The organism is Arthrobacter sp. fls2-241-R2A-172 (assembly GCF_030208885.1).
Taxonomy (GTDB): domain Bacteria; phylum Actinomycetota; class Actinomycetes; order Actinomycetales; family Micrococcaceae; genus Arthrobacter.
The window spans coordinates 572,444-629,842 of record NZ_JARVTB010000004.1 but is presented as its reverse complement, the minus strand read 5'-3'; the positions used below and the strand labels follow the sequence as shown (position 1 = coordinate 629,842).

The following is a 57,399-nucleotide window of genomic DNA, read 5'->3' as shown; positions in this document are numbered from 1 at the left end:
CGGCAGAAGCGCCGGAGTCTCCGCCGAACAGCTGGTTTAGTGCCGCATCCAGTGTGGGCGCGAAGCCGATCTTGTCACCGAAGGCCACCAGGACACGCTGGAGCGTGGGATAGGACGTCTCACCAGTGGACTTCAGGTACACCGGCTGAACGTAGAGCAGACCGCCACCCACAGGCAGTGTCAGCAGGTTGCCGTTGAGCACATCCGAGGCACCCTGGCGCAGGAGGTTCAATGCCTGGGACACGGTGGGGTCCGAGTTGAACTTGTTCTGCGCCTGGCCCGGTCCCGGTACCTGGGTGTCGGTGGGAAGTTGCAGGAGCCGTAGCTGCCCGTAGCTGTCCGCCTTCACGCCCTTGACGTTTCCGGCGTCGGAGTCGGCCGCCAGGAATCCGTAAAGAATGTTCCTGGCACTGCCATTGACCGTCTGCGGAATGAACGAGGACGTCAGCTGGAAGGCAGGTTTGTTCTGGTCCGGCATCTGCAGCGACATGTAGAACGGTGGCTGCTTGACGGCTTCCGAAACGGTGGGATCGTTCGGGACGCTCCAGGCATCGTTGTTCTGGTAGAAGCTATCCGGATCCGTGACGTGGTACCGGCCAAGCAGTTCACGCTGGACCTTGAAAAGGTCCTCCGGGTAGCGGACGTGGCTCATGAGGTCGCCCGACATCTCAGAGAAGGGCTTAATGACCGTGGGGAAGACTTTCTGCCATGCCTTCAGGATGGGATCCTTGTCATCCCAGGCATAGAGATTCACGGAGCCGTCGTAGGCGTCCACGGTTGCCTTAACCGAGTTGCGGATGTAGTTCACCGAGCTGTTGGGCAGCGCGACGGTACGCCCGGCGTTGGTCTGGGAATCAGCGGTGGCATTCTGCAGCTGTTGTGGTTGGGAGTACGGGAAGTACTGGCTGGTGGTGTAGCCGTCAACGATCCATTTGACCCTGCCATCAACGACCGCCGGGTAGGCGTTGCCATCCACGGTCAGGTAGGGGGCCAGCTTCTCGACGCGTTCACGGGGGTTGCGGTCATAGAGAATCTGGGATTCCGCATTGACACCATCCGAGAGCAGCAGATCAGAGGACTGGAACTTGATGGAGTAGAGGATCCGGTTGAGCCAGTTGCCCACGTTCGGGCCGCCGTTGCCATTGAAGGTGTACTGCGTTTCACCCCCGCCTTCGCGACCAACGGGCCGGTCCTGCTCGCGGTTCGGGGCACCGTCCGGGGCTCCCACGATGGAGTATTCCGGCGAGTTTTCGCCGAAGTAGATGCGCGGCTCGTACGAGGTGTCGTTGCCGAGGACGCCATTGGATGGGATGCCTGACTGAAGGAAATCCGGTTTGCCGTCGGGGGTGAACTTATTGCCCTTCGCAGCAACGACGCCATATCCGTGCGTGTAGACAATGTGCCTGTTGACCCACGTCTGCTGGTTGGCGCTCAGGCCGTCAGGGTTCAGCTCACGAACCGCGATCACTGTGTCCTGCACCTTGCCGTCAACCACGTAGCGGTCGACGTTGAGTGTCTGCGGGAACTGGTAATAAGGACGGAACTGTTCCAGCTGCGCAAACGCCGATGAGATGAGGTTCGGATCCAGGAGGCGGATGTTTGCAGTCGTTTGGGCGTCGGCGGCCAGCGCACCGGACGTAGCGTTGGTGGTGGCGTTGTAAGCCGACACATCAACCTTGTCCAGGCCGTATGCCGCACGGGTCATCTTGATATTGCGATCAATGAAGTCTTTTTCCAGGGTGTTTTCCGAAGGACGGACCTGGAACTGCTGGATGACCCACGGGTAGACGCCACCGGCCAGGATCGCTGTGATGACCAACATCGCCGTACCGATGACCGGCAGGCGCCAGCGTCCGATGATCGCGGCGATGATGAAGAGGATCGCCACGAGTGCAGCGGCAACGGCAAGGATGGCCTTGGTGGGAACCACCGCGTTGACGTCCGTGTAAAGGGCACCGGCCCAGCGGCCCGAATTGCTTTGGACGGTGGTGTACCTGTCCAGCCAGAAGTTGATACCCAGGAGAACCAGGAAAATCGCGCCGGTCACGGCAATGTGGATCTGGGCAGCGCGACTGGTGAAGATACCGCGCTCCATGAGCCGGATGCTGCCGTAAAGGTAATGAGTCAGGATGCCCGCGATACCAGCCACGACGGCGATGCTGATGAGGAATCCGGTGACGAATCCCAAGAACGGCAACGTCATCAGGTAGAAGCTGATGTCGAGGTTGAACAGTGGATCTGTCTGGCCGAACGGTTCCTGGTTGAAGAACAACAGGGCCTTTTGCCATTGGCTGGCGGCCGCACTGCCGGCGAAGAGCCCGAACAGGATAGGCAGGCCAATCATGACCACCCGGCGCACCGGCTCAAGCTGCGCTTGGTAGCGGTTCAGGTTATCCCTGGACTCGGCATCGGGAGCGTAAACGGGCCTGGACCTGTACGCAATCCGGATGGCAAAGAACACGGCTGCGAACATCATCGCGAAACCAATGAGGAAGGTAATGATCCGGGCAAGGTTTTCGCGCAGATAAACTTCGAAGAAGCCGAGCTGCTGGTACCAAAGGACGTCAGTCCAGACATTGGCGAAGAAAATGAACCCGACGACGGCCACTGCCACGACAATAAGCGTCGGCGTCAGGGCACCTCGTCTCAGCGGTGATCTTCCGGGCGGGTTGGAGCTGGCGGGACGGGACAAACTCTGTACCTCATTGGTGTCAGTGAACAGTCGGTGTGCGAGTGATTGACATTCTCTGCCGCTGGGATATGGCGGAGGCCGTCATATATGCCACGAGTGGCAGTAAAGCTAAGTTCCACCGTCAGTCTAGTTGTTTGTGCAGGTGGGAAGGCCCGCCGTGTCTTGTCCCGACGCAAGCCGCTCCACTGCGGAGGTGGCATCGGCAAGCGTGTCGACCTTGACCACCTGCAAACCGTCGGGAACGTGGCCTACGACATCGGCGCAATTGGCGGCCGGGGCAAGGAACATCGTGGCCCCGTGGCTGCGCGCTCCGATCATCTTCTGTGCGATGCCGCCGATCGGCCCCACAGCACCGTCGGCGTTGATGGTTCCGGTGCCTGCAACATGCTTTCCACCCGTGAGGTCGCCGGGTGTAAGACTGTCCACGATCCCCAGGGCAAACATCATTCCGGCGCTCGGCCCGCCGACGTTATCCAAGGAAATCCGGACATCGAACGGGAACGTGAAATCGCTGGCGAGCAGCACACCCAACACGTAGCGTCCGGCGTCGTTCTTGGTCGGCGTGACGGTTTCGGTCACCTGTGTGCCTTTCCGGTCAACGACGACGGCGGCAGGGGCTCCCGCCGCAGCGGCCAGTTCCGCCTGGATCACGCTCATCGACGTGATGGACTTGCCGTTGATGGAGATCAGCCGGTCACCCTCCTGGATCTTCCCTGTCGACGGCGACGGGTCGGACAAGCCGGCCACCGTCAGCCGCTGTTCAAACGGGATATCCAGCTCCCGCAACGCCGCTGCCACAGCATTCTCCTGGGACGTCTCCATGGCGATTTCGCCCTGCTGGACCGTCTGCTCCGCGGTGGTGCCCTTGGGGTAGATGAGTTCCTCAGGATAAATGGCTTTGGAAGGGTCGACCCACGCACGGAAGACATCGAAGATGGTGGCGGGGCTCTTCGGGCCGCCTGTCATGACCACGGTGGTCAGGTCCAGGTTGCCACTGGCGGGGAAAGACTCATGGCCGGAGATTGTGATGACCGGCTTGTCGCCGTCTTTACCCAACGTATTGAAGGTAGGACCGGCTGACTCAATAACGTACGGAACGGGCAGTGCTGCTGCGCCGACACCAAGACCCACGGCCACCAGGCCGGAAATGACCATGACCATGAACCGGTTGTCGCGAGCAGGTGCCGGTGGCACGGAGGAGGGATCGGCGTCGTGCACTTGACGCGGGTCCAATGAGCCCTCGGGGCTGGGCGAAGTAAGCATTGGGACCTCTCTATGCCGGTATTGCATTCCGGTGACATGGCTCGGCCGCCGGAGTCGACGGCAGCATATATACCAAACATCAACAGTACGCGTTCAGCCGTTGTGGCACTGCTTTGCCTACAGCGAACGACGCCCCGTCCGGGGAGACAGCGTTGGACCCGCGCGGTACGGTGAAAGAGATCACCAGCCAGTTCGACGATCGGCGGCACCATGACTTCCAACCCCAACAATCCGTCCAATGACGACGAGAATCCCCAGGATCCGCTGGCAGAAATGCTCCAGAACCTGATGGGCGGGCAGGGCATGGGCAACATCGATCCCGCCGAGCTGGCCAAGGCTGCGGGGCTGCCCAACGATCCCCAGCTCCTTCAGCAGATGTTCGCGCAAGTCCAGGCCATGATGAGCTCTTCCTCCGATGGCCCGGTCAACTGGCAGCTTGCCCACGAGAATGCGCGGCGCGTTGCGGCTACTGGCAGTGACCCTTCGGTCAGCGCCCACCAAGCAAAGGAAATCGACGAAGCTCTTCGGCTCGCGGAGCTTTGGCTCGATCCCGTCACAGATCTTTCCGCCACGGGCCTCATTGGCCGTGCCTGGTCCCGTGCCGAATGGGTTGAAGCCACCCTGGGCACATGGAAGCGACTGACGGAGCCGGTGGCGAACAGCATTGCCAATGCCCTGTCCAACGCACTCACCCAGCAGATGCCCGAGGAAATGAAGTCCATGATGGGCGGCGCCTCCTCCATGCTGCAAAACATGGGCGGGGCGATCTTCGGCATGCAGCTGGGACAGGCCATCGGTGCGCTCTCCGCCGAAGTGGTCAGCTCCACGGACATCGGAGTTCCGCTGGCCGACCTTGAAATGGCTTTGCTGCCGGCCAACGTCACGAAGTTCGGTGAAGGCCTCAGCCTCCCGGAGAACGATGTCCGGCTCTTCCTCGCCGTCCGCGAAGCGGCACACGCTCGCCTGTTCGTGCAGGTTCCGTGGCTGCGCGGCCATCTCCTCGGCGCCATTGAGGCGTACGCCCGTGGCATCCACATCGATATGTCGCGTATTGAAGACCTGGCCCGGGACCTGGATCCGAGCAACCCCGAAGGAATCCAGGAAGCCCTGTCCCAGGGAGTCTTCACGCCCGAACGCACTCCTGTTCAGACGGCCGCACTTGAAAAGCTCGAAACGGCACTCGCCCTCGTCGAAGGCTGGGTGGATGAACTGACTGCAGAAGCCACCGCCAACGTTTTGCCATCAGCGACGGCACTGCGCGAAACGGTCCGCCGCCGCCGGGCGACGGGCGGCCCCGCGGAGCACGCTTTCTCGTCCCTGGTTGGCTTGGAACTGCGTCCCCGCCGACTCCGGGAAGCTGCGACCCTTTGGGCAACGCTGAAGGAAGAACGCGGAATCGCCGGCCGCGACGCCATCTGGCACCACCCCGACTTGCTGCCGACTGGTGACGACCTGGACGACCCCAAGGGATTCTCCGAGCGGCGCCGACTTGCCGAGGCCAGCGACAGCGAGGTGGACGACGCCCTGCAGAAGCTGCTCAACGGCGGATACGACACCGATGGGCAGGAAGCACAGGACTCCAAGGGCGAGTCAACGGAGGACGAGCCGGAGTCGGACGACACGGACCCGCGGTCGCCGAACAAGTAGGCAGTATCCAATAGTGGCCGTCCCTGCCGGGGCGGCCACTGTTGCCTTAAAGGCTCTTGGTGAATCAGCAGCCGTCGCTTGCCGTATCAGCGCCGTCGCTGCTGTCCGTATCGGGCGGCAGCCCCCGGGACGTAGCGAAAGCTACGCCTTCCAGGAAAGCCTTGGCCCGCTGCGTTTCGGGATAGGCCTCCACCAGTCGCCAGAAGGCTGCGTTGTGTCCGGCGACGAGCAGGTGGGCGAGCTCGTGCACCAGGACGTAGTCGATAACCCACTGCGGCATGGGCTGGAGCTTGTTCGAAAGCCTGATGCTGCCATCCGCAGGAGTAGCCGAACCCCAACGTGAGTTTTGGTTTCCAACCCAGCGGACCGACGTCGGAACGGCCCGTCCGCCAAGATAGGTCCGCGAAAGATGCGCGGCATGACTGGCCAGTGCTTGGTCCGTCGCAGGACGGCGCCTGCCCGAACCTCCTTGGCGCTCCCCCTGCTTCTTGAGTTTGGACAGCATGCGCCCCACCCATTCGCGTTCCTGGGACGCGGTGAAGCTCGCCGGAATGGCCACCACGGCATTGCCGTCTTCCCAGAAGGCAGCTACCGTCCTGCGCCTGCGGGCCGATCTCCTCACGACCACCGGCGCACCATCTTCAGTCACCATAGGGGTGCCCGCGGCAGAGGAGGCAGGGCGCGCCATCAGAGCTCAGTGCTCTCAGCGAGCACAGCCAAAACGGCCTCACCGTATCGCTCAAGTTTGGACGGGCCAATGCCCGCCAAACCAGCCAACTCTTCCAGGGACGAAGGGCGCGCCTCGGCAATCGCCGTCAGCGTCGCATCGGTGAAAACGACGTACGCGGGCACGTCTGCCGACTGTGCCTCTTCCTTGCGCCATTGCCGCAAGGCATCGAAAGTCTGTTCCTCATACGTGGGAGGACATTGGCTGCAACGCCCGATTTTGCGCTCAGCGCCGGTGGCCAGCATGCTCCCGCACACCCTGCACGACGCCGGGGCAGCAGCCTTGCGCCGCGCCGGACCCGACTTGCTGCGTGCATTGGCCGAAGCCACCGAATCCGGACGGAGTCCATCCAGGAAGCGCGAGGGTTTCCGGTTGGCCCGGCCACCCGGAGTACGTGCCGTGGACCACGACATCGTGAGGTGCTCACGCGCACGGGTGATGCCCACGTAAAGCAAGCGACGCTCTTCGTCCACGTCCTCCGGGGTGTCAGCGAAGGAAATCGGCATGAGGCCTTCACTCAGGCCCACCAGGAAGACGGCATCCCATTCAAGGCCCTTGGCCGCGTGGAGGGAGGCCAACGTCACGCCTTGGACGGTGGGGGCATGCTGCGCCACCGATCGTTCCTGGAGTTCGTTGACGAATTCGGCCAAGGTGAAGGACTCTCCCCGGCTCACAGCAAGTTCGTCGGCCAACGCGACCAATGCGGCCAAGGACTCCCACCGCTCACGGAGCGCTCCCCCGTTGTGTGGGGGCGCATCCGTGTAACCGAGCGAAGCCACGATATCCCGCACCACTTGGCCCAGGGCTTCCTGGGGACCCTCGGCTACGGCACGGGTAGCAGCACGCAACTGCAGGATTGCATCCCGGACTTCTTTCCGCGCGAAGAACCGCTCGCCACCACGAAGCTGATAGCCAATGCCGGCTGAGGCCAGGGCCTGTTCGTAGGCCTCGGACTGACCGTTGGTCCTGAAGAGAATGGCTATTTCACTGGCCTTGACCCCGGAATTGAGCAATTCCTGGATTCGGCCAGCTACGACGGCTGCTTCCGCTTCGTCGTCCGGACACTCCATGAACCGCGGTCCCGGTCCTGAGGGTCGCTGCGCGATGAGCTGCAGCGGCGGAGCCCAGGCAGCGTCAGCCGCGGGTCCCCCGCTGCGCCGGGAGCCAAGAAGCTCATTAGCCAACTTCACTACCTGCGGGGTGGACCTGTAATCCCGGACGAGCTTAACGACGGTAGCGCCCGGGAACTTCGCCTTGAATCCGAGCAAATGCTTCGGAGAAGCGCCGGTGAAGGAGTAGATGGTCTGGCTGGCGTCGCCCACCACGCAGAGTTCATCCCGTCCCCCGAGCCACAGGTCCAGGAGCCGTTGCTGGAGGGGAGAAACGTCCTGGTACTCATCCACGACGAAATGGCGGTATTGCTCGCGGACAGTGGCGGCCACCTTCGGGTCTTCCTGAAGGATCCCGACGGTAATGAGAAGAACGTCTTCGAAGTCAATGACGTTGCGGTCCGTCTTAATATCCTCGTACGCCTGGAACACCCTCGAGACTGCCGTCAGGTCGAAGCCCCCCGGGGTTCCTCTGCCTTGGGCGTTCTCCAGGTAATTGGCGGGCGTCAACATGGACACTTTGGCCCATTCGATTTCCGCAGCCAGATCCCTGATGGAGGCACGGTCTGTGCTGAGGCGGAGCCTGCGGGAAGCCTCGGCGATCATGTTGGCTTTGTGGTCCAACAGGCTTGGCAACGTACCACCGATGGCCTGGGGCCAAAAGAACTGCAACTGCCGCAGGGCAGCGGCATGGAAGGTACGAGCCTGGACGTTGGCCACACCGAGATCCCGAAGGCGGCTTCGCATTTCCGCGGCGGCCCTGGCAGTGAACGTCACAGCCAACAGCCGCTGGGGGCTGTATACCCCCGAGTGCACTCCGTAGGCTATACGGTGCGTGATGGCCCGCGTCTTGCCGGTGCCCGCCCCGGCAAGTACACAGAGTGGACCCGTCAAGGTACTGGCTACTTCGCGCTGCTCTTCATCCAAGCCGCCGAGGATGCGTTCCTCAAGCGATGTGCTGGCGTCGAAAAGTTCCGCTGTCACGGCTGGAGGTCTTCGATGACGCCGCCGTACCAGTGCTCGATCAGGGAACGTGCGATGGAAAGGCGAGTTGAGATGGTGATTTCACCACTTAGCACCGCTTCCTGCAGCTCCTCACGGCTGAACCACCGCGCGCGGGTAACCTCGACGCCGTCGGGCCGCGCCACGGCGTCGTCCGTTGTTGCCGTGAAGCCCAACATGAGCGAGGCGGGAAAAGGCCAGGACTGCGATCCGAGGTACTGGCAGGCGGTTACACGGACGCCCACTTCTTCCCCGATCTCACGCACAACGGCCTGTTCCAAGGACTCGCCCGGCTCCACGAATCCGGCAAGGGTGGAGTAGTTCCTGGCATCCGCGGGTCCACCTCCGCCCAGGAGCAGGCGACCGTCGGGTCCTACGACAGTGACGATGATGGCGGGATCAGTGCGGGGATAGTGCTCCGAGTTGTCCTTCGGGCACCGCCGGACCCACCCGCCGGCTTCGATGTCAGTGGGATTACCGCACTTGGGGCAGTGGGTGTGGTTTGCGTGCCAGTTGGAAATGGCGCTGGCCTCGATGAACAAGGCGGTATCGACGGCGCCCAGCCGTGCTGCGACCTCCCGGAAACCTGCCCACTGGACATCCGAAGGCACCGTCAAGGTGCCCGGTGCTGGCGGTTGATTGACTGTGAACAGCAGAACGGGAGTGCCTTCTGCCACAGACGACGGTGTGAGGGTTGTGCCGAGGTAGATGGCCGTGACGGCACCGGCGTCGGAGTCTTTGAGGGCATTCCACAGCGTCGTGGCGTCAGCAAACCACAGGCCGTCCGCGGTGACCAGCGCCTTGCGCTCCGAAATCACCATGGCCCGGGCACTACCGGAGGAGATGAGTTCCTCGACCATGCCAGGTTTCATACGCGCCGCCGAGCCCCGGTCCACCATCGCCGGGCGCACCGGCAAGACTGTGTCCATCAGGTGGTTGGCCAGTGCCGGGGACTCCGTATAACTCATGTATCTACCGTACTGACTCGTACCGACAAAAAACATTTGAAGGGGCCCTACCTTGTGGACACCGCGACACTATGCCGTTTGAACGACGTATTCTTCCTTGTTTTACTGCGGATCTGAAGACTCGCCGCGCTGCATCATGGCCTGAGGCCGCACTCAATCTACCGTGGAACACGTGAGAAGAACACCGCTCGAACTGGCCGCTATAGCAACCGCGGCGGTGCCTGGATTGGCACCGACGGCTACAGCCTATTCCCCCGACGACGACGCCGATTTTGACTCGGCGCTGTTGCTCGATGCGGAAGGCAAGCGCTGGCGCGTCCGTTCGCCGCGCCATCCGGAAGCCAGCACCCGGTTGGAGACGGAGTTCATGGTGCTCCGCGCCTTCGCGCCCGCTATCCGGGCGGAGCTTCCGTTCCATGTCCCCACCATCGCGGGCACAGTACGCCAGGGGGCGCTCACCACCTTCGTTTACGCCCACCTTCAGGGCGCGATGCTGTCCATAGAGGAAATCTCAGCCGGAACTCCGGCGTTGGCCCGTGAAGTCGGTGCCGCCTTGGCAGCCATCCACGACCTGCCTCTGACGCTGGTCACCAACGCAGACCTCCCGAGCTACTCGGCCAACGAATTCCGGCAGCGCAAGCTCAACGAACTCGACCAGGCCGCCACCACCGGCAAGATCCCGGCAACGCTGCTTCGCCGCTGGGAACACGCACTCGAAGATGTTGCCCTCTGGCGGTTCAACACCTCAGTAGTGCACGGCGATCTTCACGAAGACAACCTCATGGTCCAGGATGACGCCGTGACCGCGGTGACAGGCTGGACGGACCTTCGCATTGGCGATCCGGCCGACGATTTTGCCTGGCTGGTGGCCTCCAACGAATCCTCATTCGTCCAAGCGGTCCTGAGCCACTACACACAGGCGCGCCGCGAGACTCCCGACAACCACCTTCTTCGCCGTGCTGCCCTGCTGGCCGAGTTTGCCCTGGCCCAATACTTGGTGAAGGCCATGGCCGCCGGACACCAAAGCATGACAGCCGAGGCGGAGTCCATGCTCCAAACCCTTGCCAACGACATCGAAGAGCAAGCCCGGCGCGACGAAGCGGCCCAAGCCGCCGAAAACGAGGCTGCAGCGCACGACCTCGCAGTCGCGGCCGCCTCGCAGCCGGCTGTCAGCGTCGTAGCGATTCCCGACGTCGGACCAGCCGTTTCGGTGGCCGCCATCCCCCCAGCCGCCGAACCGGCCGGCGCAACACAGGTGGGGTCTTCGAACGAAGAAGGCGAACCGGGCGGCACCGACGACGGGAACGAATCCGGCTCAGGCACCCCGGCCGACCACGATGAAACCTCAACGGCCGCCATCAACGTGGTCAACGTGACACCACTGCATTCGGTGGACCGCTCTTAGGCCTCAGGCACTGTTCTTCAAAGCACGTTCAATAATCTCCTCCAGTTCTTCGGCCGTGCCCAGATCATGTGGCCTCACCACGGAGTCGTCCACCACGTAGTAGAAGGCGGCACTGACGTCGTCCAGGGGAACTCCTTGCAATCGTGCCCAGGCGAGCCGGTACACGGCGAGCTGAACTGCGCGCGACGCCAACTGTTGGCCTGATGGACGGCGGCCGGTCTTCCAGTCAATGAGCTGCCAACGCCCATCAGAGTCACGGAAGACAGCGTCGATGCGACCACGGACCACGACGTCGCCGATGCGGGTTTCCACCGGAACTTCCACGAATGCGGGGGCACGATGGGCCCACTCTGACTGTTTGAACGCCGACACCATCTCGTCCAGGCCGTAGGCCTCGTCGATGTGGGCGTCCGAACCCGGTGCCTCGTCAAGGTCCAACATGCCGGTTGAGCCGAAGTACTCCTCCACCCAAGCATGGAAGGCCGTACCCTTGCGGGCTGAGATTCCAGGTTCCCGGGGCACGGGCCTGCGGAGTTGGGACAGGACAGCTGTCGGATCGGATCCGAGGTCCACGAACAGCGATGCAGAGATGTGGCTGGGCAGGTGGACGTCCTGGACTGATGAACGCATCCGCTGGCGGTCCAGCAGGAGTTCGGCCTCCTGGGACCATCGTGCGGCCATGCCACTCAGATCATCGGAGGCCTCGCTGGAGCTGTGTCCTTCCATAAAGCCGCGAACCAACGCCGCTGCTTGGTCCATGGCAGCCCGACGCCCGGGAACCAGCCTGAGACGCGCGCCGGTCCGGGGATCGGACGGTCCCTCCAGAGGATCATAGGGGAACTGTGCCACTTCCAAAGTTGCGGTCAACGGGCTTTCCTCCGGTAACGCTTCCTCGGCCACGGATTCCGCATGGATGACTGCTTGTGCCGTCCTGCGGGCGATAGCCGGTTCCCGGCCTTCCCCGTCCACTCCTTCCAATCCGGTGAGCGGGGCCAGTTCTGACAGGAAACCCGACATGGAGGCCATCCCCGAGCGGGAGCCGTTCCAAGCTGCGCTTGAGGCCCACAAGACAAATTTGGCCCGGGTGTAGGCCACATACGCCAGCCTGCGTTCCTCTGCCTCACCGTGATGCTGGACCTCGGACTTGAAATCCTTCTCTGCGTCCAGCCACCCTTTCTGGTCCGGCTGGTCAAGGTCCCACTGCGGGAGGTCTGCGCGGTCCCCCCGCAATGGCCACGGCAATGCAGCAGCTCCGCTGCTCCATCGGGAATCCCGGTTGCTGGGGAACGAACCGGCATTGAGCCCGGGAACAAAGACAACGTCCCATTCCAGTCCTTTGGAGGCATGGACTGTCAGCAACTGCACGGCTTCCCTGTTGGTCTCCACCGGAGCGACGTCCAAACCGCCCTCTTCTGATGCGGCCGCTTCCAGCCAGGACAGGAACGCCAGAAGGTCGATGCGCTGCGACGTCTGCAGGAACCCGGCCGCGGCGTCCTGGAACGCATCCAGGTTGCGGCGGGCCTGGTGAATGCTGATTCCCGGTTTGGCTGCCACTTCGATGTCCAGGAGCATCGCCCGTTCCACTTCGCCCAGGAGCGTGGTGAGGTCGTCGCCAATGTAGCTCCTAAGGAAGCGAAGTTCAGAGGCAAGCCTGGCGAGGCGTTCCAAACCGGCCTCGCTCAAGCTCCTTCCGTGCCCCGAAGTCCAGCCGGGCTTGGGCAGGAAGTCCAGGGCCTCCACCAGGCTTGCGGCATCGGTGATATCGCTCTCAACCACCACCGCTGCCGGCTCCTCATTGGCATCGATGGGATCCGGGTGGGAGTCCGGGGCAGACCGGCGACGGGCCAGCGAACGCGACCAATCGCTGAAAGCCATCAAGTCCGCCGGACCAATGCGCCAACGTGCTCCGGCCAGCAACCTCATCAGGGCATCAGAACGCCCAGGGTCTGCCAGCACCCGCAGGGTGGCGACCAAATCCACTATCTCCGGCGTGTCCAGCAGGCCTCCGAGGCCCACGATTTCATACGGGATCCCTTGCAGCTCGAACTCGCGGCGAAGGCACTCCATCTGGGCGCGTCGCCGGCACAGCACCGCCATCGTCGGCCTGACCGGCGTACCGTCCGCCTCCTCTTCGAAGACCGTCCGCTGGTAGCGCCGGACATCGCGGGCAATGACAGCGGCTTCATCCTCATCGGTGCTGAAACGCCCAATCACCACGCTCCCGTCAACGGCCGCCGGGCTGGGAACCAATGGCGGGACCGAGACACCGGAGGCTGAGTCCCTCTCCCCTGCCGGCCCATCCATGACCGCTGCCTTGTTCAAGGGCGCTGCGATGGTATTGGCCGCTTCCAAAATGTTCCGACCGTTGCGCCAGGCCGTAGTCAGGTACGACGTGGGAGCCACGGAGTACGTTTCAGTCCCGCCAGCCGTGTCGATACGCCTGACGGGAAACTCCTGCACAAAATGGAAGAGCTGTCCTGCCGAAGCACCGCGGAAACCATAGATCGACTGGTTCGGGTCGCCCACTGCGGTGACAGCGTGGCCCTGTCCAAACAGTCGCGAGAACAGGACGAGCTGCGCATGCGAGGTGTCTTGGAATTCGTCCAGGAGCACCACCTTGTAACGGGCACGTTCGGTGGTGGCGGCAAGGGGGATGTCGCTGGCGATCCTCGCGGCGAGTGCCACAAGGTCGCCGAAATCGAGGACACCCCGCTGCCGCTTTGCCTCCTGGTATCGGACCACCATGTCAGCGACACTGGCACGGGTCCTGAGCATCGACGCCAGCTCGCCAGCGGCCTGGGTGGGGTTCTTCTTTGCACAGGCTACGTAAGGAAGCTCTTCGAAGGTGTGGACACGTTCAAGGACCCATTCCCTGACCGCGGCCGGGTCCTGAAGGTGCTCGGCACACTCCCCCGCCAGCTGGATGACGGCGTTGACCAGGGTTGACTTGGCCGCGGTGAAGTGTTCGTAGTCGCCGTCGTAGGCCTCGACGACTTCACTGGCGAGCTGCCAGGACTGGGCGCCGCCCAACAGGACAACGTCGCGTTCAATACCCAGCCTCAGGCCGTAGTCGGAGACGATGCCGCTTGCGTAGGAGTGGTAAGTGGAGACCTTGGGTTCGAGGTCGTCTGTGCCCATCAACCCTTCCGGGAAACCAAGGCTGCCGTCGTCTTCGGTTGCAATGCGCTGCAGCGTGGCCAGTTTGCTCCGGATGCGGCTGGCAAGCTCCCCTGCGGCCTTCCGGGTGAAAGTGACGCCAAGGACTTCCTCAGGGCGCACCCAGCCGTTAGCCACGAGCCACACAACGCGGTCCGCCATGGTGGCAGTCTTTCCGGAACCGGCTCCAGCGATGACCAGGCGTGGAGTGAGGGACGATGCAATGATGGCGGCTTGTTCGTCCGTGGGGTGGTTCTTTTCACCCAAAACCCCAGCCAGTTGCGAGGGTGTGAACCGGGGCTCAGGAACGTCCTCCGCGCCCGGACTGCTGGCGGCAGAACCAGCCAGGAGCTCGATTGTCATTCGGTGACCTGCTTTCCTCTGGCACACAACGGGCAGATATCGGGGAGACGGCACCCATGGCCGCCGTGGCCGCTTTTGCTGGGGTCGTGCCGGGCTTCGAAAGTCGCCGCAGCCATGAGCCCAGCCGCCTCATTGACCAGGCCCTCGGCCCAGTTATCGGCAGGGTCAAGCGGCTCCTGCTGCTGCACGGCGGGGCTCTTGGCCTTGGTGCCGAGCTGGGCCAGCACCGCTCCGCCCGGGACTGCGGCGTCCGCCGGTCCGGCGTCGGGCGTTTCCGTAACGGTTACGGCGTCCCGGAAGGCACCTTGAAGGACGGCAGCCTGGTAAGCACCGAGCTGGGGGTGCCTGGCAACTTCGGCTTTACCGGGCTGGCGTTTTCCGGTCTTGAGGTCCACGACGACCAGCCGGCCCCCGGAATCGATCTCCAGACGGTCCACCTGACCTCGGAGGACTGCGTGCCGCGTGTTCCCGGCCCCGGGCTCGTCCACGCCAAGGTCATCCACGTGGACATCGGGAAGCTGGACTTCAAAATCATGCTCGACGGCCAGCAGGCTCCTTCCCTCGCTGCGCATGAGGAGCACATACTGGGCCAGCTTACGGACCATGAGTTCGGCCCTCTGGAAGTCCAGTTTGCCCTCCCAGTTGTCTTTCATGCCAAGGGTGGGCCAGCGTCTGACCAGCTCTGCGACGTACTCGGAGCCGGAGGCATCGGGCAGCTCCTGGGCGATGCTGTGCACCAGCGTTCCCAGGCTGCGCGCGAAATCCGTAGCTGCCTCTCCTCCAGCGGCCTGGACAAACCAATCCAGGGGTGACTTGTGGACAGCTTCGACTTTCGAGGGCGAGACGGACACTGTGCCCCCGGGCGGCACCACGGCAGCTTCAGAGCTCAGTGGTGCCAGCCCCCACCAGGTGTCCGGGTGGGCGCCCGCGACAGACGGTTCCGTGCTGGCGAGGCGGGCAAGTACCCGTGCAGCCTCCCGTGCGGTTTCCCGCCCCCCGGGATCGGACTCGCCTGCCTGTGCATGCTGCCGCAACTCCGCGACGAGTGCACGCAGGGTCATGGGACGGTCCACGGGCGTGTACTCGCGCCGATATTCGCCGCCGGCCAGCGGTGCCACGTAGTCCAGGAACGCCGAGGGCTGTTCGTCCTCGGAAGACACGGCAGTGCAAATAAGGACCTCGCGGGCACGCGAGACTGCCGTCGAAAAGCTCCTCAGCTCGTCGTAGCGGATGTCGCGGAGCCGGCTCAAGGGTCCACGTGCCAGGGCATAGTCCACCCCATGCTCCACGGCGTCGGCGTACACGGTGCTGCCGAGCAGTTCACCACGCAAACGGGTGTTGGGCCATACACCTTCCTGAAGGCCTGCAACGATCACCACCGGCCATTCCTTGCCTGCAGCGCTGGCCGGGGTCATGATCTCAACGCAGGCCTCCAGCTGTGCACGGGCCGCGAGGGTGTCCATGGGAAGTTCCTGGTTCATTAAATAGTCAAGGAACTGTTCGGGACCGGAGCCCGGCAACTGGTCCACGAACCGTTCCGCCGTGTGGAACAGCGCCATCATGGCATCCAGGTCCCGGTCAGCGCGCGCCCCGGCGGTGCCGCCCTCAAGCGCTGCTTCTGCCCACCGGGATGACAACCCCGTGGCCTGCCATAGGGCCCACAGCACGGATTCGGCATTCGCGCCAGGCTGTTCTGCGGCCGCGGCCCCCGCCGAAAACATCCGTGCCAGCCGACGTGCCGAGCTGCCTTCAATTCCCAGTGAAGCCAAAGCGCCTGGCTGAAGCAACGCCTCCACGAGCAAAGCGTCACTTGACCGCCCTCCGCCGCCGAGCAGTTCCTCGCGGCGCAACGACTGCCGCAGTCTGCGCAGTTCGATAGCGGTGGCGCCGCCGATCCGGGAGGTGAGGAGGGAAACTGCTGTCTCGGGGGTGAGTTTGGCGGGGTCCAGGACAATCGCGAAGGCCTCCAATAGAGGACGGACTGCCACTTCGTCGCGGACGGCCGAGTCCGCCACAGGAACCCGCACCGGGATCCCCTGGCCGCCCAGGTAGCGCTGCAATTGCGAGATCTGCCCGCCGTTGCGAACAATCACCGCGATATCGCTGAACTCCCGCCCCTCACGGAGCTGCGCTTCAAGGATGCGTTGGGCTACGTATCGCATTTCGTGGACGGCGGAGGGAAGCACATGACCTTCCACGCGGCCCTCCCCTGCCCCGTTATCCTGCCCGGAAACAGAGTCGGCCGGTTGTTCCATTCGCCGTGCGAGCTGACCGCCGGACCGCTGTGAAATGCGGGCGGCGACCCGCGTCCAGGCTTCGGCTACCGCCGGCGTATGCCGGTGGGTGACGCCCAGGGGAAGTTCCACGATGTCCTGATTGGCGCCCCCCAGCAGGGATGGCAGCTCAGCTACGAGGTCCGGCCGCGCACCCCGGAACCCCTGCACGACGGTATCCGGGGAATACGTCACCACAACATCCTTGCCCTCCGCCACATCGGCGAGGAGCTCGAACACGGCAGGGTTGGATTCCTGGGCGTCGTCCACGAGGATGAGCTGGAGCCGGTCCCTTTCGGCGGCCAGGAACGACGGTGAGTCCTGGAAAATCTGCCGTGCCGCGGTGATAATTCCAGCGGGGTCGAAGGCCTCGGGCATTCGCAGGTCCAGGACATCCCTGTACTCGCTGTACAGCTCTGCCGCCGCCATCCAGTCCGGCCGGCCACATTCATAGGCCAGGCCAACCAGGTCTTCGGCAGTTCGGCCCGATTCGATGATGCGGTCGAACAACTGCCGGATCTCGTGGCGGAAACCGCGGGTGGGCAGCGCAGCCGTAAGATCCTCGGGCCAGGGCAGATGGAAACCGGGACGCGCATGGCCTTCCAGCAGCTCTTTGATGATGAGGTCCTGTTCGGGTCCGGACAGGAGCTTGGGCGGCCGGGCCAGCGGAAGGATGCCTTCTGCTTTGGCGCGCCGGATGACATCGAAGGCGTACGAAGCCCACGTCCGCGCCGGCGTCGTGCTGAGGCTACGGTCCAATCGACCCGTGAAGGTGTCCCGCAGGCCAGCGGCCGCGTGCCGTGCCGGGGCAAGGATGAGGATGCTGCCCGGATCCAGGCCATCCTCGCGGACCCGGCGGACAGCCGATTCAATGAGGACTGTGGACTTGCCCGTTCCCGGACCGCCTGGGACGAGTACGGGGCCACTTCCCTGTGGAAGCGAAACCACGGCCTGCTGGTCCGGGGATAGAACAGGTGCCGCGTAGTGGGTCTCGCGCGGCGGCAGCAGGCGGAGCGTTGCCGAAGCTTGGCGGGTTTTAGTGGGTGTCGCGGTCACACAGTCATTTCATCATCGGGCACCGACAAAATATGGAGTTGACGCTCCAACTGGTCCGAGATCACATCAAGTTGATCAAATTCCGCATCCGTTGGTGCCCAACGCGCGGCGGCCAAGTCCACGCGCCACCGGCCCTCGCCCGTGAGCAGGAAAGCCTGGTACGCACCATGAAGAGGGGTGGATTCGGCCAGGTAGTGCCGCAGGGCATCGGCTTCGTGCCCGGCAGGCGCCTCGCCGCTGGCCCGCAGCACCCTCCACCACGCCACGGGACTGCCGTAATGGCTCATGACGGAGCCGACCTGCCGTGGACCACCGGCGCCCAGAAGCTCGGCGACATCACCATAGGACACTGCCGAGCCGGACGGAACGAGGTCCACAACGGCCAGCACCGCCGTCACATACTCCATCCGCATGTGTTCAGCGTAACGGCAGGAGTGTCGTGCCCAAATAGTGTCGGAGCCAGCCGGTAGCTTGAAGACATGAGCTCCTGGAACACCCTCTCCCGCGCCGCCTTCGACCTCGAGACCACCGGGAAAAACTCCCGGTCAGCGCGGATCGTCACCGCATCCATCACGGTGGTGGATGAACGCGGGGAGCTCATCGCCGAGCATGAATGGCTGGCGGATCCAGGTGTTGAAATTCCTGCCGAGGCCAGCGAGGTCCACGGCGTGACCACCGAAAGGGCGCGGGCGGAGGGGCGCCCCGCCGCAGAGGTCACCCACGAGGTAGCCGCAGTTCTTCAGGGACTTTTCGACGACGGCACTCCGGTCATCGCTTTCAACGCCAGTTACGATTTCACGGTCCTCGCGGCGGAATCCGCCCGCTACGGCGTCCCTCAACTGACGCGCTTCCCCGTACTGGATCCCTACATCATGAACAAGCAGGTTGACCGTTACCGGAAGGGCAAGCGGACCCTGACCGCCCTGTGCGAGGAATACGGGGTTGACCTCAACAATGCCCACACGTCAGCTGCGGATGCCCTGGCAACCTTGAGGGTGCTGGACGCCATGGCCGGCAAGTTTCCCAAGCTGCAGATGCCGGCATCCACGCTCCACCAGTTGCAGGTGGACTGGGCGGCCTCGCAGGCTGCTGATTTCCAGCAGTATCTCCGCCGCAGCAAGCCGACGGCCGTCATCGAGGGCGAATGGCCCGTCCTTCCGCCCGAGGACGCCAGCAGAGGCGGCTTCTAGCGGCGCACCGCGCACGCGGAACCGTCCCCCGCGGATTACGTTCTGCGACGCAAGTCACATCTGATTTCGGGAACCCCCATCAGGCCTGTATTCGTGCGCGGATTCCACGACTTCGTCCAACCGTTGAATAGTTTAAGGGGCAATGCACTCCTGGTAGGAACTATATTCGGCTAAACCGAGCGTTGGCACCCACTTATTCGATTCACTGGCTCCTGGGGCCCTGGTGACATAATTAAGTTTGGCGGGTTGAAGTCTGCTAGGGCAGCCAACTTTCGTTTCGCTGCCGTGTTCCCCGCCCACCGCGATACGTCTCCGTGACCCGATGAAAGTGATTTCTTCATGAAATTCAAAGCCCCTAAGTGGCTGTCTGTCGCCCCTGTGGCCGCAGCCCTGGTGATTTCCCTGGCAGCATGCGGCGGTGGATCCTCCACCCCGAGCGGCACCCCCACCGACGCCCTCGCCGGCAGCGACCAAAAGAGCCTGGACTCCTTCACCACCGCTGACGTCACCCCCTTGGACAAGATCGACAAGTCCAAGCTCGGCCTCATCACTGACGGCACCCTTCGCGTGGGCACCCTCTCCGACGCCCCGCCCAACATCTTCATTGATCCTTCCGGCAAGTTCACCGGCTACGACAATGAACTGCTGCGCGCCATCGGCGACAAGCTGGGCCTCAAGGTCGAATTCGCATCGACTGACTTCTCAGCACTGCTCTCCCAGGTGGGCAACAAGCAGTTCGACGTCGGATCCTCCTCGATCTCCACCACGGACGCCCGCCGCAAGACCGTCGGTTTCACCAACGGTTACGACTTTGGCTACATGGCCGTCGTCACCAAGAAGGATTCCAAGGTCACCGGCTTCGGCGACATCAAGGAAGGCCTGCGCGTCGGCGTTGTCCAGGGCACCGTCCAGGATGACTACATGACCAACACGCTCAAGATCGAGCCTGTCCGTTTCCCTGACTACAACACGGTCTACGGCAACGTAAAGAACGGCCAGATCGACGCTTGGGTGGCCCCGTCGCAGCAGGCAGAAGGCCAGGTCAAGGAAGGCGACAACACCAAGATCGCCGAAAAGGTTGTCAACACCCAGAACTTCACCGCGTACGCAGTGAACAAGGACAACAAGCCCCTGATCGATGCCCTGAACTCCGGCTTGGACGCTGTGATCGCCGATGGCACGTGGACCAAGCTCACGGCCGAGTGGTACAAGGATCGTCCGACTGCTGCTGAGCAGACCCCCCAGGGCTGGAAGCCGGGCAGCAAGGCCGTCCAGATCCCCGCCAAGTAACCCGGACGTTCCATGGATATCCTCAACCAACTGGCCCAAAGCTTCTTTGACTGGAAGGCGATAGGCGAAGTCCTTCCCAAGATGTTCGCCGTCGGCTTGCCCAACACCATCGTGCTGGCTGTCGTCTCCGGCGTCATCGGGACAGCGATCGGGATGCTGCTCGCCCTGATGGGGATTTCCCGGAACGCAGCGGCACGGTGGATAGCCCGCATCTACACGGACATTCTCCGCGGGCTTCCACCGGTGCTGACCATCCTGGTGATCGGATTCGGGTTCGGCCCGATTGTTCGTGAACTCACAGGCTCAACCAGCCCGTACCCCATGGCCATTGCGGCACTGTCCCTGATGTCTGGTGCCTACATCGGTGAGATCTTCCGGTCCGGCATCCAGAGCGTGGACAAGGGCCAGCTGGAGGCTACCCGCGCCCTCGGGTTCAGCTACGGTTCCTCCATGCGCCTGGTAGTGGTCCCCCAGGGTATCCGCCGCGTGCTTCCGGCCCTGGTCAACCAGTTCATCGCGTTGATCAAGGAGTCGTCGCTGGTCTTCATGTTGGGCCTCCTGGCAACCGAGCGTGAGATCTTCCAGATCGGCAAGGACGCGGCGGCCAACACAGGCAACCTGTCCCCCTATGTAGCTGCCGCCATCTTCTACCTGGCACTGACCATTCCGCTCACCCACTTCGTGAACTGGATTGATGCCCGGATGCGGACCGGCCGTCCGGAGAAGAAAGAACCGGACGAAGCAGCAGCCGTCGTTGGAAAAGGAGCCCAAGCATGAGTGAATTCGTTTCAGGCACATTGACGGCCAAGAACATCCACTTGTCCTTCGGCAGCAACCACGTCCTGCGTGGCATTGACCTGCACGTCGAGAAGGGCACCACCGCCTCGGTGATCGGTCCTTCGGGTTCGGGCAAGTCGACGCTGCTTCGCGTCATGAACCGGCTCATCGAGCCGGACCAGGGCGACATCCTGCTTGACGGGCGCTCGGTTCTCAAGGACAACCCTGATGAGCTGCGCCGCCGGATCGGCATGGTCTTCCAGCAATTCAACCTGTTCCCGCACAAGACGGTGGCAGAGAACATCTCGCTGGCACTGCGCAAACTCCGTGGCATGTCCAAGGAGCAGGCCCGGGACGAGGCCCTGAACCAGCTGGACCTGGTGGGCTTGAAGCACAAAGCGGACTCCCGGCCGGCCAACCTCTCAGGTGGCCAGCAGCAGCGTGTGGCTATTGCCCGCGCGCTGGCCATGAAGCCGGAAGTGATGTTCTTCGACGAGGCAACATCTGCGTTGGACCCGGAGCTGGTCAAGGGCGTCCTGGCCCTCATGACGGACCTGGCCAAGGGTGGCATGACCATGGTGGTGGTGACCCACGAGATGGGCTTCTCCCGCAACGTTTCTGACGTGGTGACCTTCATGGATGCCGGTGTGGTCGTGGAGTCGGGCCCGCCCGAGCAATTGTTCACGGATCCGCGCACGGAGCGCCTCCAGGGCTTCCTTTCGGACGTACTTTAGAAGCCAGGCCACGGGAAACCCCGCTTTGTGTGCCCCCTCGGGGCTGCGCGAGGCGGGGTTTCCTGCGTTCGGAAACAGAAGCTACTGGCCGGCCTTGACCCGCAGGATGGTCAGCGCTGCGGCGTCCACCTTGGCACGGAACGCCTGATCGGACTGGGCCTTCTGCACCACAGCCTGGTGCATGGCGGGGATGCGGGCAGGATCGGCGCACACCAGCATGGTTCCCCCGGCAGCAAAGAAATTCAGCGCCCTGTCGGCATCGGACCATGCTTCCAATTGAGCCGCGCTGCAGAGGTCGTCTGACAGGACGATTCCCGTGAACCCGGCATCAGTCCGCAGCATGGTGTCCATGATGGTCGCTGAAAAGGGTGCAATGTTGGCGGGGTCGATCTTGTCGTAATAGGCATTTGAGACCATGACCCACCTGGCGCCACCTTTAATGGCTGCCTGGAACGGTTCCAGGGCGGGATCATTACGGGTGGTGGAAGTGTCCCGGACCTCGCTGCTGACGTCCGTATTGGGAACCACTCGGCCCAGGCCCGGGAAGTGTTTCACTACTGGAGCGACGCCGGCATCCTTCATGCCATCCGCGAAGGCATTGCCCAGCTCCGAGACATCGTGGGGTGTGAAGCCGTACTCCCGCTGGAAGTGGCCTATCGGGGCGTTGGACGGGGCAAATTCGGGACTCGTGACGGTATCCAGGACTGGGGCAAGGTTCACGTTGACGCCAACGCTGCGTAGCTCCTTGCCCCAGACGGCCGCGTCGGCACGGAGCTTGGTGGGCCCTGCCCCAGCCTGTACCAGCGCTGCGGGTATTTGCGAGAAGCCCGGACCGGACAGGACCTGTACGAATCCGCCTTCCTGGTCTGTGGCGACCGACAACGGCAACCCACCGGTTGTGGCAGCGGAAACCGTGCCGGTCAATGCTGACACCACCGACGCTGTGGTCGCCGTTCCTGCTTTGCTGCGCCCGCTCAAGTAGACGTTGCCCACGTGATATTTGTTCAGCGCGGCCATGGTTGCAGGTTCGGCGCCGGTAGCCTTGGCAGCGACCATGAACAGCTGTCCAACGCGTTGTTCCACGTCCAGGGTGCCGAGCTGCTGTTCGGCGGCGGATGGGGTGCTGGTGGCCGGCTGGGGGTCCGGAGCAGGGGCCGCTGGAGCAGAAGGCCGCGCGGAGGGCGTTGCCGCCGCGGTGCTGGGAACCGGGGCAGCTGATGACGTGGAAGCGGAGGCCGACGGCGTCCCTTGAGTTGGGTTCTGGGCGGAGCTTCCGTTGCCTGCCGAGCAGCCGGACGCCATGGCGAGCAGAGCTCCAGCCGCCGCGATGCTCATTCCGAGGGATGCAATTGTCTGGGTCTTGCGCATGGTAAACCGTTGATTCGTTGGGGTTGGGTTTCCACTTACGAGCCTACCCCGTGCGGGTACAACAATGCCCCGGGCAGCTGCGCAGTGCAGCCCCCCGGGGCAGGCTGGCCACGTCAGGCTGAGGCGGCGGCCGCAGCTTTCGCAGCTGCCGGGAGTGCCTCGAAGATCCGGCTCATTGCTGCGTCGTCGTGGGCTGCAGACAGGAACCAGGCTTCGAAGACAGACGGCGGAAGATAAACACCGGAGTCCAGCATGGAGTGGAAGAAGGGCGCGTAGCGGACAGATTCCTGGCCCTGGGCGTCGTCGTAGTTGTGCACGCCGTGGGCGGAGGTGCCGAACGCGACGGAGAACAGGTTGCCTGCCCTCTGGATGGAGTGGTCTACTCCGGCAGCGTCAAGGGCAGACGACAATGCCGCGGACAGCTCCAGCGAACGGGCATCGACGTGGGCGTAGACCTCAGGCGTCGCGTTCGTCAGCGTTGCCACGCCAGCAGCCATGGCCACAGGATTGCCGGACAAGGTGCCGGCCTGGTAAACCGGACCAACCGGAGCGAGGTAGTCCATGACGTCGGCGCGTCCGCCGAGTGCCGCCGTCGGCATTCCGCCGCCGATGACCTTGCCGAAGGTGAGAAGGTCCGGCGCCCAGCCCTCCTGACGGCCAGTCAGGCCCCAGTAGCCGGCATGTCCAGTGCGGAATCCGGTGAGCACTTCGTCGAGGATGAGCAGCGCACCGTATTCCTTGGTGATTCGGGAAAGACCGGCGTTGAAGCCCTCTCCCGGGGTCACGACACCCATGTTGGCCGGCGCAGCTTCAGTGATGATGGCAGCGATGTTGTTGCCGTGGACGGCGAAGGCAGCTTCGACGGCGGCGAGGTCGTTGTAAGGCAGCACCAGGGTCTCAGCTGCCGTGGCTTCAGTGACACCTGCCGACCCGGGCAAGGCCAGAGTGGCGACGCCCGAACCGGCCGCGGCGAGCAGTCCATCGAGGTGGCCGTGGTAGCAGCCGGCGAACTTGATGATGAGGTTGCGGCCGGTAAAGCCGCGGGCCAGGCGAACGGCCGTCATGGTGGCTTCCGTGCCGGTGGACACCATCCGGAGGCGTTCGACGGCGGAGACGCGTTCCTTGACGATGGCAGCCAGGTTGGCTTCGTCCGGGGTGGAGGCGCCGAAGGACAGGCCACGGTCCACGGCCGCGTGGACGGCCTCGAGGACGGCCGGGTGGGCATGGCCCAGCAATGCCGGCCCCCAGGAGCACACCAGGTCAACGTATTCTTTGCCGTCCGCGTCCGTGAGGTAGGCACCCTTGGCCGAGACCATGAACTTCGGGTTGCCACCCACGGATCCGAAGGCGCGGACCGGGGAGTTCACGCCTCCGGGCATAAGGGACCGGGCGCGGTCGAAGAGCTGGTCGGACACGGGGGTGTTTGAAGTCATGGTTCCTATTCTTTCAGTGATTCATCAGCGGCAGGGCCGTCGCCTACGAGGCCGCGGCAAGCAGCTCGGCGACCCGTGGGGCCACCTGTGTGCCGTAAAGCTCGATGCAGCGCATCATGGATTGGTGCGGCAGGGTCCCATTGCTGTATTTGAGGTCGAAGCGGTCAACCCCGAGGTTCCGCTTCAGGAGCGCGATCTTCTGCGCCACGGTTTCCGGAGAGCCCACATAGAGTGCGCCTTCGGGACCGCACATCGCATCGAATTCGCCCCGGTTGCCGGGTCCCCAGCCACGCTCGGCGCCGATTCTGTTGCGCTGTTCAAGCCAGTGCGGGAAGAGTTCTTCGCGGGCGGCCTCGTCGGTATCGGCGATGAAACCCGGTGAGTGTGTCGCTATCTGGCGCATCGGGTGGCCGTATTTGCCCATGGCCTCGCGGTACAGATTCACCAAGGGCGCAAAGCGGCGGGGTTCTCCGCCGATGATGGCGAAGATGATCGGGTATCCGTATTCGGCACAGCGCAGTACAGACTCAGGTGTTCCGCCTACTCCGATCCAGGCGGGCAACAGATGGTGCTGCAGCTTCGGGTAGACCTGGAGCCCGCTGACGTTGGGTCGGGTACGGCCTTCCCAATGGACCGGCTTCTGCGCGCGCACTTTGTCGAAGAGCTCAAGCTTTTCCTCGAAGAGGACCTCATAATCGGCCAGGTCAAGGCCGAACAGCGGGAAGGACTCCACGAACGAACCCCGTCCGAGCATCACCTCGGCCCTGCCGTTCGATATCGCGTCAACGGTGGAGAAGCGTTGGAACACCCTGATGGGATCGTCCGAGCTCAGCACCGTGACAGCCGAGCCGAGGCGGATCCGGGACGTCACAGCCGCTGCCGCGGCGAGGAAAACCTCCGGCGCGGACACGGCAAAGTCCCGACGATGGTGCTCACCGACGCCGAAAGCATGGAGGCCGACGGAGTCTGCGAGTTTCGCTTCTTCCAACAGCTCCCGCAGGACTTGGGCATGCTCCTTGGGATTTCCGTCGGCGTCGAGTCCCGCGTCGCCGAAGGTGTTCAGCCCGAGCAGGATCTGGTCAGAAGCTACCGGTGCTGTGGGGTCGGAAGAAACAGAGGTCATCAGGACTCCTTAAGCCAGCCTGCCAGTTCGGAGGCCCAGTAGGTCAGTACGGTATCGGCGCCGGCCCGCTTGATCCCCAGTACGGACTCGGTGATGGCACCACGCCGGTCGATCCAGCCTTTGGCCGCAGCCGCTTCGATCATGGCGTACTCACCTGATATTTGGTAGGCCGAAACGGGCACCGGGCTCATGGCGGCGACGTCGGCAAGGATGTCCAGGTAGCTCATGGCCGGCTTGACCATGACCATGTCCGCTCCTTCCTCCAAGTCCAACTCAACTTCGAGGATGGCTTCGCGACGGTTGGCCGCGTCCATTTGGTAGGTCCGGCGGTCACCCTTCAGCTGGGAATCAACGGCCTCACGGAACGGGCCGTAGAAAGCGGAAGCATATTTTGCGGCGTACGCCAGGACCGCGGTGTTCTTGTGGCCGGATTCCTCCAGGGCCTGCCTGATGACGGCGATCTGGCCGTCCATCATTCCCGAAGGGCCCAGGACGTGCGCGCCGGCATCTGCTTGGGCGACTGCCATCTTGCCGTAGATTTCCAACGTGGCGTCATTGTCCACGTAGCCCTCGGCGTCCAGTACACCGCAGTGGCCGTGGTCTGTGAATTCGTCCAAACACACGTCGCCCATGATCACCAGGTCGTCACCGACTTCGGCTTTGACGTCGCGGATTGCCTTGTTCAGGACACCGTCAGGGTCAAGGGATGCAGTGCCCTGCGCGTCCCGGACCGCGGGTACGCCGAACAGCATGATGCCGCCCACTCCCAGCTGCACGGCCTCGGCGGCAGCACGCTTCAGGGAGTCGGTGGTGTGCTGGACGACGCCCGGCATGGAGCTGATGGGGCTCGGTTCAGTGAGGCCCTCCCGGATGAATGCCGGGAGGATCAGGTCTGCGGGGGCCAGCCGGTTCTCGGCGGTCAGCCTGCGCATGGCGGGAGTTGTGCGCAAGCGGCGGGGACGATGGTTTGGAAAGCTCATTGCGGGTTCCCTTCGTTGGCGAAAACAGATACCAGGGCGGCCACGATGCCGTCCGGTGTTGGTTCTTTGGCCGTGGCAGCCACGGCGAGTCCGAGCTGGGAGGCCGCAGCCGCCGTCGGACGTCCAATCGCGATGACCTGGCAGCGGCCCAGTCCCGGAAAGTCCCTGGCGATGCGCCGTGCGCCACTGGGCGAGGCGAGCACCACGGCGTCCATGGTCCCGGCGTCCAGGGCGTCCCGCACTTCCGCAGGACTCATGATCCGCGGTGCCCGGTCTTCAACCACGACGGCGGATGGCAGCTGCGTAGTCAGGCGGGAACCGGCGCGGGCCGGGAAATCAACGGTGTGGTAGGCGGTCACGGCAGTGACGTCGGCGCCCTTCGCTGCCAGGCCTTCACGGAGGCCCGGCGCGGCAATATCTGCTTGGGGCAGGAAGACCTGCCCGGGTGCCGCTGTCCAGAGCTCAAGAAGGCCATCCGCCGACTGCACCTCGACTGGCGCCAGCGCAACTGTGAGTCCAACGGACTCCAGCGCGCGCCTGGTCGACTCGCCAACGGTGGCCACCCTGGTCCCGGCGGGGACCAGATGAGCAAGGGTGACACCGCGTTCGGCAGCCTTTTCCAGCAGGACCCGTACCGTCGTGATGCTGCTGACGACCAGCCAGTCGAATCCTCCCGCTGACAGCCGGTCGATGCCCTCATCCAACGGGGACTGGTCTTGGGCCCGTTCGAAATCGATCAGTGGAAGCACCAGTGGCTCCGCACCGGCTCCGGTGAGGAGTGAAGCCAAAGCCTGGGCGCGGTCGGCGGTCCTGGTAACCAGGACGCGCCGGCCGGCCAAGGTTTGTGCTTCCAAGGGCTTAGGATGCGGCAAGATCCGCAATCTCCGCCGCGCCGGCGGCGAGCAACAGCTCGGCAACCTCGATGCCCAGCAGGGTGGCTCCCACCTCAGTGAGGCCGTCGGTGGCCTTTTTCTCGCGCACGGTCTTGGTCCCGTCCACGGAGCAGACGGCAGCTTCCAGATGAAGCATGCTCCCCTTGCGGAAGGCAAAGGCACCTACGGGAGCCGCGCAGCCGGCCTCGAGCCTGGCAAGGACCGCACGCTCGGCTGTGACCGCAAGGCGGGTGTCGTCATCGTCCAGCGCGGCAAGGGCCTGCGCCAACACACCGTTGGAGCCCTCCGTCGTGCCTGCCTGGTTGGGAGCATCCTCCGTGCGGCATTCGATGGCCAACGCCCCTTGCCCAGGTGCCGGCAACATGACGCTGGTTTCGAAGAACTCGCTGACGGTGTCCAGCCGGCCCATCCGCTCCAGGCCGGCAGCGGCGAGCACCACGGCGTCCAGGTCGCATGTCTTACCGAGCACAACCTCGGACGTGGTGTTGCCCGGAAGCCCCGGGACCCTGCCAAGGCGGGTGTCTACGTTGCCCCGGATATCGAGGACCTCGATGTCCGGCCGCGCGGCCCGAAGCTGGGCTGCACGGCGGGGCGAGCCGGTGCCCACCTTCGCACCACCCGGCAGTTCCGCGAGCGTCATGCCGTCGCGCGCGCAGAGGACATCCCGGACGTCGACGCGCTTTGGCGTCGCAGCGATACTCAGGCCAAGGGCCGCCCCTGTGGGCAGGTCCTTCAAGGAATGCACGGCGACATCGCAGGTGTCGGCCAGCAGCGCATCACGGAGCGCCGCGACGAACACGCCTGTGCCGCCCATCTGGGAGAGGGAACCGGTCTTGACGTCGCCCTCGGTCCGGATGTGCACGAGGTCTACCGGGAAACCGCCGACAGCAGCCAGCTTGTCGGCAGTCTGCTGCGTCTGGGTCAGGGCCAGCTTGCTGGCCCTGGTGCCGATGCGGACGGTCACTTGGCAGCCTCCGACGCGGCGTACGCGTCGTGGCCGATGCCTACGCGGGTACCGACTTCGGCGATGACAGGCTTGGCACCGCGGAAGTTTTCGCAGCAGTTGGGACGGCACACGTCATACCACGGTCCGAGGTCGGTGACATGCGGACGATCGGCGATGTTGTTATCAACGGTACGTTCGCAGATCAGGTCCACCAGGCCGGAAACAAAGGCTGCATGAGTGCCCGGCGTGGGGACGCGAGTGGCCTCAATGTTGAGGTTCTGGCACGTTTCCAGCGCCTCAGTGTCGAGGTCCCAGGCAACTTCCATGTGATCGCTGACGAAACCGAGGGGAACAATGACAACGCCCTTGACACCTTCAGGAGCGATTTCCTCGAGGTGGTCGTTGATGTCCGGCTCCAGCCAGGGAATGTGCGGTGCGCCCGAGCGCGACTGGTACACCAGATCCCATGCGACGCCGGGTGCCACGGTATCCATGATGGCCTTGGCGTTGGCAAGGTGCTGGGCTGCGTAGGCGGATCCTTCAGCGAACTCGCGCGGCTCGTCGTCTGAACGGCCGGCGGCCTCGGCATCGCGGGTGGGAATGGAGTGGGTAGCGAACAGGACACGGATCTTCGAGTCCGGGTCGGTTTCGCCGGCAGCAGCCAGCTTGCCCCGGATCTCTTCCAGACCGGCGGCTGTCCCTTCAAGGAAGGGCTGGACTACCCCGGGGTGATCGAAATACTGGCGGATCTTGTCGACCTCGAGCTTGCCGTCCAGGCCGGTTTCGGTCAGGGCAACGCCGATGTCTTCGCGGTACTGGCGGCAGCTGGAGTAACAGGAGTAGATGCTGGTGGTGAGCATCAGGATCCGGCGGTGGCCGGCGTCGTAAGCGTCCTGCAGGACGGGGGCGATGTACGGGTCCCAGTTCCGGTTGCCCCAAAGGACGGGCAACTCGATCCCGCGCTGTGCCAGCTCCGCTTCGATCGCTGCCTTCAGCTCGCGGTTCTGCTGGTTGATGGGGCTGATGCCACCGAATGCGCGGTAGTGGTGCGACACCTCTTCCAACCGCTCGTCGGGGATGCCACGGCCACGGGTGACGTTGCGCAGGAAGGGTATGACGTCCTCCTGGCCTTCGGGTCCACCAAAGGAAGCCAGCAGGACGGCGTCGTAGTTCTTGGGTTCCTGGCGGCCGCGCTCGGTGACGCTGTTCAGTTCGGTGGAAAGGGGGAGCTCGCTCATGCCAGGACCTCAGCAATCTCGGCGGCGCTGATGCGGCGGCCGGTGTAGAACGGGATTTCTTCACGGACGTGGTTGCGGGCTTCGCTGTCCCGCAGGTGGCGCATCAGGTCAACCAGGTCCACCAGTTCCGGTGCCTCAAGACCAAGGATCCACTCCCAGTCCCCAAGGGCGAAGGAGGAGACGGTGTTGGAGATGACCTGTGGGAATTCCCGGCCCAGCAATCCGTGTTCGCGGAGCATGGCGCCGCGCTCTTCGGCCGGCAGGATGTACCACTCGTAGGAGCGGACGAACGGGTAGACACAGAGCCAGGTGCTGGGCTCGACGCCCCGCGCGTAGGCAGGCACGTGGCTCTTGGCGAACTCGGCCTCGCGGTGCACGCCCATGGCGGACCAGACAATTTCCGTTCCTGCGAACAGTTTGCTGCGGCGGATGGAGCGGACGGCGGACTGCAGGTCCTCGGGCTTGGCGCCGTGGAGCCACACCATGATGTCGGCGTCCGAGCGCATCGCCGACACGTCATAGCTACCGCGGAGGACCACGCCGCCGTCGGCGAGCGTTTCGATCAGGGCTTCGAATTCCTGGGCAGCATCGCCGCTGCGCAAGACGTCGGCCGAGCGCTTGAAGACGGTCCAAAGCGTGAAGAACTGCTCGTCGGTTCCAGCAGTTTTAGTGACAGATTCGGCAGAAGTGTGGCTCATGGTTCAAGTTTGCCCCGTGCATGGCGCTAAGTCGAAACGGATCAGTTCTACAGGGCGTAGAAGTGATGCAAATCACACAATGGCGGGCCCGCGCTTGATTGCCTCGCTGAGTTGCTTCCGGGTATCCGACACGACCGCGGCCAAGCCGTTGCCTGCCAACCACCCTCCGACAACCGTCAGCCCCTCCGCAGCGGCGCACACCTCACGGACGTGCGCCACACGCTGTTTATGACCGACGGCGGCGAACGGCAGGGCACCTGCCCAGCGCACCACATCCCAATCCACGACATCCGCCCGGGATACCGGCACCGTCAACAACTGCGAGGCATCGGCCAAGGCCGCGGAAAGGAGGGATTCGTCATCCAGGACCACATCCGGGGATCCACCCGCATCCTCGCGGCGACCATAGGACAGCCGCAGCACGTGGGTTCCAGGCCCGGCTTCCCCGGCAAGCCAATCCCATTTAGCCGTGGCGTGCGTCAGCGCCTTCGCCATGATTCCCGGGGTCTGGGGCGCGACGAGGATGCCGGTTCCGCGGGGTCGCCGATCAAGTTCGGGCACGTCAACCACCATCGTCACCAGGCTCACCAAGGGCCCTGGCGCCGGACGCAGGTCAGACAATGCCGGCAGCGACTTCTCCAACAGGCCCACAGTCGCCGGGCCGTCCAGCGCAACCACCAGGCGGCCGGCGTCGTACGTGGAATCGCCGGCGGTGACACGCCAACCGGCCGCAGTCTTGACGACGTCCGTTGCCGCAGTTCCAGCGAGCAGGTCCACGCCCCGCCCGCGGAGGTCGGCCACCAGGGCCGTCACCAGGGTGTTCATCCCGCCTGCTAAACCGGCGACGGCGGAACCCGCCTTGGCAAGCCCGGAGCCTGTTTTCCGGGCTGACGCATTGTCGCCGGCCGGGACGGCAGCAACTTTTCGCTGGGCTGCGACGGCCGCCGACAAGGAACCGTGTGTTCGGATTCCAGCCCGGAGCCCGGGCGCAACCATGTCCACGTCCAGGAGGGCGGGGTCGGCGGAATGGACACCGCCCACCACGGGGGAAACAAGGCGTTCCAGGACTTTCCTGCCCATCCGGGTCCGCACAAGGGAGGCAACACTGGTCACATCCGAGGACGTACCCACCGACGCCGGCAACCACCGGTCCCAGGAGGCGCGCACGGCACCGAGGAAGCCCAGTGAACGCCGGACCTCCGGGTCCCAGGGGTTGGCTGGTATGCCGAGGACTCCGGTCTTGGGCAACTCCTGCGGTCCGTCCGGCAGCTGCACCCAGGCACCACCGGGGTGCGGGGCCACGATCCTGTCGCCGAGTCCGAGCTCCCTGGCGAGGTCGGCTACTGCCGAAGACCTTGTGGCATATGACTCTGCGCCGCTGTCCAGTTGGAGCCCTGCGACTACATGGCTGCCCACGCAACCACCCCAGGCGCCGGTGGCCTCGAGGACCGTGACCGGCATGCCGGCCATGGCAAGTTCCCGCGCAGCAAGGAGCCCTGAAATGCCACCGCCCACCACCACGGCACGTGGTCCTGCGGGACGGGCTGTGGACGTTGGATGTCCGCCGCGCATGAGCCCTACTCGGCCGGAATCGAGTGGATGAGTTCCACGACGCGGGTCAGGACGGTCGGATCCGTTTCCGGAGGGACGCCGTGGCCCAGGTTCAGGACGTGGCCCGGGGCGTGGGCGCCGGCTGCGATAACCTCGCGGACATGCGCTTCCAGGATGTCCCAGGGCGCGGACAGCAGTGCGGGATCGATGTTGCCCTGCAACGGAACGGCCCCGCCAAGGCGACGGTTCGCTTCATCAAGGGGAAGCCGGTAGTCCACGCCCACCACGTCCACCCCGACGTCGCGCATGGCAACCAGGAGTTCGGACGTGCCGGTGCCGAAGTGGATCAACGGAGCACCGAAGTCCCGGACATGGTCCAGTGCGCGGGCGGAGGCCGGTGCTACGTACTTTGTGTAGTCGGCAAGGCCCAGGGAACCGGCCCAGGAGTCAAAGAGCTGCGCGGCCGAGGCTCCGGCCTCCAGCTGCGCCTGGAGGAACATTCCCGACGTATCGGCGGCCCAGTTTGCCAGCGCGTTCCAGGTCTCAGGGTCGGCATGCATCATGGTCCGCGGGCCGAGGTGGTCCCGGGAAGGCTTGCCCTCAACCATGTACGCAGCGAGGGTAAACGGGGCACCTGCGAAGCCGATCAACGGAGTCTTTCCAAGCTCAGCCACTGTCAGGCGAACGGCCTCACGGATGGGCTCCAGGGCCTCCCAGGTCAGGGTGGGAAGAGCGGCGACATCGGCAGCCGTGCGGACGGGCTTGTCCAGGACCGGCCCCACGCCAGGCACGATATCCACGCCAACGCCCGCCAGCTTCAGGGGAATGACGATGTCCGAGAAGAAGATGGCGGCATCGACATCGTGGCGCCGGACGGGCTGCAGGGTGATCTCGGCGGCGAGTTCAGGACGCAGGCACGAGTCCAGCATGGCAACGCCTTCGCGGACCTTGAGGTACTCAGGAAGGGAACGGCCGGCCTGGCGCATGAACCACACCGGCCGCCGCGACGGCTTGCCGCCACGGTATGCCGTGATCAGCGGTGAGTCCGAGGTACGTCCGTCCTTCAGCGGGTGGTTGGGGCCGAGGGCTCCCGCCGGGGCGTTGGAGGCCGTACTCTGGGATGCTGCCGAGCTAGAAGTCATGCCTTTGATTGTGCCGAAAATCCGGGGCAAAAGATAACGACAAGCTGTCACGTCTAGCCCAAAAGGAGCCGCTGTGGCGGGGATCACGCGCCCGCGTGTGGATCACCACGGCGCCATATTGTTCTACCGGGCTACGAAAAAGCTATGATGGGGTTGCTGTGGTTCTTTTCTCATTGGTGGCTACACACGCCGACATCGACCTTGAAACTGTCGCTCAGTTGAGCAACGGTTCCTCCGAGCTTGCCTCCGCGGCCCTCACGGATTCGCCCGTGGTTTCCGGTGCGGTGGTGCTTGCCACCTGCAACCGCTACGAGATTTACGGCGAAACAGGCAACGGCGCTGACATCGAAGCGGCCCGCTCTGCCCTGGTTTCCCAGATCAGTGAATTGAGCGGCCTGAACGAGCAACTCGTCTCCCGCTCCTTTGCGACCCACACCGGCCCGGACGTCACCAGGCACCTCTTCGCCGTGAGCGCCGGACTGGACTCGGCAGTGGTGGGTGAGCGCGAAATCGCGGGCCAGGTCCGCCGCGCCCTGATCACTGCCCAGCAGGAAGGCACGGCGAGCTCCGGATTGGTCCGGCTTTTCCAGGCAGCTTCCAAAACCGCCAAGGACGTCGGCGCGCAGACAGCGTTGGGCTCCCGCGGCCTGTCGATTGTCTCCGTTGCTTTGGACCTCGCCACCGACCTCGCCGAGAACGATGACTGGTCCACCAAGAACGTCGTAGTCTTCGGCACCGGCGCCTATGCGGGTGCCACCATGTCACTCCTGCGCGAACGCGGCTGCACCGCAATCTCCGTCTATTCTTCCTCCGGCCGTGCCGAGGCTTTCGTAGCCACCCGCGGGGGTACAGCGCTCGAGGCCGAAACGCTCCCCGCTGCTGTCGCCGCAGCTGACGTCATGATCGGCTGCAGCGGTTCGGACAACCGCGTGGAAGCAGCGGACCTTGCGCGCGTCCGGGCACAGTCCAATAAGCCCTTGATTGCGATCGACCTCGCCCTGACCCATGATTTCGATCCCGCGGTCGGCGAACTCGACGGCGTGGAACTCCTCACGCTTGAATCCGTCCGGCTCGCTGCACCCCAGGAACAGGCAGAATCGTTGTCCCAGGCCAGTGCCATCGTCACAGGCGCGGCGTCTTCCTTTGAGTCCGAGCGTGAGGCACGCTCCGTGGATTCGGCCATTGTCGCGCTGCGCCGGCACACCATGAACGTGTTGGACGCTGAGATGGAGAAGGTCCGTGCCCGCCACGGTTGCACGGCTGCCGCGGAGGAAGTCGAATTCGCCTTGCGCCGGATGGTCAAGCAGCTCCTCCACATCCCTACCGTCAGGGCCCGTGAACTGGCCGCCAACGGCCAGCAGGAGGAGTACGTCGCAGCACTTGAGGCGCTGTACGGCATCCAGGTTGAGCAACCTGCAGCCGCCCCGGCCGCGGAGTGCCCTGTGGACCACGGGCAACTCCGCTCCGAAAGCGCCTGACACCGCCTGCTAGGCGAAAGCGTTGACTCCTGTCAGCTTCGCTGACAATTGCCAAAGCCTGGCGGCGTCCGCCTTGTCGATGGCGTGCGCGTCCACCCCCTGGTACCTCGCCAACGGCGATTCCTTGTCCGTGGGATTGGCAACGTCGCAGTCTTCACAGTAGACACCTCCCATACCTGACAGGGCAGGGGAAGTCGCAGCCCACACCGAGGTAGCAGCGCCTTGCTCCGGCGTCTTGAATCCTTCGCGGACGTTTCCCTCCGCATCCATCCATCCCGCTGCGACCATCTCTTCCTTGGGCAAATGCCGTTGAAGTTCGGTCATGATGCCACCAGGATGAACGGCGAAGGCCCGGACTCCGGAGTCCTGGCCCAGGCGGTCCAATTCCACGGCGAAGAGCGCGTTTGCCGTTTTTGCCTGGCCGTAGGCGCGCCACTTGTCGTAGCCGCCGTCAAAGTTGACGTCGTCGAACCTGATCGGCGACAACTTGTGGCCGGTGGATGAGAGGGAGATGACGCGGGCATCCCCCGAGGCGGCAAGGGCCGGCCACAAAGCATTAACCAGGGTGTAGTGCCCCAAGTGGTTGGTTGCGAGCTGCGCCTCCCAGCCAGGACCTACCCGTTGTTCCGGGCTGGCCATGATGGCGGCGTTGTTGATCAGGATGTCCAAGGAACTGTGCCCGGCCAAATACCGCTGGGCGAATGCTTTGACGCTGTCCTGGTCAACCAGGTCCATTTCTTCCACTGTGACGGCGTCGCCGAGCCCGGCCGCGGCAAGGACTTCCTTGGCATGTTCCACGCGTCGTGCGGGGACGGTCACGGACGCGCCTGCGGAGGCCAGTGCCCGCACGGTCTCCAGGCCAAGGCCCGAATATCCGCCTGTGACAATCGCCGATTTTCCGGAGAGGTCGATCCCGTCGATAACCTCCCGGGCCGTGGAACCGTGTCCAAAACCGGAACCAATAGGGTGTTGCTGGGTCTCTGCCCGTTCTTCGCTCATGGTTGAGCTTTACAGATAACGGCCGGAACGGGCAACGCTCAGTAAACGGGCTTTTGGGGTTCCACGTCACGCACCCAGGCGAGGATACCGCCGTCGAGGTGGCTGACGCGCGTATAGCCCGCCTTCTGCGCGGCCTCCAGGACCGCCGCCGAGCGCGTTCCGGCCTTGCAGTGGAACACAATGTCCTTGTCCTGTGGCAGGTGGGACCACGCCTCTCCGGCCAGGATCCGGCCTTGTGGGATCAGCACGGAACCATCAATGCTCACAATGCTGTGCTCGCCTGATTCACGGACATCCACCAGTTCGAAGTCCCGCTCCCCCGACGCCCGCTCGGCGAGCATCGCTGCCAGCTCGGTGGCCGTGACGGTGTGGTCCTGGTCAGTGGCTGCGACGGGAGTGACGCCGCAGAAGGCCTCGTAGTCTGTCAGTTCGGTGATGGGTTCGGCTTCCGGATCCTTGGACACCTTGATTTCCCGCCAACTGCCGCCCAAGGCGTCAAAGAGTGCCACGCGTCCCAGCAAGGAACGCCCGACGCCGGTGATCAGCTTCACGGCTTCGGTCACCATGAGCGATCCAACAGCCGCGCACAACATGCCGAACACTCCGCCCTCGCCACACGACGGCACGGAGCCTGCCGGAGGCGCCTCGGGGTAAAGGTCCCTGTAGGTGGGTCCGTGTTCGGCCCAGAAAACGCTGACCTGCCCGTCGAAGCGGAAGATGGAGCCCCACACGTAGGGTTTGCCGAGGATGGCCGCGGCGTCGTTCACGAGGTACCGCGTGGCAAAGTTGTCAGCACCGTCGAGGATGAGATCATAATCGGCAAACAAATCCAGGGCGTTGGAAGAATCCAGGCGGAGATTGTGCAGGACCACGTTCACCAAGGGGTTGAGCTCGGCGATCGCGTCGCGTGCGGACTCGATCTTGGGCGTACCCACGTCCTTCACCCCGTGGATGACCTGGCGCTGAAGGTTGCTGAGGTCCACAGTGTCGTCGTCCACGATGCCCAAAGTTCCCACCCCGGCTGCAGCCAAGTACAGCAGGGCCGGGGAACCGAGCCCGCCGGCGCCTATGACGAGGACTCTGGCATTCTTAAGCCTGCGTTGGCCCACGGCGCCGATTTCCGGAATGATGAGGTGCCGGGAGTACCGCTCCACCTCGGCCGGAGTAAGTTCAGCAGCCGGTTCCACAAGGGGCGGAAGGACGGCGGGCGCAGCGGTGCGGACAGCAGCAATTGAGGCCATACCCCAATGTATGCCCGCAGATACCGCCCGGTCATATTACCCACCGGTAGAGTGGTCATAACTGCAAAGGAAAGGCGGCAGACTGTGGCTGACGGCACACGGGCAAACGATGGAGCACCCGCGAAGCAGGAACGGACCGGTTCGCCTCGATCGCCAAGGCTGCCAAGGGACGAGCGCCGCGCACAGTTGCTCAACGCAGCGTTGGAAGTCTTCGTTGCCAACGGGTTCCACGGCGCAGCCATGGACGAAATCGCAGAGACCGCACATGTGAGCAAGCCGGTCCTGTACCAACACTTCCCGTCGAAGCGCGAGCTCTACATGGCCCTGCTGGACAGCCATCTCGCGACGCTGACGGACCTGATGCTGAGCGCCCTGAACTCCACAACGGACAACAAAGAGCGTGTCAAGGCAGTCATGCGGGCCTACTACAGGTTCATTGCCGACGACGACCAAGCGCACCGGCTGGTGTTTGAGTCGGACCTCATCAACGACCCCGATGTCAGTTCCCGGCTGGAAACGTTCAACAAGACGTTCGCGGACGCCGTGGCCCATGTCATCGCCGAGGACACCAAGCTGCCGCCCCTGGAAGCGCAGCTCCTTGGCCGCGGCCTGGCCGGAATGGCGCAGGTCAGCGCGCGGTATTGGCTTGAGACAGACGGAAACCTGGACCTCGATGTGGCCAGCGATCTGATCTATCGTTTAGCTTGGCGCGGAATCAGTCGATTCCCCAAAGAGTCCTAAGCTACAAATAGAGGACTGATTCAAAACTTGATTGGCTTGGAGGCCTTGCTGTGGAAGTAAAGATCGGCATTCAGAACGTTGGCCGCGAAATTGTGCTCGAATCCGCTTTGGATGCAGACGCCGTAGCCAAGATCGTGGCGGAGGCCGTGTCCAAGGGCTCGGAATTGCGCCTCACGGATGAGAAGGGCCGCCAGGTCATCGTTCCTGGCAACGTTTTGGGCTATGTGGAGATCGGCGCCGAGGAAGTCCGCCGCGTGGGCTTCGGCGCCCTCTAGCATTCCCCCACCACCCGTCGTCCGCTAAGGAGTCTTCATGCTTTCACTCGTCGTGGTTGTTCTTGCAGCCATTGCCACGGGCTTCATTGTCTGGGCCAACGACAAGCGGCACGGCAGGTACGGCGTCGCCCTACCGGTAGGCGTTTCAACCGCTGTTGCGGCGCTGAGCTGGATTGCCTTCATCAGCGCGGGCTTGGGTTACCAACCGGGGTTCACCTGGATTCCGTGGGTTCTCCCCATCGTCATCGGAACCGCGGCAGCCGCGGCGGTTGTGGTGTACTTCGGCCGGACCCGGACCAAGCACGATACCGAGGCCCTCACCAGGGCCCTCCGGCTCTAAGCGCCACTCACAGCGATGGCCATCACCGGCGGGTGATGGCCATCGCTGGTTAATGCCCTAAAGGAACTCGGCGCGTCCCTCCATCGCGGAGGATGCCAGGGCGTGTTCGCGCCGGGGAATCCGGCCTGCCTGCCTGGCCAAACGGCCGGCAATAACAGCGTGCTTGAAGGCCTCCCCCATCTGCACCGGGTTCTGTGCACGCGTCACCGCGGTAGCCAGCAGGACGGCATCGCAACCCAGTTCCATGGCCAGCGCGGCATCGGAAGCGGTTCCGATCCCGGCGTCGAGCACCACGGGCACCGATGCCCGTGACACGATCAGCTCAATGTTGTGCGGGTTCAGGATGCCCAGGCCCGTGCCGATCGGTGAGCCCAGCGGCATCACGGCGGTGGCGCCAAGGTTTTCCAGCCGCAGGGCAAGCACCGGATCATCGTTGGTGTAAGCGAAGACCTTGAACCCGCGGTTGACCAGCTGCTCCGTGGCATCGACGAGTTCCACGGCATCGGGCAGGAGTGTGTGCTCGTCCGCGATGACTTCCAGCTTCACCCAATCGGTCTCCAGCGCCTCGCGGGCAAGTTCGGCGGTCATCACCGCGTCCTTCGCCGTGAAACAGCCGGCCGTGTTGGGCAACACCCGGATGTTGTGGTCCACCAGGAGCTGGAAGAGAGACCCGGTTTCTGCCGGCGAATAGCGCCGCATGGCCACGGTGGTCAGCTCCGTACCCGAGGCCAGGAGCGCAGCGCCCAAACCGTCCAGGCTCGGGGCACCCCCTGTTCCCATGATCAGTCGGGAACCAAAGTCGACGCCGTCGATCACCAAGGCGTCGGTGCTGGGGGCAGTGCTTGTTGTGGTCATTGTTCAGCCTCCCTGGACTGCGGTAACGAGTTCGAGTTCATCGCCGTCGGCGAGTGCTGTTGCCGCCCACTGGCTGCGCGGCACCACCTCTGAATTGCGCGCGACGGCGACACCCAGCTTGCCGCCGTCGGCCGCCTGTCCCCTGTGGTCCAGTTCGCGGCCGGTGATGGCGGTGACGAGGGTGCTGACAGAGGCGTCATCGGCCACTGCATGGTCGGATCCATTGAGTTTGATGTTCATGCGCTTTCCTTGCTGCGGGCGTGTGCTGGGACGAAGTTCCGTGGACCGGTTGCGCTGGCCGTAAAGCGGTCGGGGCGGAAAGGGGCCCACTGTGGATCGGTCGATCCGTTGATCAGTTCGCCGACAATCCTTGCGGCTACCGGTGTCAGCAGGACTCCGTGACGGAAGAACCCGGTGGCAACCACCAAACCCTCAATGTCGCCATTGGTTCCGGCGACGCGGCCAAGCAACGGCGCGTTGTCCGGCGTCCCTGGCCTGCCGCGGGCTGTTGCCTCCAGGAGTTCGAGTTCGGCGACCGCGGGGACCAGGACCTGGGCGTCGCGCAGGAGTTGGTAGACGCCGCCCGCTGAGACGGCATTGGAGGCCGTGGACAGTCCGTCCTCACGCTGGGTCGCTCCGATCACCACGGTGCCGTCGTCGCGGGGGACGATGTAGACGGGAACGCCCCGCACTATCCCCCGGACGGTGGAGGTAACGAGAGGTTGCAGGTTGTCCGGAACCCGAAGCCGGAGGATGTCACCATAGACCGGCCGCAGGGGCAGCGTGAGCCCTTCGGGCAGGCCGTCCAAGCCGGCGGCGCCCAGACCGTTTGCGACCACCGTCTCGGTGGCAAAGACCCTGGTGCCTGACTCGAGTTCGACTCCAGAGACCCTGCCTTCATCCCACAGGAGACGATGTGCCAGCGCTTTCACAGCGAATCCGTTGTCCGCCCCCGTAACCCAGCTCGGATCATCGGGAGAGTGATCCGACAGTTCGGCCAAAAGGCAGGCGGCGAGCTTGCGGGGATCCACCTGGTGGTCGGTGGGGATGTCGAAGGCACAGGAAATTTGGGGACTCAGCAAGGGCTCACGCTCCCTCGCCTCCCGGAGGGCCAATGGCTCCACTCCCAAGCCTGCAGCCTTCTGTACCACCCGGAGGTCTGCGAGCGCGCGGCGGTCGGCGGCGTCGGCACCCACGGCGAGGGTCGGCGTCGTGCGGTATCCGGCGGCGTGCACCCCTCCGGCGAGCGCGCCAACAAAAGCGGGCCACAGCCGGGAGGATTCGACCATGAGTTCCAGGAGTTCTTCTTCCTGGTAGTGCAGTTCACTGACGGGTGCCAGCATCCCGGCCGCTGCGAAAGTTGCGCCGTTTGCGGGCCAAGGGTCGATGAGGGCCACTGAGCGGCCCAGCCTGCGCAGTTGGTGGGCGATGCCCAACCCGATGATGCCGCCGCCGATAATGGCTACATCTGCATGAATGGCGTCTGCCATGTGTTCCCTTCCCTACGCCGGTATTAGCCGGATCAGGTCAAGCGGTCGGCGCTGAAGCCCTCTCAGCCGGACGGTCACATAGTCGAACGTCGCGGCTCCCGCAGTACGTGCCCAGTGTAGAGGAACTACTCTGGTTCCCATGACCCAGCCTGAATCCCTCGCCTCAGCCCGACTCTATTTGTGCACCGATGCCCGGAAGCGACAGGGCGATTTCGAAGACTTTGTCGATGCCGCCTTCGAGGGTGGGGTGGACATCATCCAGCTCCGGGACAAGTCGATCGAGGCAGCCGAAGAACTGGAATTGCTGGCCATCCTGCGGAGTGTGGCCGAGCGGCACGGACGGCTGTGGGCTGTCAACGATCGGGCCGATATTGCCAGTGTTTCCGGGGCTCCTGTGTTCCACGTGGGCCAGAAGGACCTGCCCCTTCCGGTGGCCCGTACCTTCCTCCCGGCCCCTGCCGCGATTGGACTTTCCACGCACACTCCGGAGCAGGTCAATGCGGCCATTGCCGCTTCTACCGGCGACGGCGGCCTGGACTATTTCTGTGTCGGTCCGGTTTGGGCGACACCCACCAAACCGGGGCGCCAAGCCGTTGGGCCGGACCTGGTCACATATGCCGCAGAAGCGATGAGGCGTGCCACGGAAACGACCGACGGCGCCGTGCAGCTCCCGTGGTTCGCTATTGGCGGCATCGACCTGGGCAACGTGGAACAGGTCCTTTCGGCGGGGGCCAGCAGGATCGTGGTTGTCCGTGCCATCACCGAAGCCGCAGACCCGACGGCGGCTGCCAAGTCGCTGCTGGAAGCCCTGGACTCAATTTAGCGAAAGTCGCTCACCGTGCGGCCTTGACATGGTGTGATCCCCGGAATCCGGGCTACCCTGATTTTCGTGTCACATCATCGGATTGCACCCAACGTCGACGACTCGTCGGACCAGCTCGCAGCGGCCCTCGCCGCACTCCGGACGGAGCTGGAACTCCCAGGCGACTACCCCACGGGGGCAGTGGAAGAAGCCCGAAAAGCCGTGGCGGACCTGAAGCTGCCTGAACGCGACCTTCGGGACATTCCGTTTGTCACCATCGACCCGGCCACGTCGACAGACCTGGACCAGGCGCTGTTCATAGAGCGCGCCGGTGACGGTTACAAGGTCCTCTATGCGATCGCCGACGTTCCGTCCTTCGTGGCTCCCGGTGGTGCCCTCGACACGGAGACACGCCGGCGCGGCCAGACCTTCTATGCTCCGGATGGACGCATTCCCTTGCACCCGGAAGTCATCAGCGAACATGCCGGCAGCCTGCTGGCAGAGCAGGACTGTGGCGCCTTCGTCTGGGATTTCGTCCTGGACGCGCAGGCCGAAGCAGTGACGGTGACAGTGGGCCGCGCCACCGTGCGCAGCCGGGCCAAGCTAAGTTACAAGGGCGTCCAGGAGCAGATCGACGACGGAACGGCACCGCCTGTACTGCAGCTCCTCAAGGAAGTGGGGTTGAAACGGGTTGAACTCGAACGCCTCCGCGGCGGCGCGAGCCTGAACATGCCCGAACAGGAGATCGTCCAAGCGGCCGACGGCGGCGGGTACAGGATCGTTGCTGCCCCGTCGTTGCCGGTGGAGGACTGGAACGCGCAGATTTCACTCATGACCGGGATGGCGGCAGCTCAGCTGATGCTGGACGGCAAGGTTGGCATACTGCGCACCATGCCCGCACCGGATGAACGCTCCCTGCGGCACTTCAAAAGGCAGACCACGGCCCTTGGTAAACCCTGGGACGGACGGATCAGCTACGGCGAATACCTGCGGACCCTGGACGCATCAGACCCAAAGCAACTCGCCATCCTGCACTCAGCCGGGACGTTGTTCAGGGGTGCCAACTACACACCTTTCGACGGCGAGGTCCCGACGGAAATCATCCAGGCAGCCATCGGCGCTCCGTACGCGCACACCACAGCACCGTTGCGCCGCCTCATCGACCGTTTCGTCCTGGTGATCTGCGAGGCACTGAGCAACAAGCGGGACATCCCTGCCTGGGCCCGGGAAGCCTTGCCGTCCTTGCCCGAGATCATGGCCTCGTCCGATCAACTCGCTGGCCGCCTCGAGCGCGCCGCCTTGGACACGGTGGAGGCGGCACTGGTTGCCAACCATGTTGGCCAGGAGTTCGATGCGGTGGTCATTTCCGGCTCGAAGCCTAACGGGAACGGGAACGGAAAGGGCAACGGCAACGGGAACGGCGGTCCCTACGGAATCGTCCAAATAGCGGAGCCCGCCGTGACCGCCCGTTGCGACGGCGAACTGGAGTCCGGGACCAAGGTCCGCGTCCGGCTGGTCAAGGCTGACATTGCCAGCCGGGAGATCCTGTTTGAACTGCTGCCATAGCGCCGTTCATCCCCAATCCGGGCTTTCGGGCTCCCAGAGGATAGACTGGGCGTGTAGTAATGGATGCCCGGTCGTTGATTCAGTTAATTTTTGAACTCAACAAGCCCGCCCCTACGCGATCTTGAGATGTACCAACTGGTCACCAGTGCCAGTACTTAGATAGCCCGCGATCGGCTTCCACTGGACTTGCTTGCGCGCCCGTTGGTGCTCCGGTACGGCTATGCCGCCCCCGTTGAGCATGCGGCGCCAATGCCCAAATGAATAAGGAAACTCCCTGTGAGTGAATTGCATACCCATGAAGTCCTGACGGACCCCACCGGAACAGAAACCCTCGAGCCCGAGGAAACGATCGTCTCGGACGAGAAGCCCCACGAGATCGAAGAGAAGTCGTTTGCAGACTTCAACGTGCGCGCAGACATCGTGGAGTCCTTGGCAGATGCCGGGATCACCCACCCGTTCCCCATCCAGGCCATGACCCTGCCCGTCGCACTGGGCGGCCACGACATCATCGGCCAGGCCAAGACTGGTACAGGCAAAACCCTCGGCTTCGGCGTGCCTGCCCTGCAGCGCGTTGTAGGCCGCGACGACGCCGGCTATGACAAGCTCGCCGTTCCCGGCGCACCGCAGGCACTGGTCATCGTCCCCACCCGCGAACTTGCCGTGCAGGTCGCCAACGATCTCCAGACGGCCTCGCGCAAGCGCAACGCGCGCATCGCCACCATCTACGGCGGCCGGGCCTACGAACCCCAGATCGATGCGCTGCAGAAGGGCGTCGAGATCGTCGTAGGTACCCCTGGCCGACTGATCGACCTCTACAAGCAGAAGCACCTGAGCTTGAAGAACGTCAAGATGGTGATTCTTGACGAGGCCGACGAAATGCTGGACCTTGGCTTCCTTCCCGACGTAGAGACCCTGATCGCCGGCACCCCCGCCGTGCGCCAGACGCTGCTCTTCTCCGCAACCATGCCCGGCCCCGTGATCGCGATGGCACGTCGTTACATGACGCAGCCCACCCACATCCGCGCAGCTGACCCGAACGATGAGGGCCTGACCAAGCGGGACATCCGCCAGCTCATCTACCGTGCCCACAGCATGGACAAGACCGAAGTCGTGGCACGCATCCTCCAGGCCCGCGGACGTGGCCGGACCATCATCTTCACCAAGACCAAACGCACCGCCGCAAAGGTCGCCGAGGAACTCGTGGACCGCGGGTTCGCGGCTGCAGCCATTCACGGCGACCTGGGCCAGGGCGCCCGCGAACAGGCCCTGCGTGCCTTCCGCAACAACAAGGTGGACGTCCTGGTTGCCACCGATGTCGCTGCCCGTGGTATCGACGTCGATGACGTCACGCACGTGATCAACTACCAGTGCGTGGAAGACGAAAAGATCTACCTGCACCGTGTTGGCCGTACCGGCCGCGCAGGCAACAAGGGCACCGCCGTCACGTTCGTTGACTGGGACGACATGCCCCGCTGGGGACTCATCAACAAGGCCCTGGGACTCAGCGTTCCGGAGCCGGTTGAAACGTACTCCTCCTCGCCGCACCTCTACGCCGACCTCGATATCCCCGAGGGCACCAAGGGACGCCTGCCCCGGAACAAGCGCACGCTGGCCGGTGTGGACGCCGAGGTCCTGGAGGACCTGGGTGAGACCGGCAAGAAGAACTCCCGCTCCGGTGGTTCGGACCGCAATGGCTCCCGTGACGGCGGACGTGGCCGCGACGGCGGCCGCGGCCGGTCAGGCAAGGCTGACTCCGGCGAATCCAAGGGTGAGGGCGGACGCAACCGTACCCGCCGCCGTCGTACCTCCGAAGGCGAAGCAGCCCCGGCTGCCGCAGTCTCGGAAACGGGCTCGGACCATTCCGAGAAGCCTGCACGTACACGTCGCACCCGGACCCGCCGCCGCAACGGCGAAGTAGTCTCCGGTGAGGCCGCAGCTGCCCAGTCCGGCAGCACCGAGGCTTAATTTTCTCAATGACTGAAACTGTTTGGGCGCCGGACGGCGGCAACCTGGTGGTACACGCGGACAACGCGGAGTTCCTTCCAACGCTGCCGGACGGCGCCTTCACACTCATTTACGTGGACCCTCCCTTCAACACTGGGCGGGTCCAACGACGCCAGGAAACCCGGATGGTCCGCAACTCGGACGGCGACGGCGACCGCGTGGGCTTCAAGGGCCGCTCCTACGACACCATCAAGGGCGCCCTGCACAGCTATGACGACGCCTTCAGCGACTACTGGTCTTTCCTGGAGCCCAAGCTCGTGGAAGCCTGGCGCCTGCTGGCAGACGACGGCACCCTGTACCTGCACCTGGACTACCGCGAGGTGCACTACGCCAAGGTGATGCTCGACGCCATCTTTGGCCGGGAATGCTTCCTGAACGAAATCATCTGGGCCTACGATTACGGCGCCCGGGCCAAGAACCGCTGGCCCACCAAGCACGACAACATCCTGGTGTACGTGAAGAACCCCACCAAGTACCACTTCGACAACGCCGAAGTGGACCGGGAGCCCTACATGGCTCCGGGTTTGGTGACCCCCGCCAAACGTGAGCTGGGAAAGTTGCCCACGGACGTCTGGTGGCACACCATCGTTTCGCCGACGGGGCGCGAAAAAACCGGCTACCCCACGCAGAAACCCGAAGGCCTGGTCCGCCGGATTGTTTCGGCATCAAGCCGCGAGGGCGACTGGTGCCTGGACTTCTTTGCCGGTTCCGGAACCCTCGGGGCAGTGGCGGCCAAACTGGGCCGGAACTTCGTGTGCGTGGACCAGAACGAGCAGGCCATTGAAGTCATGCGGAAACGCCTGGGCAGCAAGGCCGAGTTCCACCAGGCCCAAACCACTGCGTCCTAGCCTGGAGCTGTCAGGCGACACCCTTCACGAAGGCAGTCACCGAGTCAGCGATCATCTGTACGGCGATGGCAGAGAGCAAAAGGCCGGCAATCCGGGTCACCAGCTCCACTCCGTTCTCCCCAAGGACCCGCTGGACCACTCCCGCGAACCGCATGGCCAGGTATAGCGAGGCGAGCACCACCGCGATGCCCAGGCCAACGGCCAGGTAACCTGACAGGTCCTTGGACTGCTGGACAAAGACCATGACCGCCACGATCGCACCAGGCCCGGCCATCAGCGGCGTACCCAAGGGAACAAAGGCCACGTTCTTGTACTTCGCGGCGTTTTCCTCGCCGCTGGTGGACCCCGTCAAGAGCTGCAGGGCAATGAGCACCAGCAGCAGGCCACCGGCACCCTGCAGGGCCGCCAGGGAGATGTGCATGTAGTTCAGGATCGATTGGCCGAAAATCGCGAAAACCACGATCACGCCCGTGGCCACCAAAAGAGCCTGAAAAGCCGAGCGGTTCCTGTCCTTCGGTGACATCTGGGCCGTCAACGACATGAAGATCGGCACTGTACCCGGCGGGTCCATGATGACGAACAGCGTAACGATCACCGAGGCCAGCAACTGCAGGTCCATCAACGGACTACCTTGCTGCCCGTCGCCAGGTCCTCAATACGGGCCAGGACGTCGGCCGGCGTCGTGTTTTCGCCGAGGACGTTCGGTTTGCCTGCGCCGTGATAATCGGAGGATCCGGTCATCAGCAGCCCATGCCGGGCAGCCAGCTCGCGCAGGAACCGCCTGCCGTCCTCCGGGTTGTCCCGGTGGTCCACCTCAACCCCCAGCAGGCCGGCGTCGATCATTTCACGGTAGGTGCGCTCCCCCACGATCCGTCCCCGGGACGAAGCCACCGGATGGGCGAACACGGGAACGCCGCCTGCCGCGCGCACCAGCTCGACGGCGACCGCCGGGTTGGGCGCGTAGTGCTGCACGAAATACCGCGAATGGGAGGTAAGGATGGAGGTGAACGCTTCCGTGCGGTCCGCGACGACTCCGGCGGCCACCAGGGCGTCGGCGATGTGCGGGCGTCCCACCGTCGCTCCGGGTGCCACATGGTGGATCACGTCGTCCCAGGTCAGCGGATAGTCCTCGGACAGCAACGTCACCATATGCTCTGCGCGGGTGAGGCGTGCGTCCTTGGATTTGGTGATTTCCTCGAGGAGGCCGGGGTGGGACGGGTCGTGGAGGTAGCTGAGCAGGTGGACGCTGATGCCCTGCTCCGTCCGGCAGGAGATCTCCATGCCCGGGACAAACGCAATCCCCAGTTCCACGGCGGTTGCCGCAGCCTGGTCCCAGCCATCGGTGGAGTCGTGATCCGTCAACGCCACGGCGTCCAGGCCCGCCGATACGGCAGAAACGATCACCCCGGCGGGTGTCTCGGTTCCGTCGGAAACATTGGAGTGCGCATGCAGGTCTATCCTCACTTTCCCAGCCTATGGGATGCAGGGCTCCTTGGAGCGTTGCGCCGTTGGCCTCCTCACCGAACTGGTGGGACGATGTAACGGTGAACGATGCCGAAAACACCCAAACCATGGACTCCGCAAATTCCCAGCCGCTGCAGGAGCGCGTTAACAACCGCTCACAGAGGCCAACATCGGATGCTTTCAAAGCATTCATGGCCAGCAATTGGGCTGCCGCCCCGCAGGTGACCCCTGCGCGCGACGCCGTTGCAGACCACGCTGCACGCCGCCGTCGTGCCACTTCCGAACTGTTCAAAGGCGAACGTCTTGTCATCCCGGCCGGTCCGCTGAAGGTCCGCTCCAACGACTGCGATTACCGTTTCCGGCCCCACTCCGGCTTTGCGCACCTCACGGGCCTGGGCCTGGACCACGAGCCCGACGCCGTCCTCATCCTTGAGCCGGTGGCTGAAGGCAAGGGCGACGACGGCGGTCACCACACCGCCACGCTCTACTTCCGTCCCTTGGCCGGCCGCGATACCGAACAGTTCTACGCCGACTCACGCTCCGGTGAGTTCTGGATCGGTGCCCGTCCGACGCTGGCGGAATTCGAGGCCCGCCTGGGCCTCTCCTGCGCCCATATCGCCGAACTCGAAATGGCGATTACCAAGAACGTAGGCGCCCCGGAAATCGGTGGTATCTCCATCCGCCTGGTCCGCAAGGTGGACGAGAACATTGACGCTTTGGTGGACACCGCCCGGTACAACACCGCCAAGGATCCCGAAACCCTGGACCTGGGCGAACTCGATGCCTTGGACGAGAAGCTCAGCGAAGCGCTCTCGGAATTGCGCCTCCTCAAGGACGAGTGGGAAATCGAGCAGATGAAGATCGCCGTGGCCGCCACTGTGGAGGGCTTCGCCGACGTCGTTCGCGCCCTTCCGCGGGCGCTGACCCACGCACGCGGCGAGCGCGTCGTTGAGGGTGCATTCTTCGCCCGCGCCCGCGAGGAAGGCAACGAGCTCGGCTACGACACCATCGCTGCCTCGGGAAACAACGCCACTGTCCTTCACTGGACCCGGAACACGGGCAAGGTCAACGCGGGCGAACTCCTCCTCCTCGATGCCGGCGTGGAAGCTGATTCCCTCTACACGGCCGATGTCACCCGCACCCTGCCCGCCACGGGCACCTTCACCGATGTACAGCGCAAGGTCTACGAAGCCGTACTTGACGCAGCCGATGCCGGTTTCGCAGCCGCGCAACCGGGCGTGAAGTTCCGCGACATCCACACGGCCGCAACCACTGTCCTGGCCGAACGCCTCGCCGAGTGGGGCCTGCTCCCCGTGTCCGTGGAGGAAGCCATCAGCCCCGAGGGCCAGCAGCACCGTCGCTGGATGCCGCACGGCACCAGCCACCACCTGGGGCTGGATGTCCACGACTGCGCACAGGCCAAGCGCGAGCTTTACCTGGACGGGATCCTCACCGAGGGCATGGTCTTTACCATCGAACCGGGCTTGTACTTCAAGAATGAGGACCTGGCGATCCCTGCCGAGTACCGCGGAATCGGTGTTCGCATCGAGGACGACATCCTGATGACGGCCGATGGCCCGGTCAACCTCAGCGCCGCCCTGCCCCGCAAGGCAGACGACGTCGAATCATGGATGGCCGGTATCTACCAGGAGGCGCAGGGCTAGGTACTGGCCCGCGCACTCCAAGGGAACTGCCAACACAAAGGGAAGGCCACCGGAGATCCGGTGGCCTTCCCTTTGCCTTTTGAATTTGTCCTTTGCCGGGGACTACTGCTGTTTCGGTGTGTCCTCGGAGCCGGCTTGCTGTCCGTCTTCATGCGGGGCATTGTGGCCTTCGGTCACGCGGACACCGTACTGCGGCCTACCGTCCGGCAGGTCGGGGTAGCGGACAGCCGACGGCGGCTGGTGGCTCGACGGCGCCGCACCGGCTTGGGGTTCCCCGTTCCCCTGCGTGCCGGTTTCACCGGTGCCGCGCTGGCCGTAAGGGTCATTCCATGTGGATGGCCTTTCCGGCGCCTGGCCCGGCTGCTGCAGCGGAGCGCTGTGCTGGTTGTAGTTCGTTGCCTGCGGCGCTGCCGCCTGCGAGGGGTTCATCGGCAGCTGGTGCAGCAGGCGACGGGCCTCGTGGGCTGCTTCAATGGCGACGATCACGTCATAGTTGGTGGCTACCACCTGGCTTGTGGAGGTGAAGTCACGCTTCCCGCGCTGGGTGGCATAGGTGACGATGCCGAAGAGCATGAAGAAGGCCGCGCCCATCAGGACCGAGGTGATGATGGAGAACGGACCGCCGCCCGGCGTAAAGAAGGACAGCATCACACCGACGAACAGGCCAAACCACATGCCGCTCAAGGCACCGGACAGGGCCACCCTGGGGTAGCTCAGGCGACCGGTCACCCGCTCCACCATTTTGAGGTCGTTGCCCACGATCGATACCAACTGAACCGGGAACTGCTGGTCTGCCAGGTAATCCACCGCCTTTTGGGCATCCAAATACGAGGTGTATGAGCCGACGGTGTCTCCTTGGGGGACGCTCCGGGACTCCTCGACGGCTTTGGGACCACCAAAAATGTTAGACATAGCCCCATTGTGTCCCATGGACATGTGAAGCGGCTGGAATTCAGCTAAAAGAGAGCAGACTCGGTAGCCTGTAAACATGAGCACACATCCCTCACGCGTCTTTGTCGCGCGCCTGCTCGGCTTGGACGTCTTCGACCCCCTGGGTGACCGTCTTGGCCGATTGCGCGATGTCGTGGTGCTCTCCAGGGGCACCCGTGGAGCCCCGCACGTGGTGGGCATCGTGGTGGAAGTTCCCGGCAAGAAGCGCGTATTCGTGCCCATGACCCGCATTACGTCCATCGACCAAACACAGATCATCTGCACCGGGCTGGTCAACCTGCGCCGCTTTGAGCAGCGGGGAGCCGAGACCCTGGTGGTAGCTGAGATGTTTGACCGCCGCGTCACCCTTGCCGACGGCAGCGGAGACGCCACCATCGAGGACATTGCCATGGACCAGCACAGGTCCAAGGACTGGTTCGTCAGCAAACTGTTCGTCCGCCGCGGGCACTCCCTGTCGCCGTTGAGCCGGCTGCGCCGCAACGAGACCCTGATCATCGACTGGGCCGACGCCCAGACCGGCGCCCACAACGAGCCGCAGGCGGCCACCCAGTTCGTGGCCACCCACGAGGACCTCAAGCCTGCCGACTTTGCCGAAGCCCTGCAGGAAATGAGCGACAAGCGCCGGTTCGAAGTGGCCAGCGAGCTCCAGGACGAGCGCCTCGCGGACGTGCTGCAGGAACTGCCCGAGGACGACCAAGTGGAAATCCTCTCGGCCTTGGACGTGGAGCGCGCCGCCGACGTCCTTGAAGAGATGGATCCTGACGACGCCGCAGACCTCCTCGCTGAGCTCCCCTCCGCGCAGGCCGAGGAACTGCTGCAGCTTATGGAGCCTCAGGAAGCCGAGGACGTGCGCCGGCTCCTGGAGTATGACGAAGACACTGCCGGCGGCCTCATGACCCCTGTCCCGGTCATCCTCCCCCCGGAAGCCACGGTCGCGGAGGCCCTGGCCCACGTACGGCGGGAGGAGCTCTCCCCTGCCCTGGCCTCATCGATCTTCATTGCCCGCCCACCGCTGGAGACGCCCACGGGCCGATTCCTCGGCGTGGTGCATATCCAGCAGCTCCTGCGTTTCCCGCCGCCGGAACCTCTGGGCAACCTTGTGGACAAGAACCTTGAGCCGCTCTCGGACCAAGCCCACATCAGCGAGGTAGCCAGGACCTTGGCCACCTACAACCTGAATTCACTTCCAGTTGTCGACGACGACGGCCGCCTTGTGGGGGCGGTGACTGTTGATGACGTGCTGGATCACCTGTTGCCGGATGACTGGCGCGCCCACGAGGACGACGCCCCTATAAGGAGACTTGGAGGCCGCATTGGCTGATAACAACGCCACCCGATCCCCCAAGGCCACTGGACGTACCGTCAGCAGCCTGGACACGCCCCTGAGCGGTCGCCAACGCATCCTGCCCAAGTTCTCCCCCAACCCGGACGCCTTCGGCAACGCCACAGAGGGTTTCGCCCGTTTCATGGGAACCCCGCAGTTCCTGGTCTACATGACCATCTTTTGTGTGTTCTGGCTGGCGTGGAACACCTTCGCGCCCACCGAGTGGCAATTTGACCGGATGGAGCTGGGTTTCACCCTCCTGACCCTGATGTTGTCGCTCCAGGCCTCCTATGCAGCCCCGCTGCTCCTGCTGGCCCAAAACCGGCAGGACGACCGCGACCGTGTCTCCCTCCAGCAGGACCGCCAGCGCGCTGAGCGCAACCTTTCCGACACCGAGTACCTGACCCGGGAATTGGCTTCGCTGCGTATTGCCCTGCGTGAAGTGGCCACCCGTGACTACGTCCGGGCCGAACTCCGGAGCCTCCTGGAAGACATCATCGACGCCCAGGAAGAACTCCGCGAGCACGATCCCGCCACCGATGGCAGCGAATCCTCCGGAGAAAAGGTCAAGGAGAAGCTGAAGGAAAAGCGGGACAAGTCGCGCGGACCCCGCACCCAGCAAATCCCCAAGGTCCGTCCGCCGCGGACCGCCGGCCCCCAGCATTCCACTGCCAAGCGAACACCCGAGAACCCCGAAAGCCGAGCCTGACCGTATGAGCACCGTATCTGCCGAGGCGCTCCGTGCTGCCCTGGCAACCGTCATTGATCCGGAGCTCCGCCGCCCCATCACCGAACTCGGGATGGTGGAATCGGTCTCTGCCGATGACGCCGGCGCAGCCCACGTTGCGGTCCTGCTGACCATTGCCGGCTGCCCATTGCGCGAAACCATCACGGAGGACGCGACGGCAGCCCTGTCCAAGGTGCCAGGTGTGACCGGGGTGGACGTGGAACTCAAAGTCATGACGCCGGCCCAGCGCGAAGCCCTAAAAGTGCAGCTCCGTGGCCCCGGCGGGCAGCGCGGAATTCCGTTCACCAAGCCGGGTTCGTTGACCAAGGTGTACGCGGTGGCCAGCGGCAAGGGGGGCGTGGGCAAGTCGTCCGTCACCGTGAACCTCGCCTGTTCCCTGGCGGCCCAGGGACTGCGCGTTGGCATAGTGGATGCGGACGTCCATGGTTTCTCCGTACCGGCCCTGATGGGAATCACGCAGAAGCCCACACAGGTTGACGACATGATCCTCCCGCCAGTGGCTTATGGCGTAAAAGTCATTTCCATCGGCATGTTCGTCGCAGGCAACACGCCCGTAGCCTGGCGCGGCCCCATGTTGCACCGCGCCCTGGAACAGTTCCTCAGCGACGTGTACTTCGGCGACCTCGACGCTCTTTTCCTGGACCTGCCTCCCGGCACCGGAGACATCGCCATCTCTGTCGCCCAGTTGCTTCCCAACGCCGAGATCCTGGTGGTCACCACACCGCAGGCAGCGGCCGCGGACGTCGCCGAACGCGCGGGGACGATCGCCACCCAGACCGGACAGACGGTGGCCGGGGTGATCGAGAACATGTCCTTCCTGGAAATGCCCGACGGCGGCCGCATGGAGCTGTTCGGAAGCGGCGGCGGTGCCACCCTGGCTGCGAGGTTGAGCGCTGCGGTGGACACCGATGTTCCGCTGTTGGGGCAAATTCCTTTGGACATCCGTTTGCGGGAAGGTGGGGACGCCGGGAAGCCCGTAGTCCTGGCAGCGCCCGAAACGGCTGCCGCGAAGGCCTTGGAGGGTATTGCATCGGCCCTGGCCACCCGGCCGCGTGGGCTATCCGGGATGCCTTTGGGAATCCAACCCCGCTGACCGCGACTTTTGGGCGACCTGAACGCCGTCTTCCGGGTCAGGTAGCTTCGGTGTCAAAAGGCGCGGCTTCACCATCTGCAAGCCGCTCGATGATCCTCGCCGGGGCCTTGGGCTTGGTGTCCGCGGCCGAGGCAGTTGCCGCGGCGACGGGCGCACCGGGACTCACTGGCTTGGTGTCGTCCTCCAGGAGTGCATCCTTGATGATGCGCCGGGGATCATACTGACGCGGATCGTACTTCTTCCAGTCGACCTCATCGATGTCGATGCCGACTTCTTCCTTGATCTGCTCGCGCGCGCCCGACGCCATCCGCCGGACTTCCTTCACCAGGTTGGCGAGCTTTTGAGTGTATTCGGGCAAACGGCTGGGACCGATGACGAGTACGCCGATAAGGAGGAGGATTATGAACTCCGGGCCGTTGATTCCAAACACGCTACGAAGATTACCTTGTCTGTGGTGCCGCTCATAAACCGGCGGGACGGAGGAGGGTCTGGAGTCCGCGCAGCAGTCGCCCATACCAGGACCCGGAGCTGTCTCCGTGCCCTTGATGCGACATGGACTCTCCTGCCCGGACTATTTCCGGCACCGCGTCATCAGCGCTTTCCGGGGGCAGGTCGGAGGTGTAGCTGATCACGGCAGCAGGCATGGCGTAGACGGCCTTCCACGGCGTTCCCTGGGTGACAGAGAGCTGCGCCGCGCCCCTCTGGTCGGCGGATTGCGCGTCGGCCGGAAGGTGTTCTTCGGTGATGGTGGCGTAATGGCCGTTGCTTTCGAGCCGGATTTCCACCGCCGGGTGTCCATTGAGCATCGAGGCCTGGGCGGAGACGACGTGGAAGCCCATCTCCAGGAGTTCAGGACAGGCCCACCCTTGGTCGCGGAGGGCATCCAGTTGCGACGCACTAAGACTCATGGTGCTTCCAGCCTTGAACGAGGGGTCCATGACGTCCACCGGTCCAGCGCTCCAAGCCCCCACCAGCGCTCCGGCATTGCCGGCGCCGGCCAATACCCGCGGCTGGTCATCCCCGGCCACTACGTAAGCTGCGACGCCCAGAGCTCCGGCGCTCACCACGAGGGTACCCGCTGCGACGGCAGCGAAGCGGAGACCCCTGGACAGCCCACCCTGCTGTGGGTGGTTCCACGGATCCTGTGCAGGTTCACTGGCAAGCCGCTCCGTGTGCTGGATCAGGCGCGCAGCCAGGTCCTGGCTCGCTTCGGGCACGGCCGCACCCCGGAGCCGCTCGAGGTACTGCCGTTCCCGGCCTGCCGCGGCACGGCAGTCCGCACATTCCTGAAGGTGTTCCGGTAGCCGCGAATGGCGCCGGGCAGCGAAAGCGCGCCGGGACAGGGCTCCCGGACGGAAGGGACGTCGAGGCATCGACAACCTAGTGGATGCTGGCGATGCGGGGCATCTTCAAGCGCGGCTTGCGGGCCTCTGCGGGTCGGGGATCGCGGTGGGCCAGCTTCTCGCGCAGCATGGTCCTTCCGCGGTGGATACGGGACCTGACGGTCCCCAGCTTCACCCCAAGCGCCTCGGCGACTTCGTCATAGGAGAGGCCTTCAAGATCGCAAAGAACCACGGCGGCACGGAAGTCGGGTGGGAGCTCTTCCAGTGCCCGCTGGACGTCCAGGTCAAGGTTGTTGTGCTCAAAGCTCTGCTCGGGTCCGGGCTCGCGGCCAGGAAGGCGGGACTCGGCGTCCTCGGCAAGCGCATCAAACCGTATGCGGCTCTTTCGGCGGGCCTGGTCGAGGAACAGGTTGGTGGTGATGCGGTGCAACCAGCCGTCCAATGTTCCCGGCTTGAAGTTCTCAAGCGAGCGGAAGACGCGGACGAAGACCTCCTGGGTGAGGTCTTCGGCGTCGAACTTGTTGCCGGTCAGGCGGTAGGCGAGGCGGTATACCTTGGCGGAGTGGTTCGCAACCACGTCCTCCCAGCTGGGCATGACCCATTCGGCTACGGCCTCGTGGCCTTCTGATGTTTGGACTGGCGCAGCATGCGATGCCGGCATCGTCCACTCCCCTCAAACTGTGGTTCACCGAAGAATCCGGTGCCGTCCACCTCATGGATGACCGGAGCAATATCATCCCAAGGTTGTCTGGGAATTTCCTGACCGGCCGCCGATTTCCCCGCAGGGCGGAAAACATCGGCGGACACAGCCGGATGCCGCTCTCCCAACAGCGGGTTTACGCCGGACCACGCAGTAGTCTGGTACAAACACCCCTACCCGCGGAAAGCGAATCCTTCATGAGTGCCGACAAGTCAACCAGCTGGTCCTATGCAGAAGATCTGCCGGCTGAGGACGACGTCTTGTTGCGTGCCCGTGAGCGGTCCTTCGAGTTGGGTGTCACCCCGATCAGTCCGGGTGTTGGTGCGGTGCTGACAGTCCTTGCTGCTGCGTCCAAGGCACAGACAGTAGTAGAGGTCGGATCCGGTGCCGGAGTATCCGGGGTCTGCCTGCTGCGGGGCCTCAGCCCGCAGGCGGTCCTGACAACCATCGACGTCGATGTTGAGCACCTGAAAGCCGCACGGGAAGCGTTCCTGGAATCCGGCAGCCCGGCAAACCGTACGAGGACCATTTCCGGCAGGGCGGCTGACGTATTGCCTCGCCTAACGGACTCTGCCTACGATCTCGTCTTCATCGATGCGGACAAGCCGAACTTCCCCAAATACGTTGAACAGGCGGTCCGTCTGCTTAAAACCGGCGGCACCTTGGTGATCAATGACGCCCTGGACAAGGACCGGGTGTCCAACCCTGCTGCACGGGACGCGACTACCGTGGTCCTGCGCCAGATCGGCAAAGCCATCCGCGACGACGAGCGACTGGCTTCGGCCATGCTGCCCACGGGTGACGGACTCCTGGTGGCAGTCAAGAAGTAGCGGGGAGCGGCGTCGAAGGACGCCGCCCTTAAACTCAAAGCAGGGCTCCAGCTTCCGCCGGGCCCTGCTTGGTAAATCTATTCGGTCACACCTACGAGGCATTCCTTGAGGTTCTCCGCTTCGGAAGCGTTGAGCTCGACCACAAGCCGTCCCCCACCTTCGAGCGGCACACGCATGATCAGGCTGCGCCCCTCCTTGGTAACTTCCATAGGGCCGTCGCCAGTACGTGGTTTCATAGCCGCCATTAGGAAAATCCCCTCCATTTGTCCCAAGTCCGCCCAACCCGGCCGGGCTGGATCCGCCTAGCAATCGCAGCCGGCGGCACCGCTTGGGAGGCCGCCTTGGCCGGGCACTTTAGGTGCTTTGTCCTTGCTAATAGTCCATTATCCCGTACTTACCCGCCCGTAACGAAATCAACAGTCTGTTAGTCAGGGCTTTGTACATATTGCTGTTCCCGAATAAAGCTCCACGTCAGGGCGGATAATCGCCACCTCCGGGCAAAGGGGCCCACGCCCAGAGCCAAACGACCCAGACCATCTGGAGGAGGATGAACATGATGACGACGGTTCCACGGTACGCCTTGGACTTGGACAACATCGCTGTTGCCAGGGCAAGGGGAAACAGTGGAAGGAGCATCCGGAACGTGCTGGTTTGCGGGTGCAGGAATACCAGCAGGTAACCCATGTAGCAGGCACACCATAGCCGGAGCTCCGTCCCCAGCGCCCGGACTGGCCGGGAGATCATGACCAGTACGAACAACGCCGTGAAGACAAAGGGGGCGAGCACGCCAAGGACTGGACCAAAAAGCATCCGGCCGGTGTCGAACCAGGGCTTGAAGGGCACCAGGTCATCCCCGCGCCAGGCAGTTTCAGTGCGGGTATAGGCGGCAGGGTCGCCGGTGGCCGCCCAGGCAATCGCCGGCCATGCAAGGGCTGCGACACAGGCGGCTGCCACCAAGGCACCCAGCGACAACAGGTTCCGCGTGGACAAGGGCCGGGTATCGGAAACGAACCCTTGCCTGTTCCTGGCCGGCCCGAAACGCTGCCATAGATGCCAGAGGAAGAGGAGGCCCACCATGGCCGCGAACGGGACGCCCGAGGGCCGGGACAGGGACATCAGAAGGACCACCGGTATGGCCGCCAGGTAGTGCCGCCGTACAACCAACAGCAGGGACGCTGCCAGAAGCAGGAGGTTCAAGGACTCCGCGTAAGGAACTTGGAGGATCGGCGCGATGGGAAAGGTCGAGACGAAAATGACGCCCCACATGGCTGTGCGCCTGCCCGCGAACTGCCTGAAGAGCTGATGAATGACCAGGACGGCTGCAAGACCTGCCACCATCGCGATGGCAGTGAGCGCTGGAAGCGTGCCCAGCCCTGTGATGGCCGAAAGCCCACGGGCGAGCAAGGGAAACAACGGGTAGAAGGCCCACGCGTTTTCCTTCACCACGCCGTTCTGGTCTAGCGGCAGGACAGCCGGGTAGCCGTCGTCAACGGCCTGCTGGTACCAGCGTGCATCCCAGATAGTGATGAAGTTCCAGTAGTCCGGTGCCGGCGCAAACCAAGGGTTGGTCCCTTGGTGCACTGCGGCGGCCATGAAGATACACGCACTGACCAGCCGCG

The 57,399-nt window shown here is 64.0% G+C and carries 50 protein-coding genes and 1 riboswitch (2 of these 51 only partly in view); of the genes, 19 read left to right on the top strand and 31 right to left on the bottom strand.

The features are described from left to right. Window positions 1–2,692, bottom strand: partial view of a UPF0182 family membrane protein gene (locus tag QRM57_RS11080; RefSeq protein ID WP_235520645.1) — the 5' portion only. Its footprint begins 305 nt before the window's first position; 2,692 of the gene's 2,997 nt are visible here — the first part of the coding sequence; the start codon lies at window positions 2,690–2,692; its stop codon lies off the left edge, out of view. 126 nt (window positions 2,693–2,818) lie between these two features. After that, entirely contained in the window at window positions 2,819–3,955 is a 1,137-nt protein-coding gene (locus QRM57_RS11075; RefSeq protein ID WP_284986593.1) for a YlbL family protein, read from the bottom strand. 210 nt (window positions 3,956–4,165) lie between these two features. On the opposite strand from QRM57_RS11075, the gene QRM57_RS11070 reads away from it, so the two are divergent. Next, a complete protein-coding gene (locus QRM57_RS11070; RefSeq protein ID WP_284986591.1) occupies window positions 4,166–5,602 on the top strand; it encodes a zinc-dependent metalloprotease in 1,437 nt (478 codons plus the stop codon). Between the two features lie 64 nt (window positions 5,603–5,666). Here QRM57_RS11070 and QRM57_RS11065 read toward each other — a convergent pair whose 3' ends face one another. The 3 genes from QRM57_RS11065 to nudC are packed head-to-tail and all read right to left on the bottom strand — an operon-like array spanning window position 5,667 to window position 9,408. Next, a complete protein-coding gene (locus QRM57_RS11065; protein WP_284986590.1) occupies window positions 5,667–6,290 on the bottom strand; it encodes a M48 metallopeptidase family protein in 624 nt (207 codons plus the stop codon). Then, the gene (locus tag QRM57_RS11060; protein WP_284986589.1) at window positions 6,290–8,422 is read right to left on the bottom strand and encodes an ATP-dependent DNA helicase UvrD2; all 2,133 of its coding nucleotides are present in this window, start codon (window positions 8,420–8,422) and stop codon (window positions 6,290–6,292) included. Before QRM57_RS11060 ends, QRM57_RS11065 begins: the two co-directional genes overlap by 1 nt. Next, window positions 8,419–9,408: an NAD(+) diphosphatase gene (gene nudC / locus QRM57_RS11055; RefSeq protein WP_284986588.1), complete on the bottom strand. Its 990-nt coding sequence runs from the start codon at window positions 9,406–9,408 to the stop codon at window positions 8,419–8,421. Before nudC ends, QRM57_RS11060 begins: the two co-directional genes overlap by 4 nt. A 172-nt stretch (window positions 9,409–9,580) precedes the next feature. Between nudC and QRM57_RS11050 the strand changes: the two genes are divergently transcribed. Further along, window positions 9,581–10,813 (top strand): macrolide 2'-phosphotransferase, encoded by a 1,233-nt coding sequence (locus QRM57_RS11050; protein ID WP_284986587.1) that lies wholly within the window; start codon window positions 9,581–9,583, stop codon window positions 10,811–10,813. Between the two features lie 3 nt (window positions 10,814–10,816). Here QRM57_RS11050 and QRM57_RS11045 read toward each other — a convergent pair whose 3' ends face one another. From QRM57_RS11045 to QRM57_RS11035, 3 genes are read right to left on the bottom strand one after another with little or no spacing between them, the layout of a single operon-like run. Continuing rightward, a complete protein-coding gene (locus QRM57_RS11045; protein ID WP_284986586.1) occupies window positions 10,817–14,332 on the bottom strand; it encodes an ATP-dependent helicase in 3,516 nt (1,171 codons plus the stop codon). Continuing rightward, the gene (locus QRM57_RS11040; RefSeq protein WP_284986585.1) at window positions 14,329–17,661 is read right to left on the bottom strand and encodes an ATP-dependent helicase; all 3,333 of its coding nucleotides are present in this window, start codon (window positions 17,659–17,661) and stop codon (window positions 14,329–14,331) included. The genes QRM57_RS11045 and QRM57_RS11040 overlap by 4 nt, the downstream gene beginning before the upstream one ends. Further along, entirely contained in the window at window positions 17,658–18,074 is a 417-nt protein-coding gene (locus tag QRM57_RS11035) for an MGMT family protein (RefSeq protein ID WP_257369245.1), read from the bottom strand. Before QRM57_RS11035 ends, QRM57_RS11040 begins: the two co-directional genes overlap by 4 nt. A gap of 66 nt (window positions 18,075–18,140) precedes the next feature. Here QRM57_RS11035 and QRM57_RS11030 point away from each other — a divergent pair, with 66 nt between their 5' ends. The 4 genes from QRM57_RS11030 to QRM57_RS11015 all read left to right on the top strand — a co-directional run bounded on the left by QRM57_RS11030 (window position 18,141) and on the right by QRM57_RS11015 (window position 21,652). After that, a complete protein-coding gene (locus tag QRM57_RS11030) occupies window positions 18,141–18,851 on the top strand; it encodes a 3'-5' exonuclease (RefSeq protein ID WP_284986584.1) in 711 nt (236 codons plus the stop codon). Between the two features lie 339 nt (window positions 18,852–19,190). Beyond that, entirely contained in the window at window positions 19,191–20,141 is a 951-nt protein-coding gene (locus QRM57_RS11025; protein ID WP_235520656.1) for an ABC transporter substrate-binding protein, read from the top strand. Window positions 20,142–20,153: 12 nt separating this feature from the next. Beyond that, window positions 20,154–20,918, top strand: coding sequence for an amino acid ABC transporter permease (locus tag QRM57_RS11020; protein ID WP_257369247.1), 765 nt, complete (start codon window positions 20,154–20,156; stop codon window positions 20,916–20,918). Then, window positions 20,915–21,652, top strand: coding sequence for an amino acid ABC transporter ATP-binding protein (locus QRM57_RS11015; RefSeq protein WP_211714242.1), 738 nt, complete (start codon window positions 20,915–20,917; stop codon window positions 21,650–21,652). The genes QRM57_RS11020 and QRM57_RS11015 overlap by 4 nt, the downstream gene beginning before the upstream one ends. 81 nt (window positions 21,653–21,733) lie before the next feature. Here QRM57_RS11015 and QRM57_RS11010 read toward each other — a convergent pair whose 3' ends face one another. From QRM57_RS11010 to hemE, 10 genes are all read right to left on the bottom strand, one after another. Continuing rightward, entirely contained in the window at window positions 21,734–23,020 is a 1,287-nt protein-coding gene (locus QRM57_RS11010) for a glycoside hydrolase family 3 N-terminal domain-containing protein (protein ID WP_284986582.1), read from the bottom strand. 113 nt (window positions 23,021–23,133) lie between these two features. Beyond that, window positions 23,134–24,453: a glutamate-1-semialdehyde 2,1-aminomutase gene (hemL, locus tag QRM57_RS11005; RefSeq protein WP_284986581.1), complete on the bottom strand. Its 1,320-nt coding sequence runs from the start codon at window positions 24,451–24,453 to the stop codon at window positions 23,134–23,136. 43 nt (window positions 24,454–24,496) lie between these two features. Then, window positions 24,497–25,576, bottom strand: coding sequence for an LLM class flavin-dependent oxidoreductase (locus QRM57_RS11000; protein ID WP_284986580.1), 1,080 nt, complete (start codon window positions 25,574–25,576; stop codon window positions 24,497–24,499). Beyond that, entirely contained in the window at window positions 25,576–26,556 is a 981-nt protein-coding gene (hemB, locus tag QRM57_RS10995; protein ID WP_284986579.1) for a porphobilinogen synthase, read from the bottom strand. The genes QRM57_RS11000 and hemB overlap by 1 nt, the downstream gene beginning before the upstream one ends. Continuing rightward, the gene (locus QRM57_RS10990; RefSeq protein ID WP_284986578.1) at window positions 26,553–27,410 is read right to left on the bottom strand and encodes a uroporphyrinogen-III synthase; all 858 of its coding nucleotides are present in this window, start codon (window positions 27,408–27,410) and stop codon (window positions 26,553–26,555) included. The genes hemB and QRM57_RS10990 overlap by 4 nt, the downstream gene beginning before the upstream one ends. Before the next feature lie 4 nt (window positions 27,411–27,414). Further along, window positions 27,415–28,413: a hydroxymethylbilane synthase gene (hemC, locus tag QRM57_RS10985; protein ID WP_284986577.1), complete on the bottom strand. Its 999-nt coding sequence runs from the start codon at window positions 28,411–28,413 to the stop codon at window positions 27,415–27,417. Next, window positions 28,410–29,633, bottom strand: a complete 1,224-nt coding sequence (locus tag QRM57_RS10980) for a ferrochelatase (RefSeq protein ID WP_257369253.1) — start codon at window positions 29,631–29,633, stop codon at window positions 28,410–28,412. The genes hemC and QRM57_RS10980 overlap by 4 nt, the downstream gene beginning before the upstream one ends. Next, complete coding sequence (gene hemQ / locus QRM57_RS10975) at window positions 29,630–30,331, bottom strand: hydrogen peroxide-dependent heme synthase (RefSeq protein WP_235520665.1); 702 nt, start codon at window positions 30,329–30,331, stop codon at window positions 29,630–29,632. The genes QRM57_RS10980 and hemQ overlap by 4 nt, the downstream gene beginning before the upstream one ends. 72 nt (window positions 30,332–30,403) lie before the next feature. Next, the gene (hemG, locus tag QRM57_RS10970; protein WP_284986576.1) at window positions 30,404–31,903 is read right to left on the bottom strand and encodes a protoporphyrinogen oxidase; all 1,500 of its coding nucleotides are present in this window, start codon (window positions 31,901–31,903) and stop codon (window positions 30,404–30,406) included. A gap of 5 nt (window positions 31,904–31,908) precedes the next feature. Continuing rightward, window positions 31,909–33,024 carry a uroporphyrinogen decarboxylase gene (gene hemE, locus QRM57_RS10965; protein ID WP_284986575.1) on the bottom strand — a complete coding sequence of 372 codons (1,116 nt, stop codon included), beginning with the start codon at window positions 33,022–33,024 and terminating at the stop codon, window positions 31,909–31,911. A gap of 158 nt (window positions 33,025–33,182) precedes the next feature. Here hemE and QRM57_RS10960 point away from each other — a divergent pair, with 158 nt between their 5' ends. Beyond that, window positions 33,183–34,502: a glutamyl-tRNA reductase gene (locus QRM57_RS10960; RefSeq protein ID WP_284986574.1), complete on the top strand. Its 1,320-nt coding sequence runs from the start codon at window positions 33,183–33,185 to the stop codon at window positions 34,500–34,502. Window positions 34,503–34,511: 9 nt separating this feature from the next. Here QRM57_RS10960 and QRM57_RS10955 read toward each other — a convergent pair whose 3' ends face one another. Continuing rightward, window positions 34,512–35,501, bottom strand: coding sequence for an SDR family NAD(P)-dependent oxidoreductase (locus QRM57_RS10955; protein ID WP_284986573.1), 990 nt, complete (start codon window positions 35,499–35,501; stop codon window positions 34,512–34,514). A gap of 38 nt (window positions 35,502–35,539) precedes the next feature. Continuing rightward, window positions 35,540–36,742: a molybdopterin-synthase adenylyltransferase MoeB gene (gene moeB / locus QRM57_RS10950; protein WP_284986572.1), complete on the bottom strand. Its 1,203-nt coding sequence runs from the start codon at window positions 36,740–36,742 to the stop codon at window positions 35,540–35,542. A 6-nt stretch (window positions 36,743–36,748) separates the two neighbouring features. Between moeB and QRM57_RS10945 the strand changes: the two genes are divergently transcribed. From QRM57_RS10945 to QRM57_RS10935, 3 genes are read left to right on the top strand one after another with little or no spacing between them, the layout of a single operon-like run. Continuing rightward, entirely contained in the window at window positions 36,749–37,483 is a 735-nt protein-coding gene (locus tag QRM57_RS10945) for a TetR/AcrR family transcriptional regulator (protein WP_284986571.1), read from the top strand. 50 nt (window positions 37,484–37,533) lie between these two features. Further along, the gene (locus tag QRM57_RS10940) at window positions 37,534–37,758 is read left to right on the top strand and encodes a DUF3107 domain-containing protein (protein WP_018776516.1); all 225 of its coding nucleotides are present in this window, start codon (window positions 37,534–37,536) and stop codon (window positions 37,756–37,758) included. 37 nt (window positions 37,759–37,795) lie between these two features. Continuing rightward, window positions 37,796–38,098, top strand: coding sequence for a hypothetical protein (locus tag QRM57_RS10935; protein WP_284986570.1), 303 nt, complete (start codon window positions 37,796–37,798; stop codon window positions 38,096–38,098). 57 nt (window positions 38,099–38,155) lie between these two features. On the opposite strand, the gene QRM57_RS10930 is transcribed toward QRM57_RS10935, so the two are convergent. The 3 genes from QRM57_RS10930 to thiO all read right to left on the bottom strand — a co-directional run bounded on the left by QRM57_RS10930 (window position 38,156) and on the right by thiO (window position 40,443). Then, window positions 38,156–38,953 carry a thiazole synthase gene (locus QRM57_RS10930; RefSeq protein ID WP_235520673.1) on the bottom strand — a complete coding sequence of 266 codons (798 nt, stop codon included), beginning with the start codon at window positions 38,951–38,953 and terminating at the stop codon, window positions 38,156–38,158. A 3-nt stretch (window positions 38,954–38,956) separates the two neighbouring features. Further along, window positions 38,957–39,193 carry a sulfur carrier protein ThiS gene (gene thiS, locus QRM57_RS10925; RefSeq protein WP_257369263.1) on the bottom strand — a complete coding sequence of 79 codons (237 nt, stop codon included), beginning with the start codon at window positions 39,191–39,193 and terminating at the stop codon, window positions 38,957–38,959. Further along, window positions 39,190–40,443 carry a glycine oxidase ThiO gene (gene thiO / locus QRM57_RS10920; RefSeq protein ID WP_284986569.1) on the bottom strand — a complete coding sequence of 418 codons (1,254 nt, stop codon included), beginning with the start codon at window positions 40,441–40,443 and terminating at the stop codon, window positions 39,190–39,192. The genes thiS and thiO overlap by 4 nt, the downstream gene beginning before the upstream one ends. Then, a riboswitch (TPP riboswitch) is annotated at window positions 40,436–40,555 on the bottom strand. Its footprint overlaps the gene before it by 8 nt. Before the next feature lie 27 nt (window positions 40,556–40,582). On the opposite strand from thiO, the gene thiE reads away from it, so the two are divergent. The 4 genes from thiE to QRM57_RS10900 all read left to right on the top strand — a co-directional run bounded on the left by thiE (window position 40,583) and on the right by QRM57_RS10900 (window position 45,663). Beyond that, window positions 40,583–41,266: a thiamine phosphate synthase gene (thiE, locus tag QRM57_RS10915; protein WP_257369265.1), complete on the top strand. Its 684-nt coding sequence runs from the start codon at window positions 40,583–40,585 to the stop codon at window positions 41,264–41,266. A gap of 66 nt (window positions 41,267–41,332) precedes the next feature. After that, window positions 41,333–42,811: an RNB domain-containing ribonuclease gene (locus tag QRM57_RS10910; RefSeq protein WP_284986568.1), complete on the top strand. Its 1,479-nt coding sequence runs from the start codon at window positions 41,333–41,335 to the stop codon at window positions 42,809–42,811. A gap of 276 nt (window positions 42,812–43,087) precedes the next feature. Continuing rightward, window positions 43,088–44,776, top strand: a complete 1,689-nt coding sequence (locus tag QRM57_RS10905) for a DEAD/DEAH box helicase (RefSeq protein ID WP_257369267.1) — start codon at window positions 43,088–43,090, stop codon at window positions 44,774–44,776. Between the two features lie 8 nt (window positions 44,777–44,784). Beyond that, entirely contained in the window at window positions 44,785–45,663 is an 879-nt protein-coding gene (locus QRM57_RS10900; RefSeq protein ID WP_284986567.1) for a DNA-methyltransferase, read from the top strand. A 10-nt stretch (window positions 45,664–45,673) separates the two neighbouring features. Here QRM57_RS10900 and QRM57_RS10895 read toward each other — a convergent pair whose 3' ends face one another. Together QRM57_RS10895 and QRM57_RS10890 are read right to left on the bottom strand one after the other, a co-directional pair. Next, window positions 45,674–46,282, bottom strand: coding sequence for a MarC family protein (locus QRM57_RS10895; protein WP_235520680.1), 609 nt, complete (start codon window positions 46,280–46,282; stop codon window positions 45,674–45,676). After that, the gene (locus QRM57_RS10890; RefSeq protein WP_284986566.1) at window positions 46,282–47,127 is read right to left on the bottom strand and encodes a PHP domain-containing protein; all 846 of its coding nucleotides are present in this window, start codon (window positions 47,125–47,127) and stop codon (window positions 46,282–46,284) included. Before QRM57_RS10890 ends, QRM57_RS10895 begins: the two co-directional genes overlap by 1 nt. Before the next feature lie 80 nt (window positions 47,128–47,207). Here QRM57_RS10890 and QRM57_RS10885 point away from each other — a divergent pair, with 80 nt between their 5' ends. Further along, the gene (locus tag QRM57_RS10885; protein WP_284986565.1) at window positions 47,208–48,791 is read left to right on the top strand and encodes an aminopeptidase P family protein; all 1,584 of its coding nucleotides are present in this window, start codon (window positions 47,208–47,210) and stop codon (window positions 48,789–48,791) included. A 102-nt stretch (window positions 48,792–48,893) separates the two neighbouring features. On the opposite strand, the gene QRM57_RS10880 is transcribed toward QRM57_RS10885, so the two are convergent. Beyond that, window positions 48,894–49,703 carry a YflT domain-containing protein gene (locus QRM57_RS10880; protein WP_284986564.1) on the bottom strand — a complete coding sequence of 270 codons (810 nt, stop codon included), beginning with the start codon at window positions 49,701–49,703 and terminating at the stop codon, window positions 48,894–48,896. A 76-nt stretch (window positions 49,704–49,779) separates the two neighbouring features. Here QRM57_RS10880 and QRM57_RS10875 point away from each other — a divergent pair, with 76 nt between their 5' ends. From QRM57_RS10875 to QRM57_RS10865, 3 genes are read left to right on the top strand one after another with little or no spacing between them, the layout of a single operon-like run. Continuing rightward, window positions 49,780–51,063 carry a magnesium transporter MgtE N-terminal domain-containing protein gene (locus QRM57_RS10875; RefSeq protein WP_144648468.1) on the top strand — a complete coding sequence of 428 codons (1,284 nt, stop codon included), beginning with the start codon at window positions 49,780–49,782 and terminating at the stop codon, window positions 51,061–51,063. After that, window positions 51,044–51,775 (top strand): DUF1003 domain-containing protein, encoded by a 732-nt coding sequence (locus tag QRM57_RS10870; protein WP_284986563.1) that lies wholly within the window; start codon window positions 51,044–51,046, stop codon window positions 51,773–51,775. Before QRM57_RS10875 ends, QRM57_RS10870 begins: the two co-directional genes overlap by 20 nt. A gap of 4 nt (window positions 51,776–51,779) precedes the next feature. Then, on the top strand, window positions 51,780–52,907 hold the full coding sequence (locus QRM57_RS10865) for an Mrp/NBP35 family ATP-binding protein (RefSeq protein ID WP_284986562.1): 1,128 nt from the start codon (window positions 51,780–51,782) through the stop codon (window positions 52,905–52,907). Between the two features lie 37 nt (window positions 52,908–52,944). Here QRM57_RS10865 and QRM57_RS10860 read toward each other — a convergent pair whose 3' ends face one another. From QRM57_RS10860 to sigE, 3 genes are read right to left on the bottom strand one after another with little or no spacing between them, the layout of a single operon-like run. After that, window positions 52,945–53,337 carry a twin-arginine translocase TatA/TatE family subunit gene (locus QRM57_RS10860; protein ID WP_235520686.1) on the bottom strand — a complete coding sequence of 131 codons (393 nt, stop codon included), beginning with the start codon at window positions 53,335–53,337 and terminating at the stop codon, window positions 52,945–52,947. A gap of 31 nt (window positions 53,338–53,368) precedes the next feature. Beyond that, on the bottom strand, window positions 53,369–54,280 hold the full coding sequence (locus QRM57_RS10855; RefSeq protein WP_284986561.1) for a hypothetical protein: 912 nt from the start codon (window positions 54,278–54,280) through the stop codon (window positions 53,369–53,371). 7 nt (window positions 54,281–54,287) lie between these two features. Further along, window positions 54,288–54,911: an RNA polymerase sigma factor SigE gene (gene sigE / locus QRM57_RS10850; protein ID WP_235520688.1), complete on the bottom strand. Its 624-nt coding sequence runs from the start codon at window positions 54,909–54,911 to the stop codon at window positions 54,288–54,290. 236 nt (window positions 54,912–55,147) lie between these two features. Between sigE and QRM57_RS10845 the strand changes: the two genes are divergently transcribed. Next, window positions 55,148–55,780 (top strand): O-methyltransferase, encoded by a 633-nt coding sequence (locus QRM57_RS10845; RefSeq protein ID WP_257369273.1) that lies wholly within the window; start codon window positions 55,148–55,150, stop codon window positions 55,778–55,780. Between the two features lie 77 nt (window positions 55,781–55,857). On the opposite strand, the gene QRM57_RS10840 is transcribed toward QRM57_RS10845, so the two are convergent. Then, window positions 55,858–56,025: a DUF3117 domain-containing protein gene (locus tag QRM57_RS10840; RefSeq protein WP_211714277.1), complete on the bottom strand. Its 168-nt coding sequence runs from the start codon at window positions 56,023–56,025 to the stop codon at window positions 55,858–55,860. Window positions 56,026–56,251: 226 nt separating this feature from the next. Then, window positions 56,252–57,399, bottom strand: the 3' portion of a protein-coding gene (locus tag QRM57_RS10835; RefSeq protein ID WP_284986615.1) for a putative hexosyltransferase. Its footprint extends 49 nt past the window's final position; 1,148 of the gene's 1,197 nt are visible here — the last part of the coding sequence; the start codon falls outside the window, past its right edge; the stop codon is at window positions 56,252–56,254.

Excerpts from the sequence above, each read along its gene's own strand:
- QRM57_RS11075 (WP_284986593.1), bottom strand. The coding sequence starts at position 3,955 with ATGCTTACTTCGCCCAGCCCCGAGGGCTCATTGGACCCGCGTCAAGTG.
- QRM57_RS11070 (WP_284986591.1), top strand. The coding sequence starts at position 4,166 with ATGACTTCCAACCCCAACAATCCGTCCAATGACGACGAGAATCCCCAG.
- QRM57_RS11065 (WP_284986590.1), bottom strand. The coding sequence starts at position 6,290 with ATGGCGCGCCCTGCCTCCTCTGCCGCGGGCACCCCTATGGTGACTGAA.
- nudC (WP_284986588.1), bottom strand. The coding sequence starts at position 9,408 with ATGAGTTATACGGAGTCCCCGGCACTGGCCAACCACCTGATGGACACA.
- QRM57_RS11045 (WP_284986586.1), bottom strand. The coding sequence starts at position 14,332 with ATGACAATCGAGCTCCTGGCTGGTTCTGCCGCCAGCAGTCCGGGCGCG.
- QRM57_RS11035 (WP_257369245.1), bottom strand. The coding sequence starts at position 18,074 with ATGCGGATGGAGTATGTGACGGCGGTGCTGGCCGTTGTGGACCTCGTT.
- QRM57_RS11030 (WP_284986584.1), top strand. The coding sequence starts at position 18,141 with ATGAGCTCCTGGAACACCCTCTCCCGCGCCGCCTTCGACCTCGAGACC.
- QRM57_RS11025 (WP_235520656.1), top strand. The coding sequence starts at position 19,191 with ATGAAATTCAAAGCCCCTAAGTGGCTGTCTGTCGCCCCTGTGGCCGCA.
- QRM57_RS11020 (WP_257369247.1), top strand. The coding sequence starts at position 20,154 with ATGGATATCCTCAACCAACTGGCCCAAAGCTTCTTTGACTGGAAGGCG.
- QRM57_RS11015 (WP_211714242.1), top strand. The coding sequence starts at position 20,915 with ATGAGTGAATTCGTTTCAGGCACATTGACGGCCAAGAACATCCACTTG.
- QRM57_RS11010 (WP_284986582.1), bottom strand. The coding sequence starts at position 23,020 with ATGCGCAAGACCCAGACAATTGCATCCCTCGGAATGAGCATCGCGGCG.
- hemL (WP_284986581.1), bottom strand. The coding sequence starts at position 24,453 with ATGACTTCAAACACCCCCGTGTCCGACCAGCTCTTCGACCGCGCCCGG.
- QRM57_RS11000 (WP_284986580.1), bottom strand. The coding sequence starts at position 25,576 with ATGACCTCTGTTTCTTCCGACCCCACAGCACCGGTAGCTTCTGACCAG.
- hemB (WP_284986579.1), bottom strand. The coding sequence starts at position 26,556 with ATGAGCTTTCCAAACCATCGTCCCCGCCGCTTGCGCACAACTCCCGCC.
- QRM57_RS10980 (WP_257369253.1), bottom strand. The coding sequence starts at position 29,633 with ATGAGCGAGCTCCCCCTTTCCACCGAACTGAACAGCGTCACCGAGCGC.
- hemQ (WP_235520665.1), bottom strand. The coding sequence starts at position 30,331 with ATGAGCCACACTTCTGCCGAATCTGTCACTAAAACTGCTGGAACCGAC.
- hemG (WP_284986576.1), bottom strand. The coding sequence starts at position 31,903 with ATGCGCGGCGGACATCCAACGTCCACAGCCCGTCCCGCAGGACCACGT.
- hemE (WP_284986575.1), bottom strand. The coding sequence starts at position 33,024 with ATGACTTCTAGCTCGGCAGCATCCCAGAGTACGGCCTCCAACGCCCCG.
- QRM57_RS10955 (WP_284986573.1), bottom strand. The coding sequence starts at position 35,501 with ATGAGCGAAGAACGGGCAGAGACCCAGCAACACCCTATTGGTTCCGGT.
- moeB (WP_284986572.1), bottom strand. The coding sequence starts at position 36,742 with ATGGCCTCAATTGCTGCTGTCCGCACCGCTGCGCCCGCCGTCCTTCCG.
- QRM57_RS10945 (WP_284986571.1), top strand. The coding sequence starts at position 36,749 with ATGTATGCCCGCAGATACCGCCCGGTCATATTACCCACCGGTAGAGTG.
- QRM57_RS10935 (WP_284986570.1), top strand. The coding sequence starts at position 37,796 with ATGCTTTCACTCGTCGTGGTTGTTCTTGCAGCCATTGCCACGGGCTTC.
- QRM57_RS10930 (WP_235520673.1), bottom strand. The coding sequence starts at position 38,953 with ATGACCACAACAAGCACTGCCCCCAGCACCGACGCCTTGGTGATCGAC.
- thiS (WP_257369263.1), bottom strand. The coding sequence starts at position 39,193 with ATGAACATCAAACTCAATGGATCCGACCATGCAGTGGCCGATGACGCC.
- thiO (WP_284986569.1), bottom strand. The coding sequence starts at position 40,443 with ATGGCAGACGCCATTCATGCAGATGTAGCCATTATCGGCGGCGGCATC.
- thiE (WP_257369265.1), top strand. The coding sequence starts at position 40,583 with ATGACCCAGCCTGAATCCCTCGCCTCAGCCCGACTCTATTTGTGCACC.
- QRM57_RS10900 (WP_284986567.1), top strand. The coding sequence starts at position 44,785 with ATGACTGAAACTGTTTGGGCGCCGGACGGCGGCAACCTGGTGGTACAC.
- QRM57_RS10895 (WP_235520680.1), bottom strand. The coding sequence starts at position 46,282 with ATGGACCTGCAGTTGCTGGCCTCGGTGATCGTTACGCTGTTCGTCATC.
- QRM57_RS10880 (WP_284986564.1), bottom strand. The coding sequence starts at position 49,703 with ATGTCTAACATTTTTGGTGGTCCCAAAGCCGTCGAGGAGTCCCGGAGC.
- QRM57_RS10875 (WP_144648468.1), top strand. The coding sequence starts at position 49,780 with ATGAGCACACATCCCTCACGCGTCTTTGTCGCGCGCCTGCTCGGCTTG.
- QRM57_RS10865 (WP_284986562.1), top strand. The coding sequence starts at position 51,780 with ATGAGCACCGTATCTGCCGAGGCGCTCCGTGCTGCCCTGGCAACCGTC.
- QRM57_RS10855 (WP_284986561.1), bottom strand. The coding sequence starts at position 54,280 with ATGCCTCGACGTCCCTTCCGTCCGGGAGCCCTGTCCCGGCGCGCTTTC.
- sigE (WP_235520688.1), bottom strand. The coding sequence starts at position 54,911 with ATGCCGGCATCGCATGCTGCGCCAGTCCAAACATCAGAAGGCCACGAG.
- QRM57_RS10845 (WP_257369273.1), top strand. The coding sequence starts at position 55,148 with ATGAGTGCCGACAAGTCAACCAGCTGGTCCTATGCAGAAGATCTGCCG.
- QRM57_RS10840 (WP_211714277.1), bottom strand. The coding sequence starts at position 56,025 with ATGGCGGCTATGAAACCACGTACTGGCGACGGCCCTATGGAAGTTACC.